Here is a 57671-nt window from a genome sequence, read left to right on the forward strand (position 1 = left end):
CGCAACGTGCTCATCCCTCCGGCCGCCGCGGGCTTCTCGGCATGGGGCATGCTCGCCAGCGACTACCGCGAGGACTCGACGGCCACGATCTCCCTTCCCCTGGTCGAGGAAAACCACGAGGAGATCACCGACCACCTGCGCGACCTGCGGACCCAGGCCACTGACGCGCTCAGGAGCTACGGGCTCACGGCGGCCGAATCGACGTGCTCCTTCAGCGCCGAGATCCGGTACGCCGGTCAGGAGCACACCCTCAACATCCCGATCGACAACGCAGTCGCCGAGGCCGGGCAGCGCGAACTGCTAGCCGATTTGCCGAAGCTCTTCGCAGAGTGTCATCGAGAACGCTACGGACATGGCGACATGGACGCGTCCACCCAGGTGGTCACCCTTCGCTGTCGAGCGATCGCCGCAGTGGTCCGCCCGAGCTTTGTCCGGCCTCCGGTAGTCGAAGAGGTCGCTCCAGTCGACGCGCGCGACATCTGGTTCCCCGCCATGGGCTGGGCCTCGAAGGTGCCCGTCTACGAACGCTCCCACCTCGGCCTAGGTCTGACCCTCGAGGGTCCTGCGGTGGTCGACGAATGGACCACGACAGTCATCGTTCCGCCGGACTGGACTGCAGTCCTCGACGAGATCGGAAACCTCGAGCTCACCTACGAAGGAAAGGGACTCCCAGCGTGACCGTCATGGCAGATCCGGTCAAGGCCGAGATCATCCGCAACGCACTGGTGTCGTCAGCGCGAGAGATGCACGACACTCTCATCCGCAGCGCCTATAACCCCCTGATCTTCGACGTCAAGGACTTCGGAGTCACCATCCTCTCCGCCGACGGCGACCTATGGGCGGATGCTCCCGGACTACCGGTCTTCGTAAGCTCCCTTCCCGCAACGGTCCGGTCCGGACTGCGCCGCTGGGGCAAGGACGGGCTGCGCGAAGGCGACGTGCTCATCGCCAACTGCCCCTACCTCACCGGGACACACCTTTCGGACACCGCGGTCTACAAGCCGGTGTTCTTCGAGGGAGAGCTCGTCGCCTTCGCAGCCACCATGGCGCACTGGGCCGACATCGGCGGCATGAGCCCGGGGGGTTGGACGGTTGACTCTACCGAGATCTTCCAAGAGGGGATCAGGTTCACGAATCAGCGCGTCCACATCGCCGGTGAACCCAACACCGACCTGCTCGAGATGATCGCGGCCAACGTCCGGGTCCCGACCATCGTGCTCGGCGATCTCAACGCGCAGATCGCGACGTGCCTCACCGGGGCCCGCCGCGTTCAGAGCCTCTGCGAGCGGTACCATCCAAAGGAGGTCGCGGCAACCATGGACGACGTCATCAGCCGCACCGAACAGGCACTCCGCGCCGAAATCGCGAACCTGCCGGATGGGCGGATGGAGCGCGTCGTTGAGCTCGACTTCGACGGCGTCGACCGCAACTACCGCCCACGTGTCGCCGTCCAAGTCACGGTCGCCGGGGATCGACTCATCATTGGCTTCGAAGGCACCTCAGCGGCGGCGCCCGGGCCAATCAACATCGGCAAGGCGGCCACGGTCAGCGTCATCGCCGAAGCGGTCAAGGGCATCCTCGACCCGCTCGGACCCACCAACGAGGCCCACATGAGCGTGATGGACGTCGACTGGCCGGAACGGCGCTCAATGGTCAATCCAGACGAGCCTTCTCCCTGCGACTCCTACGGGTACGTCGGCAATGCGATCACCGAGCTGATCGTTCATGCGTTGACCGAGGTCGCACCTCACCGAGGCCGCGCCGCGTCGTACCAGATGGTCTGTGACTATGTCATGTCCACCACCGGCCAGCACTCCAGGTTCGTCTTTTGTGAGCCCGTCATGGGTGGTCACGGAGCGTTCGAGGGGCACGACGGCGGCACCTTCGTGTTCACCGGGGACGGCGACACGCTCAACACACCAGTCGAAGTCATGGAGTCCCGGTTTCCGGTTCGGTGCGAGGAGTTCGCACTCGACCCGTCGTCGGCGGGAGCCGGCAAGTTCCGCGGTGGCATGGGAGTGGTACGCGACATCCGAGCGCTCCAGGACAACTCCATGATCAAGACGGCCCTGGAGAACACCAAAGATAGCCTGGCGAACGGCCTGCACGGCGGTGAGGCGGGTGCACCGTCGAAGACTGTCCTGACCTACCCATCCGGCGAGGCCACGGTCCTGCGCGAGCGGGTCGGCGACATGCCGGTGCCCACGGGCACGGTGATGGGCATCCGCACCGGTGGAGGCGGCGGGTACGGACCTCCCCTGGAACGAGACCCCGCCCGGGTACTCGAGGACGTCGACAACGAGTTGCTGTCGCTGGCGGCGGCCACCCAGATCTACGGCGTTCATCTCCTGCGCGACGAGCGCGGGCAACTGAGCGTCGATGAGGACGCAACGCAGCGTGAGCGAATCGCTCTGCGCGCGAGCGGCGTCCTGCAAGACATCGCCCACTACGAAGCCGGAGGAAACCGATGATGAGCATCCACGCCCGACGCCGCGCGGCTGCGTACGTCGCGGCGACTTGCGTCGCCATTTCGACGCTGGCCGCGTGCACCGCGAGTGGCGACCAGAGCAAGGGCGACGCGTCGACGTTGCGGGTCAGCTTCGCCTCTGCGCCCGCGACGATCGATCCCGCCGACGGGTGCACCGGCGAGAACCGCCAGTTCACCTACTCGCTGTATACCCGCCTGGTCGCATTCGGATCCGCTGAGGGACCCCATGGAACGACACGGATCGATCCCACCACGGTGGCTCCCTCTCTTGCCAAGGAGTGGTCCACGTCCGACGACGGGACTACGTACACCTTCACCCTCAACGAGGGCTGGAAATTCCCGAGCGGCGAAGCCATGGACGCGGAGGCCGTGAAGTACTCCCTTGACCGGGCGCTGGACACGAAGGGCTGTGCATGGAGCATCCTCAACGACCTCTACACCGACCCGGACCTGATTAAGAGCATTGAGGCACCGGATGCGACAACCGTCGTGATCACGCTGGCCAAACCGGACCCACAGTTGCTCTCGGCGCTCGCCGACACCTCCGGGAGCATCGTCGACCCCTCGCTAGTCGAGGCAAACGGGGGCATCGTCAAGGACCAGGCCAACACCTGGATGGCCTCACACTCGGCGGGCGGTGGCCCATTCCTTCTGAAGTCCTACGAGCCGGGTACCTCGGCGGTCCTGGAGGCTAATCCGACCTTCGGCGGTAAGCCACCGGCTTCCAGCAGGATCGAAGTCTCCTGGACGACGTCGGCCTCCACGCAGCTCCTGAACCTCCAGAACGGGTCGACCGACATTGCCTTAGGGCTCAGCGGGGCCGCTCTGAACTCCCTGAGCGCTTCGGACGACGCCCGGGTCGTCTCATATGAGGACACGCAGTCGATGGTCATGACCATGCCAAACGGCAAGGCTCCCTGGACCAACCCCAAGGTACGTGAGGCCGTGGTCAAGGCGATCCCCACTCAGAAGATCATCGACAACGTCATCTACGGCTACGGCAAGGCCTACTACGGACCGATCCCGCCGTCCCTGCCCGGGTACAGCGAGCAGTACGGGCAGCCCGTCCAGCAGGATCTGGAGGCGGCCAGGCAGCTGATCGCCGAGTCCGACCTGGCCACCCCGATCAAGGTGACCCTCGACGTCCTCGCAGGCGACCAGAGCCAGAAGTCGATCGCCACAGTCGTCCAGAGCTCTCTCAAGGAGATCGGGGTCGACGTCACTGTCAACACGCTCACCTCGAGCGCGTGGAACGACGCCGTGTACAACCACAAGAGCCAGGCCGCACTGCGATACGACGGGCCAGCCATCGCCAACGCCGGCTACTACCTCCAGTACGACGAGAGCTGCAAGTACGTCGACTCCTACAACGTCGGCGCCATCTGCATCGACGCCAACACGCCGTTGTTGGAACAAGCACGAACGACGAACGACGAAGCCGAGCGGGACCAGCTCTACGCCCAGCTGACCCAGAACTGGGTGACCGCCTACCCGCGCGTCGTGCTCTACATGAGCCTGACGCCAGTCGTCCTCTCTCCGTCGGTCGGGGAGTTCTACTTCTCGAGCTCGTACGACATGAGTACCTGGGCCCGGTCTTAAGGTGTCGGCGCGAACAGTGACCTGTCGAGACGACCTGGCCATACCCGGCATCAGGGTGTGACTGCGATGTCTGAACTCTCACCACCGGGGCCGGCCGTCGCCCTTGCGGCCCCGGGCGTCGGTGCCGCCGGACGCAGGCTGCGCAGCCACTGGCCGATGGTCGTATCGGGGCTCGTCATCGCCGGATATCTGGTGCTGGCCCTGCTGGGCCTGCACTACCGACCCGAGGCGAACGTAGTCGACGTCGCCCACACCCTGCAGCCCCCGGGTTCCGGGCACATTTTCGGCACCGACGCGCAGGGCCGCGACGTCTTCCAGAGAGTGTGCGTAGGTGCCGGCATCTCGATCATCCTGGCCGTCATCTCCGTCGTGCTCGCGGCTCTCGGTGGGTTGATCGTCGCCCTTGCCTGCGGCCTCGGCGCACCGTGGGTGGACCGTATGCTGATGGCACCAATGAACGCATTGCTGGCGTTTCCGCAACTACTGCTTGCCTTGGCCGTGTCCATCGCCCTGGGATCTGGCCTGACCAGCGCGGTGATCGGTATCGCGATCACCAGCATGCCCGTCTTCGCTCTCACCCTGAGGGCTGAGGCTAAGCGCAGTCGAGCGGAGCCTTTCGTCGAGGCTGCCGTCACCATCGGCTTGCCTCGCTGGCGCATCGGCTTGCGTCACGTCGTGCCCTACCTGCGTACGACCTTCACCGTGCAGGTGGCGGCCAACTTCGGCGCCGCGGTCCTTACCTTGGCGGCCCTGAGTTACATCGGCGTGGGCGCCAAACCCCCGACCCCGGAATGGGGAGCGATGATCAGCGACGGACTCCAGTACGCCGTGAGCGGTCAGTGGTGGATCGGTGTGATGCCGGGCGCAGCGCTCCTGGGATTGGTCATCGTCGTCAACATCTTCACCGACCAGGTCGAGTCGCGCCGCAGGATGTCGCGGTGAGGTCGCCTGCAAGGAGAGAGCATCATGCTTCGTGACATCTACCGACGGACAGCGGACAGTGTCATCACTGTCGTCCTCGCCTCCTTCATCTCGTTCTTCGTGCTGCGCGCCATCCCCGGCGACCCGGCGCGATTGGTGGTCGGCCCATTGGGAACCGACGATGCGTTGGCGGCAACCCGCACGGCGATGGGACTCGACCGGCCGTTCCTGCTGCAGTACGTGAACTTCATCCGCGACTTCGTTCGGGGCGACTGGGGCTACTCCTACACGCTCGGGCAGGACGTCCGCCCGGCTCTCACGTCGCGGCTCGCCGCGAGTGGTGAGCTGGCCTCATACGCCTTCCTGCTGGCGGTCGTCGGTGCCGTCGTCTGTGCCTGTCTGGCCAGCTATCGACGTGGATTCCGGCAGTCGGTGGTCAGATTCCTTGCCCTAGTAGGGCTGGGCAGTCCACCGTTCTGGGTCGCGCTCGTCCTGCTTGTCGTCTTCTCTACAAAACTAGGTTTCCTTCCAGGGCCGAGTGGCCGGCTCACCAATACGCTCGATCCCCCCGCCCACGTGACCGGCTTGTACACCATCGACTTCGCGCTGGAAGGCAATATGGTCGGCGTCAGCGACGCCGCTGCGCACCTGCTCCTGCCGACCATCGCACTCGCTCTCATCCCCTGGGCATTCCTGACCCGGTTGCTTACCGCGACGATGATCGACACGGCAGAACAGCCCCATGTCCTGGTCGTCCGCAGCAAGGGCGTGAACGCGTGGACCACGCACTTGCGGCACGTCTTGGCCAACAGCCTGCTACCCACGGTGAGCTCGTGTGGGCTGATCATCGGGAGTCTCATCACCGGAAGCGTGCTGGTCGAGACCGTCTTCGAGTGGCCCGGCGTCGGGGGGCTCTTGACCGACGCCGTGTCCTCGCAGGACTTCGCGCTGGTACAGAGCTTCATCCTGCTGAGCGCGGTCATCTACGTCGTCTCAAATCTGGCCGCAGACGTGTGCAACCGACTCATCGACGCTCGGCTCCGCACCTCGGAGCAGAGCCGATGAGCACCACATCCACGCAAGCGGACCTGCCAGGGAATTGCACAAAGGACGCAGTCGTCAGGGTGTCTGACCTGCGCATCGCCTACGACGACACCGAGGTCGTCCACGGCGTCTCATTCGATCTGCCACGCGGAACCAGGCTTGGGATCGTAGGTGAGTCGGGGTCCGGCAAGTCGACCGTGGCGCGGGCCATCCTGGGACTGCTGCCGCCCGAGGGCCGGGTCACTGACGGGAGCATCCGCCTGCTCGAAACCGACGTGATCGCGTTGTCGGACAAGCAGATGAACCACCTGCGTGGACGGGTCGTGTCCCTGGTGTTTCAGGATCCGCTCACCTCCCTCGACCCCGTCAAGACGATTGGTAGCCAGATCGCAGAAGCGATCCGCCAGCATCAGCGTGACCTGTCGAAGGCCGAGGTCAGGCGGCACTGTGTCCAGCTCCTGGACGAGGTTGGTGTGGCTGACGCCGAGCGGCGGCTGAAGCAGTACCCGCACGAATTCTCCGGCGGGATGCGACAGCGGGTCCTGATCGCCATCGCCATCGCAAACCAGCCCGACGTCCTCATCGCCGACGAGCCCACGACCGCTCTGGACGTGACGACCCAAGCCCAAGTGCTCGACCTGCTCAGGACCACCGCAGAGCGGCACCAGATGTCCGTTGTTCTGGTCACCCATGACCTTGGTGTCGTGGCCGAGTTCTGCGACGAGGTCGTCGTGATGAAGGAAGGCCACGTCGTCGAGACCGGCGCCGCGCGCGATGTGTTCGCGCGTCCGCGTGAGGACTACACTCGCCACCTGCTCGAGTGCATTCCCAGACCCGGCGATCGGCGAGCAGGGCCGGAGATCCCCTACACAGCCGGAATGGCCCCAGCAACGGCGCTCGAGGTCACCGGGCTACGCAAACACTACGGCCGAGGCACGCGCAACCACGAGGTCCTGCGGGACGTCGATCTGACCGTGCACGTCGGCGAGACCGTGGGGATCGTCGGCGAGTCAGGCGCCGGCAAGTCCACCCTCGCCAGGACAGTGATCCGGCTGGAGGACAGCACTGCCGGAAGCGTCCGGCTCGGCGGGGCCGATCTTGCCAACGCCCGACGGCGGGAGCTGCGCAGGTTGCGGCGCAACATCCAGATGGTCTTCCAAGACCCATTCAGCTCACTCGACCCGCACATGCGAGTCGAGGCCATCGTGGCCCAGCCGCTGCTCGTTCACGGACTCGCAACCTCGGCGGACGCCCGCGTCCAGGCCGCCGAGATGCTCAGTCACATGGGCCTGGGCCACGAGTATCTCCACCGCCTGCCGCGCAGCCTCTCCGGCGGACAGCGGCAACGGGTGGCGATCGCACGGGCCCTCGTGGTGCGCCCGGCCGTCGCAGTCCTCGACGAACCCATCTCGGCACTGGACGTCTCAGTACGTGCGCAAGTACTCGGGCTCCTGCGCGCAGAGCAGCTCGCGCAAGGAACTGCCTACCTGTTCATCGTGCACGACCTTGCAGTGGCACGGTACTTCTGCGACCGGATCGCCGTCCTATTCGGAGGGCAAGTCGTAGAACAGGGGTCACCCGAGGAGATCTTCCAACGACCTCGACACGCCTACACGCGTCGGCTGCTATCAGCCATCCCCGACCCGTGGAAGCACCTGGACCAGACAGAGGAGGACGCGTGAGCGTCATTGGCCTGCGGGGAGCGACTGTCTTTGACGCCACCGGACGCGACCCCGTCCGCCGCGACCTATGGATCCGCGACGGCCGGTTTGTCCACCTTGACTCCGCGACGGGAGCAGAGCTGGCGAGTGAAGTGCTCGACCTCGAAGGACACACCGTCATGCCCGGCTTCATCGACGCCCATGCCCACGTCGGACTGCTCTCGCTCTACAACCAGGCACGGTGGACAGATGCCGAACAGGCGGGCTACATCTTCCGCAACCTTCACGAGGCATTAGACCAGGGATTCACGACCCTACGGGACCTCGGAGGCGTCGACGGCGGAGTCGTCAAGGCCATGGACGCAGGACTGATTGAGGGTCCACGCCTGCTCCCCAGCGGCCAGATTCTGTCGCAGATCGGCGGCCACGGCGACCTTCGACCTCCCTCCTCGGGCGAACCACACAATCCGGACCTCGGCTGTGGTGGCCTCGCGAGGAGCAACTACCTGTGCACTGGCGCGGACCAGGTCCGCGCCGCAGTGCGCGACCAGTTCCGACGCGGCGCTACCCAGATCAAGATGTTTGTCACCGGTGGAGTCCTGTCCGACGGTGATCCCCTCGAGATGCCGCAGTTCACCGTGGACGAGATCCGCGCCGCGCACGAGGAAGCGGAGAGTCGCGGCTCGTATGTGACGGTGCACGCCCACACGAGCGCCGGTCTGCTGCACGCGCTCGAGGCCGGGATCCGCTCGATCGAGCACGGCTCACTGATCGACGACGTGACTGCCGAAGCCATCCTGCGCAGTGGCGCCTTCGTCGTTCCCACGTTGGCGGTGGGCGAGGTCCTCAGCGCGGACCCAGCCGCGTGGGGAGTCCCCGACCACCTTCTGGCCGAATATGAACAGTTGAAGAACCGGCAACGTCACTGGATGCGGGTCCTCTACAAACTCGGAGTGCCACTCGGCTCCGGCGCCGACCTGATCGGTACCGAGCAGCGCACGCGCGCACGCCAGATCTACCTCATGGCTCAAGACATCGGCCTGGGACCGGCCCTCGAGTCGGCCACCCGCGTCAACGCCGAACTCCTGCGGATAGACCATCTCGTAGGCACCCTCGAGCCAGGCAAGCTAGCCGACCTGGTCGTGTACAAGGGCGACGCCGCGCACGACCCGGAGATCATCGGAACCCACCGCCCTTCGCACGTGCTCAAGGCCGGTCGTGTCATCCGCCGTGAGCACAGTGCAGCCTCCCCCGCCCCCCACGTCATCCAGTAGGAGTGCGTTGATCGGCGCCCCATGGCGCTGGCGCACGGCCTTACCCGAATCCGAGGAACGAAATGGAAAGCCCCGAGCACCCGAGCAGCGCTGCCGCAGGGTTGACCAGCGTCGGCTCACCGGTGAAAAGGACGAGAACCACTCCCATGCCGTGGGTTACCCCAGCGAAGACAGGTTGGAGTGCCAAGAAGGCCCTCGAGCGCGGACAGCGTGAGTGCCATCACTGCCGCGAAGAGCTCACCGACTGTAAGGGATGCGGCGACCCCGCTGTCTGAGGTGCGAGCCGCGCCTCTCCGACGATTGCCGGTGGACAATCTGACTTAACCCTCGATTCAGTCGACCCTGCGGCATAGCTACCTACGAACGCGCTCACCGGCGACTACCAGGCAGACCGGTGCGGGCTTGCATGTTGCGAAAAGGACGCTCTGGCCGGTCGGGTCGATGCTAGACGGAAGGTATAGGTTATCGGCTATCAAAGCGCGGGGAGCTGTTTGCGCAGGTCATCGCCACCTTTCGCATCATCAGATGAGCGAATCGCTCATCCAGCTAGCTACTTCGACCTGTAAAACGCCGAGTGCTGCTGATCGGGTCCGGGTCGGCGGCGGCGTGCCGGGTTTCGGTTCGGCGGGGTCCGCCCGGGTGGTCTTCAGCTGGCGAGTGCGCTGATCTTGATCAGGTTGTGGGTCAGGACCCCGTGGCCGGTCCAGATCCGGGCACCTTCGGTGGTGTCGAGGCGTGCGCGGTCCCATGCGTAGCCGCGTTTGAGGGTGCTGATCCTGCCTTCGATCCCCGTGCGCCACTTCACGTCGCGGCGGAAGGCTCTTCGGGTGTTCCTCGGCTTGTCGAGCCACCCCCGGTTTGCCCTTGCGGGGGACCACCACGTTGCGGACTCCGAGGCCCTGGAGGGCATCGTCGACCCGCTTCTCCCCGTGGCCACGGTCTGCGGTGACGTCCGGGGAGGTCGGCCGGTTCGCTCCTTGATCCGCTCGCCGGCCGAGCTGGAGTTGGGGCGCGTCGGCGGGATTGCCCGGCTCGACGTTGTAGTCGAGAACCACTCCGTCCTCGTTGTCGGCGACCTGGTCCTTGTGGCCGAACTCGACCGGCTTGCCGAGCCGGCCCTTGGCGATCGGACGGGCGTCCGGATCGTGCAGGCTGACCCGCCGGGGGGCGCCGTCGGCGGTCAGCCCCGACAGCCGCTGCCGGGTCTGGGCAGCGATCTGTCGGGTCGCCTCGAGCAGCTCGTTCAGGTCATCGACGGCCCGGGCTGCCAGCCGACCGCGACGGCGCCTCGCCGCCGGGTCGGACTCACCGTTCACGCGCTCGGCTTCGGCCTTGGCCCGGGCCCGCCGCAGCGCCCGCTTGGCGTTGGCCACCAGCCGCTCGGCGTCGCGGACCGCGGTCTCGGCCAGGTCGGCGAGCTCGCCGGTGGTCCGCCGGACCGCGGCCAACGCCTCGTCACGGCCCGCCGCGCTGCGGCTGCGCAGCTTGAACCCGATCTGGTGGGCGCGCCGGCCTACGGCCGGGACCGGTTCCGGACCTGGGTGCGGACCGCGCCACCGGCGGCCTGGATGCGCCGGGTGGTCGCCGCGATCTGCCCGATCGCCTTCGCGAGCGGGCCCGAGTCGGTCGGATAGGACACGTTGCTGGGCACCACCGTGGTGTCCACCCGCACCCGGTTGGTGCGTAGCAGCTTCGCCTCGGCGGCCTTGGCCAGCAGCGCCTGGTTCAACCCCGCCACCGCCGCCGACCCGCAACGGGTGGTCAGCTTCATCAGCGTGGTCGGGTACGGCACCCGGCCCTCCAACGGGATCCGGCAGAACCGCCGCCAAAGCCGGACTGCTCGGCTCGATGGGCCGCGTCGCCTCCAGCGTGGACAACGCCCTGATCGAGTCGTTCTGGTCGACCATGCAGCGCGAGCTCCTCGACCACCAGCCTGGTCATCCAAGGTCGAGCTGGCCTTGGGGATCTTCGAGTGGATCGAGGGCTGGTACAACCCCCCCGACGGCACACCAGCCTGGGCAACCTGTCCCCGCAGGAGTTCGAAACCCTTCACACGATCACGCTCACCGCGGCATGATCACCCAACCAAAACTGTCCGGGAAACCGGGTCAGGCTCCGTACACCTTGTACCGGTTGCGCCAGGTCCTACTCGTGGATCGACTGATCCCCACCTCACGCCGCGCCTCGCCAGGTGACCAGCCGCGAGCAAGTAGCCGGAAGAACAGATCACGTTTGGCTGACTGCGGGCGGCGACCAGGCCCTTCTTCACACGAGGCATCGATGACAACACGAGACCCCATTCTCCGGTCACGTGTTGCCACGACCACGCGAAACCGCCCCGCTGTGACACACCGCTCCAGCCGAACAGCACCGTCCCCCGTTATCAAAGCCCCGCATATCAGTCTGACTGACCGCGTCGCCACATCACTCACGCACCCATAACAGGCACACGGGCCGAGCACGGAGGCGCCGATGAGGTCAGAACCCGTCAGCGCCTCACCCTGTCCACTTAGCAGGCCGTCAGTCGGTATCAGGTCCAATGCGCGGAGCGTCCGGAGCAGGCACGGGCCTTGAGAACGTTGCTCATATCGACAAGGGAGTTCTTGTACCCCTCGAACGAGGCGCTGATCGATCGACTAGATACTATGACCAAGATTCTCGGACGAGAGGTTGCCACGTTGAGCAGGCGGGGGAAATGGGTTGGAGTTGGCTGACATGGTCCGGAAGAGCCGAGGCGCTATGACTGGCGAATCCGCGTTGGAGCCGAACCGTCGCGGAGTGGAGACACGCCACGCCATCGACCGGGCCGCCACGGAACTCTTCCACCGGCTGGGCTACCACGCCACCTCGATGCGCGCCATTGGCGATGCCGCCCACGTCCAGGCCGCGGCGATCTACTACTGGTACCCGAACAAGGAAGCTCTCCTGACACATCTCCAGGACGAGTTCATGCGCCAGCTCACCGAAGCTGTCGAATCTGCGGTTCAGCGCCAGACGCATCCGGTCTACCAACTAGCCGCAGCCGTCCGGCAACACGTCGTCTTCCACGGAATGCACCAGCAGGAAGCCTTCGTCACCGACAGCGAGATCCGTGCTCTGACACCGGGGCCGCGCGAGGCCCTCATGGCCAAGCGCGATGCGTATCAGCAGTACTTTCTCGACATAATCCTTGCCGGAACCCGTGCCGGCGACATCAGCCCCGCCGAGCCAAATGTCGCCACCTACGCCATCCTGCTCCAGTGCACCGGCGTATCCATGTGGTTCAAGTCTTCCGGGGCGCTCACCACTTATGTTGGTAACATCGCAGGTTGTCTTGAGTTTGGGAAATCCGTTCGCGTTGTGGCCCCTGGTCATGTTGAGTCGTGACCGCAGGGTCATGGGGGGGGTCTAGTCAACCGACGTCAGACGACCATCGCGGCCGCGCTGGCAGCAACAGCGATTACCGCCCTAAATTTGTCACTTATCGTTCTCACCTTCAAGTCATTATCTTCACGCCAGTAAGGAGAACCTTGTGCCGAGCGCGCCCTTTGTCCGCACTGTTCGAGGTGATATCCGACCGGACTCGCTGGGAATCACTCATACCCACGAGCATCTGATCATAGACATCACTGACAACCCACCCACCGACGCAACTGAGGAGTATCTCCGGTGCAACCAGGGACCTCTACGCCTCGACACGTATTACTACGCCCGCCGTCACAAGACATCGAATCACTCCCGGCTGTCCAGCATTGATGACGCCGTGGATGAGATAGCACTTTACCGTGCTGCCGGCGGGCGCTCAGTTGTGGACGCCACACCCAGGGGACTAGGTAGAGATCCCGCTGCTTTAGTTGCCATCTCGCAACGCTCCGACGTTCAGGTGGTGATGGGAGCCGGCTATTACGTTGTGGATTACCACCCGCCAGCAGTAGCCGAGAGGTCCACCTCTGACATCGCACAGGAAGTCATCGACGACATCATCGACGGCGTGGACGGTGTCAGAGCCGGCATCATCGGAGAGGTCGGGATGAGCTGGCCTGTTCACCCTGATGAGATGAAAGTCCTCGACGCTGCAGTCATCGCACAAAGGGAAACGGGCGCCGCGCTGCTGCTGCATCCGGGCCGAAACGAAGACGCCCCACGCGAACTCCTGGCCCGTGTCCGAAAGTCAGGCGGGGACCTCCACCGCACCGTGATGAGCCACGTGGACCGCACGCTTTTCAGCGACGACGCTCTATTTGAAATCGCCGAAACCGGCTGCTACATCGAGTTTGATCTGTTTGGCCAAGAATCAAGCCACTACGAATTCGGCCCGATCGACATGCCCAACGACGCGACCCGGGTCGACTACATCGTCTCGCTGCGTGACCGCGGCTACCTCGAACAGGTTCTGGTTGCCCAAGACATCTGCCATCAAACCCACCTCCACAAGTACGGCGGCGAAGGCTATAGCCATATCCTCGAGCACGTCGTACCCCTGATGCATCGAAAAGGTCTGACTCCTGAACAGGTTTCTACCATCACGACTAGCAACCCGGCAGCAATCCTCACGATGGGCACATAACCCAAGGGCGTGGCTATAAAAACCACATCAGCAATTCCGGAATGAACGACCCGCGCGTCGAGACCGGAAGAGCTGCCGCCCGGATGGTGAATTCAGCTCGCCAGACAGGAAAGGCCAGAAATGACTCGAAGGCAAGGGTATCTGGAACCAAGTCCATCCTGCCTAGGCAGGAAGCGTCCCGCCACGACTGCAAAATCAGGGTTGGTGCCCTGAGGAATCAACACCATCTGGGATGCTGCCGCCCGATTATGCGTCACGCCCGCAGGACGCAATTCAGCAAACACTCCTGCCTGGCTCGCACTTATGTCTGGTCATGGAATATATCAAAATGGTTGTGAAAGGATTGATAAGTAATGGGTTTAGGTATGAGTGAGGCCAGGGTGGGCTGCTGGAGGCTCCGCGGCATGGAACCTGTATATCAGCGGACGCAGAGGCCCGTCGGTGCCCTGGAAAAGGTCATAAGCTTGAAGTCATGCGGGAGAGGGAGTGCCGAGTGAGGCTGGACGCACTTTTCGTCAATGGGCGTTTTCACACTGTCGACGCGGCGCGACCACAAGCGCAGGCGCTTGGGGTGATCGGCGAGCACATTGTGGGGCTCGACGAAGAACTGGATGGGTGCTCGGCCGAGGTGGTCTATGACCTGCAAGGTGCGCCGGTCGTACCCGGCTTTCATGACGCGCACTACCACATGTCCTCCCATGGGATTGACCTGGCCAACGTGCGTGTCACGCCGGACGTGGCGCGAACGCTTGATGAGCTCTATGGACTGGTCAAGGCGCGGGCTACGCAGCTGCCTGCCGAAGCCTGGGTCCAAGCCTACGGCTACGAAGCATTCAAACTCGGTGGCCATCCTGACCCCGACGCGCTGGACCGGGCCTCGGGCGGCCGACCGGTGTGGCTTTTGCAGGCATCACATCACGGCGGGGTTGCCAGCCGCAGCGCACTGAGGCGAATTGGTTTAGGCGAGGGCGATGACATCCCGGTGATAGACGGAGGGTACATCGGCGTGGGGCAGGACGGCCGCCCGAACGGGGTGCTCGCCGAGCGGGCCAATGAGCTGGTTTACACCCAGATCGGACCGCCGGACTTCGAGGCCTTCGTCGAAGCCCTTGGGCGCGGCGCACGTGAGGCCGTCGCGATGGGGCTGACCAGCATCACAGAACCTGGCATCGGCGGCGGGTCGGGCAGCATCGCCGACCTAGCGGCATTCCAAGCAGCCCGGGACCGGGGACTGCTCAACCTGCGCGTCACCGTGATGCCGTTGATCAACGAACTGCACAAGCTGGCGGGCGACACTCCCAGTGGCAACAGTTTCGGGATGGACCTCGGGTTGCGCACCGGTCTGGGCGATGACTGGCTGCGCATCGGCGGGGTCAAGATCGTGAGCGACGGTGCTTTGGGGATGCGCACAGCCGCATTGTGTTGTGATTATACGGACGTTCCTGGCCAGCGCGGGTTCCTCCTCGAGGACGCCGAGGCACTACGGAGCAACATCGTGAACGCAGCCGCCGCCGGCTGGCAAGTGGCAACGCACGCCATAGGCGATCTCGCCGTCGATACCGTGCTCTCCGCATACGAGGAGGCCCGCCGCGCCGTACCGCACAACCGTATGCGCCACCGCATCGAACACATCGGGCTGTCAACCGATGAACAGATCAAGCGACTGCATGCCGCCGATATCATCCCCGTCCCGCAAGGCAGGTTTCTCGCAGAATTCGGGCACAACCACCTCGTGGCCCTTGGCGAGGAACGGGGGCAACTCCTCTTCCGCCAGCGGGGATTCCTCGACGGAGGATTGGAACTGCCAGGCAGCTCTGACTGCCCCATCGTCAACGGCTCACCGATTCTCGGCCTGCATGCCCTCGTCAACCGGGAAATCCCCGGCGGGAACGTGCTGAACCCGGCCGAACGCCTCACCCCGACACAAGCACTACGCGCCTTCACCTACGGCTCCGCCTATGCCGACCACCAAGAACACCGCAAAGGCACCCTTGCACGAGGGAAACTTGCCGACTTCGTCGTACTCACCGACGACCCGTTGCAGATCGCACCCGAAATGATCGACTCAATCCAGATCGCCGCGACAATCATCGGCGGCCAAATCCGCCACGGAGAACTGGCCGAACGTCATCGTAAAGCACCAGAGAGGCCAATACCTCAACATTCCCACTAGGCCAGCCCTGGACGACGAGACGTTGCCGTCACCGCCATGCCTCCCTGGGGACGACTTCGTCCAGGTCTACGATCTGCCGTGACGCCGGCGTCGCCTTTTCAGTTCTAACATCGGGCGCGAATTAGCGCAACTCCGAGCCCGACGGACACGTCGCTGGCATCGCGCCAAGATGGTCGCGCCTCTCTTAGGCGTCGGACTCGTCTAGGGCTCCCTCTAGAATCTCCGGCAACTCGTTCATCGAGTAGCGATCCACGAGGAGTGCAAGAATTTCGCGGGGACTTTGGGATGTCAGCTTATGGCGTTTTGAGATTGCAGCGAGGGCTGGCGCTGCCGCTTCTGGGTTTACGTCAGCTGTGTTCTCGGCGAACTCTCGGCCAGTATTGACAGTGACACGAGAAGGTAATAGCGCGGTCGGGCAGTCTTTTAAGTTGTCGGTAACGATCGCGCCTGCGTTTCCCACGATGAAGCGTCGGGGGTTTGATGCCGCCTCTTTATGAGTCAGAGAGACCCGGCCGACCCAGGCGGCGGATCTGGACCGGCTCGAGCCGGCGTATGGGCCGTACTCGCTGGAGTCGCACCCGAACGTCGTGGAGTGCACGTACCCGGTGCTGCCGGCGGGGACTGCGCTGCACGACCGGATCACCGGGACGGTTGACCCGGCGCTGGTGGCCGGCAGGGGCCGGGTCAACCAGGCCGTCACGTTCTCTACGACGTACGACCCGGAAATCGGCAATAACCTGTCCATAGTGACCTCCCAGACGGGCTCCGAGGCCGACCTGGAGGTCACGAAGGTCGCCGACCAGACCGCGGTCACCGAGGGCGACACCGTTGGCTTCACCGTCACGGTGGTCAACAACGGCCCCTCGGTCGCCACCGGAGTAGAAGTCAGGGATACCCCCACCGGCATGCGGGCCACCTCCCACAACGCATCGGTGGGGGCGTTCTCCGGGGGCGTGTGGAAGGTCGGGCGGCTCGAAGTCGGCGAAAGGGTCACCTTGTCCGGTGACTACCGAATCAGTGGGCCGGACGCCACGAACCGCGCGGTCGCCACCGGTGACATCTCCGACCCGGTGGTCGCGAACAACCAGGCTGGGGTCCAACTTCGTGTTTCACCGGCGCAAGCCCATACCGATGACAACAACGGCGACAGGACCGCTGATCTGCCACGTACCGGCAGCCCCTTGGGCGCCGGCATAGTGCAACTGGCGTTGGCGTTGATCATCGCCGGTGCCGGGGCCCTCCTCCTGAGCCGGCGCCGCCGAACGGACACATGAGGGGCTGGATGCGGGTCCTGCTGGTGGCAGCCGTTGCAACCGGTGCGGCGGCGTGCACCGGCCAGGGGGCCGACACCGCCACTCAGCCCACGCCGACGGCGTCGGCGACCGCGACGCCGTCGCCACCACCCCGTTTCAGCGGCGTGCAGCACAAGCTGCCCACGGGGCACAGCTGCGAAGCGACCCGGACCTCTACAAGATGACGACCTTGGGAAGCTGCCGCGAGGTCAAGGGCGGCTGGCAGGCGCAGGGAGCGGTCACCAACGACACAAGCAGGGACCTCGACTACTCGGTGCTTGTGTTCTTCACGGATGCCCAGGCGCGGACGGTCGACTTCGCCCGGACGAAGGTGGTGGCTCCCGCGGCGACCAGCCGGAAGTGGACGGCCACCAAGAAGTTCGCGGCGCCGGCGGCAGCGAAGTGCGTCGTCAGGGCCGTGCAGCCGGCGTCGTAGACGTCGGCACCGCACCGCGCCGTCTCAGCCCGCCTGGTACGAACGACTGCCGAGCAGCGTGGCGATCCCGAACCGGTTGTGGCGCCGAACCGCGATGACGTTGGCGAGTGGACCCTTCTCGCAGTGGCCGGTCGACGCGGCCGCCGCAGTGCTTGCGCGAGCGGGCTCAAGAACGGGCCCAAGAAGTCCTGCCATGCAGCAAGTCGGTAACGATCCGACAACACCCGCTTGGCGATGACTCCCGCCGTCTCCAGTGCCTTGACCTGCGAAGATGTGACTCTAGGGCACTGATTGAGTCGCGCAGAGTCGCGACCAGTCGCCGTCCGCGAATTGCTACGGATCAGAAGGTTAGGGGTTCGAATCCCTTCGGGCGCACCCGGTTGCCACGGCGACCACGCACTCTGCGTTGAGACAGACGATGGGGCCCCCGCTCGCGGAAACGCGACGGGGGCCTTACTCGTCCCCGCAGCCTGGCAACTGCCCGCATCACGCTACGCACGGTGAAGCGTCCTCGACTCTTTCGTTTTGATCGTCGCCATCACTGTTGGCGTGTTCCTCGGGGACGCAACCCGGCAACGGGTCACCAAGCCTTGGGTGCGCGGCTGTCGCGGCCTGCTCCAGGCCGCGGGTCGGCGATGCTATGCCGTGCCCCACGCTGAGGGGCAGGCGCGTTGCCCGACCCTCAGGGGCACTGCATAGCGTCGCGATCAGGCTCCGGCCTGGAGGCGGAGGCCGGCGAGGGTGAGGTCGAGCGCGGCCAGGAACTGCTCCCGGTCGTCGTGACCAGCGAACTCGTCGGCGATGCCCCGGACGAACGGGAACTGGTCGGGGTCCGCGGGCCGCCACGTCGCGGCATACCGATCGAGGAACTCGTCGCGGTCGACGGCGCCGCCCCTGAGGCTGGTCTCCATTCCAACGGCGGAAACGCTTCCTGCCTATCATTCCTCAGGAACCTTGTCATATATATGGCAAGGCAAGTATGTTCAGCCACGCACGACAAATCGAAATCTGAGGGGGACTGTTGAGGTTGAGAGCGTTCATGCGAATGCTGGCGGTAGGTGCGGTCATGGCCGTCACGGTGGGGGCCGTGGTTGCTTCCCCAGCAGAGGCGCAGGGGAAGTCGGGCCGACAGGTGGTGGCCGAATCGGTGGCACAAGACATCCGACCCGTGGAGAGAGGGGCTGTCATCCATGGCGTCAGCATCGGGGCACCCGGCAACCGGGAAACGTATGTGACTGACACCGCGATGATTGCGGTACTGGAGCAGGGGCAAGCGACCGCCGAGTTCTCGCTCCCAGGGCGGGGAACCGTGCAACCTGACGGATCAGTCCGCGTGGTGACATCTAAGGGCGTGATGGTGGAGATTGCGGTCCCCTGGGCGAAAGATGCCAACGGGAGGTCGCTCCCGACCTTCTACACGGTCACCGGGAACCGCCTCGTGCAGACGGTCGATACCAAGGGGGCAACCTTTCCCGTGGCCGCAGACCCGACCATTATCAATTGTGGTCTCTTCACTCCCTGCTTGAAGTTCACCCGCAGCGAGACCCTCAGCATCAGCGACGCAATGGTCGTCGGCGTAGCGGCCGGGACGGCGGCGCTGTGCGGTCGCATCCCGTGGTCCCCGGTGTACCTCGGTGCCCTGAAGGTGGCCTGTGCTGGGTACGTGGCGGCGAACTGGTCCACCATCCGCTCGAATGCCCTCACCGCGAAATCGATCGGTCGATGCTTGGCGCTGCGATTCACCACCACAGGGCTCCCGTTGGGTTCGCGAGTCGTGACGTGTTGAAGCGCGCCAAGCACATTGCATCGATGGTCGGAGTCGCGATGGGGATGGCCTTCATCCTCGGCTATGGACTGACGAAGGCTGTGGCGCCGCTGAAGTCCGCCTTCCTCGACTCATTCGTCTTGATCGTCGCCGTCACTGTTGGCGTGTTCCTCGGGGACGCGACTCGGCGACGGGCCACCAAGCCCTAGGTGCGCGGCTGTCAGCAGTCGAGGCGCTGCTTGTCTCCGGCCGCGGCCTGCTCCAGGCCGCGGGTCGGCGATGCTATGCCATGCCCCACGCTGTGGGGCAGGCGCGTTGCCCCGCCCTCAGGGGCATGGCATAGCGTCGCGATCAGGCTCCGGCCTGGAGGCGGAGGCCGGCCAGGGTCAGGTCGAGGGCGGCCAGGAACTGCTCCCGGTCGTCGTGACCAGCGAACTCGTCGGCGATCCCCCGGACGAACGGGAACTGATCGGGGTCCGCGGCCCGCCACGTCGCGGCATACCGATCGAGGAACTCGTCGCGGTCGACGGCGCCGCTGAGGACTTCCTCGGGTGGCTCCTGGCCGAGGTCGGCTGCGGTGCCGACCACCACCCCCACGATCGCCGAGACGGCGTGGAAGCGCTGCTTGGGTGTCAGGTCGAGGCGAAGCGTCTGCTGGCCGAGCTTCTCGTAGAGCAGCAGTGAGTTGCCCTGGACATCGGTGTTGCGCATGAAGTAAGCGGCCAACCATGGGCGGTCCACGATCGCGTCGAACAGGGTCACCGCCATCACCCGCAGGTCGGCGATCGGGTCGTCGCTGCCGGTCTGTCCCTCGACGGCCGTCAGCACCCCCGCCAGCACGTGGTCGGTCGCGCGGTCGAGGAGGTCGTCCTTGCTCGTGACGTACCAGTAGATGCTGCCGACGCCGGTGCCCAGGCGCGCCGCCAGCGCCCGGAACGTCAGGGCCGACTCGCCTGCCTCGTCGAGCAGCTGCACGGCCGCCGTGAGCACGGCCTCCAGCGAGTGCGAGGCGCGCTGGCGGCCGCGGGGACGGCGATCCACGGATCGCGTTCGAGGGCCTGCCATGCGTCCATCCAACCACAGGTTGCACATTTATCGAACAGTGTTCTATCGTATGGAACGTCGTTCGATAGCCGTGCGACGCCTCGAGAGGAGGGCCACCATGACCACCAACGACATGACCCGCAACGGCCTGACCTGCACCGACCTGACCACCACCGCCAGCAACACCCCCCAGACCGCGCCCACCGCGCACACCTACCCGTCCCTGCGTGCGGCGTGGAGCCCCCTGGCCGCGCTCTGCCTGGCCTTCTTCGTCGAGATGGTCGACAACACGCTGCTGTCGATCGCCCTGCCCACCATCGGTCGCGACCTCGGCAGCGGCACGACGGCCCTGCAGTGGGTCACCGGCGCCTACTCCCTGACGTTCGGTGGGCTGCTCCTCACTGCGGGGTCGATGGCCGACCGCCTCGGGCGCCGCCGGGTGCTGCTGTTCGGGCTCGCCGTCTTCGGACTCCTCAGCCTGGCCGTCGTCGCCGTCTCCACGGCCGCCGAGCTCATCACGCTGCGCGCCGGGCTCGGCATCGCCGCCGCGGCGATGGCCCCGATCACCAACTCGCTGGTCTTCCGGCTCTTCGACGACGCGGCCCTGCGGATGCGCGCGATGACGGTGATGATCGTCGTGGGCATGTCGGGGTTCGTCCTCGGCCCGCTGTTGGGCGGCACCGCCCTGGTCCATGTCCGGTGGGAGTGGCTCCTGGTCGTCAACGCGCCGATCGCCCTGGTCGCCTTCATCGGCGTGCGCCTCGGTGTCCCAGCCGACCGTCCGGAGGACCTCACCGACGACCGGCTCGACCTGCCTGGAGCGCTCCTGAGCGTGAGCGCCATCGGCCTCGCCTGCTACTCGCTGACCAGCGGTGTCGAGCACGGCTGGGCCTCCCCGCTCACGATCGCCTCGGTCATCGGCGCCCTCGTGGCTGGGGCCTGGTTCGTGCGGCAGGAGCGCCGCACCGCCGCGCCGATGCTCGACCTCGGCCTCTTCTCGAACGGCACGGTCCGTGGCGCCTCGATCGCCCAGGTCGGGACGTCGATCGCGATGGCCAGCGTGATGTTCGGACTGATCCTGCACTTCCAGTACGCCTACGGCTGGAGCCCCGTGCGCGCTGGCCTGGCGAACCTCCCGATCATCGTGACCATGATCGTCGCGACGCCGCTGTCGGAGTGGCTCGCCATCCGGTTCGGCCACCGCGTCGCCTGCCTCGTGGGTGCCGCCTTCCTGGCGGGCTCGCTGGTTGGACTGTCCTGGGGTGTCGACCACGGCTACCTCGCCATCGCGGTCTGCATGGTCCTCCTGACGATCGGGCTGCGCACGGTCATGACGATCTGCGCGGTCGCCCTCGTCGACGCGATGCCGGCCAACCGCACGTCGATCGGCACCGCGCTCAACGACACTGCCCAGGAGGTCGGCACGAGCCTGGGCACGGCCGTCGTCGGCACCATGATCGCCGCCCTGGTCACCACCCAGCTGCCGGCGGGCACGTGGAGCAGCGGCTTGGTCGCGTCGTTCTTCCACGGCGAGCGCATCACCTACGGTCTGCTCGCCGTCGTCGTCGGGGTGGTCGCCGCAGGAGGCGCGCTGACCCTGACGAACTCCCACGCGGTCGAGGAGCACCCCGTCGAGGACGTCGCCTGACAGCTGGCCGTCAGCTGTCGAGGCGGGCGGCCGGTGGGAGGAGCGTGGTGTCTGCGGCGGGCCAGTCCTGCGGGCGCGCACCGAGGAGCCAGAGCTGCTCGACCTGCTCGCGGCACCAGGACGAGACGGCGCGGCGCCCGTCCAGCACCTCGGGCGCGAAGGTCCGCCACGGCACCCACTCGGCGCCGCCCACCTCGGCCGGGTCGAGGTCGAGCTCCCGATCGGGCAGCACGGCGGTGAACACCGGGCACCGCTCGTTCTCGACCACGCGGTCCATCTCCGCGACGTAGGCGAACTCCGGCAGCACGAGCCGCAGCTCGCCCACCGTGACGCCCAGCTCGTCGAGTGCCCGACGCCTCGCAGCCGTGTCGAGCCCCTCGCCGGGCCCGGGATGCCCGCAGACCGAGTTGGTCCACACGCCCGGGAAGGTCGCCTTCGTCGGCGCGCGCTGGGTGACGAGCAGCGCCCCTTCAGGGTCGAAGAGGTATGTCGAGAAAGCCAGGTGCAGGGGCGTCGCACCGTGGTGGACAGTCGCCTTGTCCTGCGTGCCCACCGCGCGCCCGTGGTCGTCCAGCAGGACGACGAGCTCGGTCATGCCGACCGACCCAGCTCGTTGACGGCCGCGGAGAACACCCACGGCGCTCGGGCGGCCAGCGGCACGAGTGCCCGGCGAGTGACCTGCGGGCGAGTGGCCTGGAGCAACCCGTGGGTCAGCAGCGAGCACCGCCATGTGGCCGCGAGCCACCCGCGCTCGTAGTCGCCCGGCCGGTCGGCAGCGATGGCCGCGACGGCGGCCCGCGCCTGGGCCAGCCCCAACGAGATGCCCTCGCCGGTCAGCGCGTCCACGTAGCCGCTGGCATCGCCGACGAGCAGCACCCGGCCGGCGACGCGGTGGCGACTGCGTTGCCGCAACGGCCCAGCTCCTTGCACCGCTGAGGCCGCCTCGGCCCCGGCGAGCCGCCCGGCGAGCGGGGGGAACTGTGCGAGGTGCTCTGCGAACGGCCGCCGGCGACGACTCAGGACCGCGACGCCCACCAGGTCGTCGGAGACCGGGGTGACGTAGGCCTCGGCATCCTCGGCCCAGAGGACGTCGACGTGGCTCGACCACGGCGAGACGGCGAAGTGCTGGCGCAGCCCGTACCTGCCGGGCTGGGACGAAGGTCGGTCGAGTCCGAGGTGCCGACGCGTCCAGGAGTGCAGCCCGTCGGCAGCGACCACGTGACCGGCCCGCAGGGTCGGCCCGCCCTCGCCGCCCGGCAGCCGCGTGGTCACCTGGACGCCGTGCGCGTCCTGGCTGAGGCCGGTCGCGGACAGCTGGTGCACGCAGACGCCGGCGTCGGCGGTCGCCGCGGCCAGCCTCGTGTGGAGCTCCGTCCGACGGACGCCGAGCCCCGGGCCCCGGGTGAAGTCCGCGACCGCGACGCCGTTGCGGGCCAGGTAACGGATCCCGTTGAAGGGGTGGCCATGTGGCTGCACGCAGAGGTCGGCCAGGGCAGCCAACCCTCCGGGCATCAGGCCCTCACCGCAGGCCTTGTCCACGGGGCCGGGACGCGGCTCGAGCACCTCGACCGTGAGGCCACGGCGCGCGGCATACAGGGCTGTTGCCAGGCCCACCGGGCCGCCGCCGATGACGAGGAGGTCGACGCTCACGCGGCACCGGCTCGGAGCCCGAGCGCCTGCTCCTCCACCCGGATCCGCACCGACAGCAAGAGGAGGTTGAGGATCGTGAAGGCCGCCGCCGTCACCCAGGCGGTGTGGACCAGGGGGAGGGCGAAGCCCTCGACGACCACGGCGACGTAGTTGGGGTGCCTCAGGAGGCGATAGGGGCCGGCGGCGACCAGGGTGGCGCCGGGCACGACGATGACGCGGGTGTTCCACTGCGGCCCCAGCGTCGAGATGCACCACCAGCGCAGGGCTTGCGCGAGGACGACCAGGACGAGCATCGGCCACCCGAGCAGGGGGATGAAGGGCCGGTCGGCGGCGACGACCTCGACGAGCGCGCCTACGAGGAGCGCGGTGTGCAGCGCCACCATGACCGGGAAGTGGCCGCGCCCCGACTCCACCCCGCCGCGCGAGAAGGCCCACGCGGCATGGCGCTTGGACACCACCATCTCGGCGAGGCGTTCAAGCCCCACCGCTGCGACGAGTGCGGTGAACAGGACCTCGGAAGCGGCCATCGCCGTCAGCCCGCCGCTCGGAGCAACACCATCTCGAGGCAGAACCCCGGACCCATGGCCATCAGGACGCCGTACGACCCGGGACTCGGGGGCCGGTCGCGCAGGGTATCGGCGAGGACGTGCAGCACCGAGGCCGACGACAGGTTGCCGATCCGGTCGAGGGAGTCCCACGTCACGCCGAGCGCGTCCCGCGACACCTCGAGCGCGTCGGCCATCGCCTCCAGCACCTTGGGGCCGCCGGGGTGGGCGACCCAGAAGCCGATGTCGGCGCGGCTGAGGCCCTGCTCCTCGAGGAAGCCGTCGACGTCCTCGCCGAGGTTGGCCCGCACCAGCTCGGGCACCTCGACGCCGAGGACGATCCGCAGGCCGGAGGCGCCGACGTCCCAGCCCATGGCGCGCTCGCTGTCGGGGTACATCCGGCTCCGGGTCGCCAGCACCCGCAGGTCGTGGCCACTGTCCGGACCGAGCTCGGCCGCCTTGTCGGCGCCCACGATCACCACGGCGGCCGCCCCGTCACCGAACAGCCCACTGGCGACGAGGTTGGCGGTCGAGGTGTCGTCGCGCTGGACGGTCAGGCTGCAGAGCTCGGCGGAGAGGAGGACGGCGACGTCGCCGGGGTGGCCGAGCAGGTGGTCGTGGATGCGGGCGACGCCTGCGGCCCCGGCGACACAGCCGAGGCCCACGATCGGCACCCGCTTCACGTCAGGGCGCAGGCCGATGCGGGCGGCGATCCGGGCCTCCAGCGACGGGACTGCCAGCCCCGTCACCGTCGTCGAGACGATGAGGTCGACGTCGGTGGGGGTGAGGCCGACCGCCTTGAGGGCGTCGACCACGGCCTCGGCCCCGAGGTCCACCGCGACCGCGATGAACTCGTCGTTGGCCTCCCCGAAGTCGCGCAACGCGGCATACCGCTCCAGCGGGAGCGCGAGGTGACGGTGGCTCACACCGGCGTTCGCGTGGATCCGCTCCAGCAACAGCCGGTCGACCCCGTGCGCTCCGAGGACGGTCGCGAAGGCGGCGGTCACCTCACCCTGGGCGTAGCGGTGCTCGGGCAGGACCCCGGCGACGGACACGATGCGGCTCACGAGGAGAGCGTAGGCACACCGGCGGCGGTCCTGCCTCGGCAGGGCCGAACAGGGGCCGGTCCGGGACCGACCCGCCTAGGGTTGGCCCGTGCCCAGCGAGCCGGTGTCCGCGTCGTCGACGTCGCGCACAGCGCTGGTCCGGGCCTGCCACCCCGGTCCGACGCTCGCTGTCACGGTGCTCGTGGCACTGCTCTCGGTGGCCCTCGGCCTCGACGTGGCGACCGGAATCCTGGTCACCGCGGCCGTCTTCACCGGCCAGCTGACGATCGGGTGGTCGAACGACCTCATCGACGCGGCGCGCGACCGGGCCGTCGCCCGCCACGACAAACCGCTGGCTCGCGGCGAGCTCTCGGAGGCGCTGGTGCGCAAGGCGATCGGCGTCGCCGGCGCTTCGTGCATCGTGCTCTCGCTCGCGTGCGGCTGGCGTTCGGCCGCAGTGCACCTGCTGCTCGGGGTCGCGAGCGGCTGGGCCTACAACCTAGGCTTCAAGCGCACCGCCTGGTCAGCGTTGCCGTATGCCGTGGCGTTCGGTGCGCTGCCCGCCGTGGTCTCCCTCGCGGCTCCGGACCGGGCCTGGCCGCCGGTCTGGATGATGGTCACCGGCGCGGTGCTCGGGGTCGGCGCGCACCTGCTCAACGCGCTGCCCGACCTGGCGGACGACGACGCCACAGGGGTTCGCGGACTTCCGCAGCGGCTCGGCGCCGGGCGGGTGCGAGTGCTGGCGCCGGCGGTGCTGCTGGGTGGGTCGGTCGTGGCGACGTTCGGGCCCGGCGGCGCGGTGCCTCCCGGGGCGTGGGCCGGCCTGGCGGCGTGCGTGGTGCTGGCCCTGGTCGCCGTGCTGGGCCGCGGGAAGGGTCCCTTCGTCGCGGCCATCGGCATCGCCCTGGTCGACGTGGCGGTGCTCGTCCTGCGTTGACGGTGGGCGTCAGCGCCTTCGGCGTGCGCCGAGCGCGACGACGATCCCGATCAAGGCGACGAAGGGGCCGATGACGGCCCAGATCGCGACGCCGCTCATGCCGCTGCCGCCCAAGATGTCGAGACCCTGCAGGGTCCACAGGAGGCCGACCAGGAAGAGCAGGATGCCGAAGCCGAGCGCTACGCGAGGGTTCACGTCGCGAGCCTATGCCTGGCGCGGCCGGGCTCAGTTGCTCCGGTCCGCCGCGAGGTGGGCGCGGAGGGCGACGTAGACCTTGCGGACCCCGATCGCCCGCTGCAGGTCGTCCTGGATCCGGGTGAAGAACTCGCGGCGGTAGTTCTGGTCGATGACGGCCTGCACGGTGAAGTAGAGGCCCGCGAACGCCGACAGGAAGATCGCGACCGAGAACAGCTCGTCACTGACCAGGTGGAACGGTCCGGTGTAGCGCGGCTCCGAGCCCACCCAGGCCTCGATCACGCTGGGGCGGATGGCGATCGAGCCGAAGATGACGAAGAAGCCGAACACGATCAGCACCAAGGACAGCATCTGGATCGCCTGGGCGATGAAGAGCATGAGCATGAGGTTGCGGCGCTGCAGCGGGGGGAGCCGGATGCCGGCCACCTCGGTGGCGAGGTGCGGCTCGGCGAGGATCTCGCGGGCGGCCGACGCCACCGGGGTGCCGACGCACGTCGCCGCAAGCATCTCGCCCTCGACCTCGGCGCCGACCCGCTCGATCTCGCTGCGGAACGACGGCGCGAGGAAGGCGACCGCGAGCAGGGCGAAGATCCCCACGCAGACCCACAGCAACGGGCGGGGCAGTGCCGACGACACCTGCCAGACCTCGGTGTTGATGAAGAGGAAGGTGATGAACAGCAGTAGGAACGGCAGGGCTCGCGTCGCGAGCGGACCGATCAGCGACCGGTTCTCCCAGGCATGGGCCAGTGCCCAGCGGCCGATCCGCCCCACCCGGAACACCCTGACCGCCCGCCCCAGTGCGACGACCGTCGCGGTCAGCAGCCCGGCTGCGACCGCCTCGCCGACCCCGGCGTCGAGGTTGAGGGCGACGACCGTCACGAGCACGGCTGGCACCGCGGCGAGCACGGCCCAGAGGCCGACGATGCGCGGCACGAGGGCCCGCTGGATGGCCTCGTGGCCCGCCTCGACGAAGTACGGCAACCCGTGGGAGTCGAACCAGGCCTCGCACTTGGCGACGTCGTTCGTGGTGAGCACGACGTCAGCCTCTCAGGTGTCGGCGGCGAGGCCGAATCACCACGCAGCAGGGTCTCGTCACACGATGCACCTGTCACACCACACAGAATTCGTTGCCCTCGGGATCCCGCAGCGTGACCGCGTAGTAGTCCGCGCCCTCGGGGGCGTTGCGGTAGGCGATGCTCGCGCCGAGGGCGACCAGGCGCTCGACCTCGGCGTCCACGCTGGCCCGCCGGGCGGCATACGGCATCGCCTCGCGACCCGGCGTGTGCCTGACGTCGACGTGCAGCCGGTTCTTGACCGACTTGGGCTCCGGCACCTCCTGGAACCAGATGCGCGGTCGCAGGCCCTCGGGGTCGACGATCGCGCCGCTGCCCTGCTCGGCGCCCACGAGCTCTTCCTCGGGTATGCCGCCCGCTCGCCAGTAGTCGAGCCACGAGTCCCAGCCGGCCGGGGCCGGCTCGGGCACGTAACCAAGCGCCGCACACCAGAACCGTACGAGTCGGGAGGTGTCGGCGCAGTCGACGGTGAGGTGCCAGTTCGCGGTCATGCGGGCAGTCTCGCACCGGGGTGCGTCAGCCGGTCGGCCCTGCGGCGGCTGCCTCGCTGAAGCGCGCGGACCACAGGCGCAACACCTCGAGCACCTCAGGCGTGGCCTCCTCGAGCGTGAACGGCGCATCGACGACCCCGAGCCCGAACGCCGCCCACCCCGGGTGCACCGCATCCATCTCCAGCAGGCAGGACGTGTCGTCGATCGGGGTGACCCGCGCCCACCGACCTGTGCGGCGCTCGACCTGCTCGGACGGAGCGTGGACCCGGGCACGCACAACCACGCGGGTTTCGTTGCGGGACAAGCCCTTTCGCACGTATGCCGCGGCGTCACCTCCCGGCACCTCGCGCGCTCGGAAGCGGGCCCGGGTGCCGAACGGCTCGCTGAGGCGGTCGAGCCGGAACGAGCGCCAGTCCTGGCGGTCGAGGTCGTAGGCCAGGAGGTACCAGCGGCGCCCGACGGTGACGAGCCGGTGTGGCTCGACGTGGCGCCGCACGGCCTCGCCGGCACCCTGACCGCCACGCGCCAGGTAGGTGAAGCGGATCCGCTCTGTGTCCCTCGTGGCCTGGGCCACCGCGGCCAGGACGTCGGCGTGCACGGCCGGAGCCTCGGAGAACGGGGAGTCGTCCGTGACCGCGCGCAGCGCCTCGGCCCGCCGGCGCAGCTTGGGTGGCAGCACCTGGACGACCTTCGACAGGGCGCTGACCGACGCCTCCGACAGTGCGCCCGCGGTGAGCTGGGCTGCTCCGTTGAGCGCCACGACCATCGCGATCGCCTCGTCCTCGTCGACGGTCAGCGGTGGCATCGTCGCGCCGGCGCCGAGCTGGTATCCGCCCTCGATCCCGCGGACCGAGTCGACGGGATAGCCGAGCTCGCGCAGCCGCTCGACGTCGCGACGCAGCGTGCGTTCGGACACCTCGAGCCGGCCGGCGAGCTCCGGCCCGGCCCAGAACCGATGGGTCTGGAGGAGCGAGAGCAGTCGCAGGGTGCGGGAGCTGGTGTTGGCCATGACGTCAGGATGCCCGAGATAGCGGACAGAAAGTGGCCGGATGTCTCCCTAGCGTCGGAGGTGACAGGAAATCCACGACAGGCGAAGTCAGGAGAAGGACATGACCACGACCCTCGAGCTCCCCCGCGACGGTGAGCCCACGGCATACCCGCCGGCCGACAGCCGGGCAGGCACGGCCGTTGAGGTCGCGACGCAGCCCGAGACCCAGGCGGTGGCGCGTGGCGCCCTCCCGGTGGGCCGGGCGCGGACGATCGCGCTGCTCAGCCTGTTCCTCGCGTCCACGATGGAGCTGCTCGACACGACCATCGTCAACGTCGCGCTCCCGACCATCGAGTCCGGGCTCCAGGCCAGCGCCGCCCAGCTGCAGTGGATGGTGGCGGCCTACCCGCTGGCGTTCGCGGTCGCCCTCATCACCGGGTCGCGGCTCGGCGACCTCTGGGGGCGCAAGCGGGTCTTCCTCGGCGGGCTGGTCGGCTTCACCCTCATGTCGGCGGCTTGCGGCTTCGCGCCGAACGCCGAGTCGCTGGTCGGCTTCCGCGCCCTCCAGGGCATCGCTGCGGCCGCGATGATCCCGCAGGTGCTGTCGAGCCTCCAGGTGATGTACGCGCCGCACGAGCGGGCCAAGGCGATGGGGCTCTTCACGGGGCTGGCGGGGCTGTCAGCTGTCCTCGGGCCGGTCATCGGTGCAGTCCTGACCGAGGCCGACCTGGGTGGGCTGGGGTGGCGCTCGATCTTCCTCGTGAACGTGCCGTTCGGTGCGCTGGCGATCGTGGCCGCGCTGCGGTGGGTGCCGGAATCCATTGCCACGCAACGCCCGCGCATCGACCTGCGTGGTGTGAGTGTGCTCGCCGTCGGCCTGCTCGCGGTGCTCTACCCGCTCACCATGGGTCGCGAGCTGGGTTGGCCGACGTGGGTGTATGCCGCGATGGCTGCCGGTGTCGTCGTGCTCGGCTTCTTCGCCCGCTCGCAGGTCCGGGCCGAGCGGGCGGGTCGCGAGCCGCTGGTGGCGCTCAGCCTCTACCGGGGACGGGGTTTTGCTGCCGGGTCGGCGATGAACTCGTTGCTGTTCATGGCGATGGCCTCCTACTTCCTGTGCCAGACGATCTACCTCCAGGCGGGTCTCGGCTGGTCGGTGCTCAAGGCGGGGCTCGCGGGTGTGCCGTTCGCGCTCACGACGACCGTCTTCGCGGGGGTCGGGGTGGCGGTGCTGGCGCCGAAGATCGGTCGACGGGTGCTGCAGATCGGCGCGCTGACCTGGGCTGCCGGTGCGGTCATCCTCGGGGTGACGGTGCACGGGGCCGACGCCTCCACCTCGGTGTGGACGTTCCTGCCGGGCTTCGTCGTCGCGGGTGCCGGGTTCGGGCTGATGGTTTCGCCCATCGGTGTCTTCACGCTGGCGGACGTGCCGGTCGACAAGGCTGGTTCGGCGTCAGGGCTGTTCAGCACGACTGGTCAGCTGTCGGGTGCGGCCGGGGTCGCGGTGCTGGGGTCGCTGTTCTTCTCGGTCGTCGACGCCCACGGCTCGGCGTCGCCCGTACAGATGGTTGTGCCGGTCGAGGTGTTCCGCCCCGCCATGGAGGTGGCGCTCGCGGTGCTCGTCGGACTCATGCTGGTGGCGGCGGTCGTCGCCCGGCAGCTGCCGGCGATGCCGAGCCAGCCTGAGGACGACTGAGCCGCCTCGCTTCACCCCAGAAGGTTGACCTCCACCCCGAAACCGTTCCGGGGTGGAGGTCAACTTTGTCCCCAGACCCGATAAAGGTGGTGAAGGTGAGGGGGTGGCGACGGGTGCTCGGGTCAGGACGTGAGGGCGTAGCCGAGCCAGAGGGCGGGCAGGCCCAGGCCCAGGGTGAGGGCGAGGTTGGCGACGAACGGCTTCCACGCCCGCTCCTCCAGGAACACCCACGTCTCGAAGGCCAGCGTGGAGAACGTCGTCAGCGCGCCGCAGAAACCGATGCCCACCAACGGCATGAGCCACTCCGGCGGGTGAGGCACTCCCGCCACCAGCCCGAGGACGAACGACCCCACGACGTTCACGACCAGCGTGCCGAGGATGGTGCCGGCACGGGTGTGGTCGCGCGCCCACCGGTCGACGACGAACCGCAGCGGCGCCCCGACGGCTGCGCCCACCAGCACCAGCAGGGCGCCCGTCATCGGAGTGCCCGGGCGGCGCTAACTCGCCTTTTGCATGGGATAGCGACGGGCGGGGTGGTCATGGTCGCCGCCCGAACAAGCGCTCACCGAGGGTGATCCCCAGCGCCACCGCCACCAGGCCGACCAGGAGCGAACCCACGAGGTATGCCGCCGCGACCAGCCCGTGCCCCGCCTGGACCATCGCGTGGATGTCGAGGGCGTAGGACGAGAAGGTCGTCCAGCCGCCCAAGACCCCCACGCCGAGGAACGGCCGCAGCCACGGATGCGGCCGCGCCATCGAGAGCACCCACACGACGAGCACCCCCATCGCGAGCGACCCCGTGACGTTGACGAGGAACGTCGACCACGCGAACGCCCCGGAGACGTGGGGCAGCGCCAGCCCCACGGCATACCGACCGAGGGAGCCCAGCACCCCACCCGCGGCGACGGCCGCGAGCAGCCAGGAGTCGCCCCGCCGCACGACGTCCATCAGGCGCGCTTGGTCTCCAGGAAGTCCGCGATCCGCCCGATGGCCTCGGTGAGCACCTCGATGTCGGGGAGGGTCACGAGGCGGAAGTGGTCGGGTTCGAACCAGTTGAAGCCGGTGCCGTGCGTAACCAGGATCTTCTTGGTGCGCAACAGGTCGATGACGAACGCCTGGTCGTCCTCGATCGCGTAGACCTCGGGGTCGAGCCGCGGGAAGCAGTAGAGGGCGCCGTGGGGTTCGACGCAGGAGACGCCCGGGATCTCGTTGAGCAGCCGCCACGCCGTCTTGCTCTGCTCGTAGAACCGGCCGCCGGGGTGGATGTACTCCTCGATCGACTGGTAGCCGCCGAGCGCGGTCTGGATCGCGTGCTGCCCGGGGACGTTGGCGCACATGCGCATGTTGGCCAGCAGGGTCAGGCCCTCGAGGAAGTCGGCGGCCAGCTCCTTCGGCCCCGACACCATCACCCAGCCGGCGCGGTAGCCGCAGACCCGGTAGGCCTTGGACAGCCCGCTGAAGGTCAGGCAGAGGACGTCGTCACCGGCGAACGTGGCGGTGTGGTGGTGCACCGGGTGGTTGACCTCGTCGGCGAACAGGATCTTCTCGTAGATCTCGTCGGACATCAGGACGAGGTTGTGGCGGCGGGCGATGTCGGCCATGCCCTTGACGACCTCGTCGCTGTAGACCGCCCCCGTCGGGTTGTTCGGGTTGATGACCACCAGGGCGTGGGTGTTCTCGGTGATCTTGGACTCGATGTCGGCGAGGTCCGGGTTCCAGCCGTTCGACTCGTCGCAGCGGTAGTGGACCGGCGTCCCTCCGGCCAGGGTGACGGCCCCGGTCCAGAGCGGGTAGTCCGGCGCCGGGACGAGGATCTCGTTGCCGTCGTCGACGAAGGCGGTGAGGACCATCGAGATCAGCTCGGAGACGCCGTTGCCGATGTAGATGTCGTCGACGTGCGTGTCGGTCAGCCCGCGCGACTGGTAGTAGTGCGCGACGGCGGTGCGGGCGGAGTAGATGCCGCGGGAGTCGCTGTAGCCCTGCGAGTTCGGCAGGTGGTGGACCATGTCCTGGAGGATCGCCTGGGGCGCCTCGAACCCGAACGGGGCGGGGTTGCCGATGTTGAGCTTGAGGATCTTGTGCCCCTCGGCCTCGAGCCGCTGGGCCTCCTCGAGGATCGGCCCACGCACGTCGTAACGGACCTGGTGGAGCTTGCGGGACTGCGTGATTCGGCGCACGGGTTCAGTCTCCCAGCAACTCGACCGTCGTCACGACGGTGGTCACCGATGGGCGAGTCGGCGTCGAGCTGAACCCGAACCGGCACGGCGGGTCGACGTCGGCCAGCCGTCCCAACGGCACCCCACGCCACGCGCCGCCGAGACTCGTCAGCGAGTGCAGGTCGGTCGCGCCGTACCACTCGCGTCGCCCCTCCAGCGCGGTCCCACGGGTGCGGACCCCCCGCATCAGGATCCGCGCGACCGGGTCGATCACGGCGGCCCAGGCCGGCGCCGCGGCGAGCCTGCGCGGCACCGCGCGCAGGACCCAGCCGAGCGGCATACGCGGTCCGAGGTGCAGGTATGCCGCGAGGTGACCTTCGACGTGCACGTCCCAGCCGTCGCGGGTCACCCCCACCGACACCGGCGTCGTGCAGACCTCGTCGAACTCATAGGTCTGCTGGACGAACTCGGCCACCTCGTCGGTCGGGGCGAGCAGGGTCCGGTGACCCGAGGCGTCCTCGACCATGACATCGGCGAAGGCGCCCAAGGGTGAGTCAGTCCATCGCCCCACGACGAAGCGCACGCCGCTGGTCGATCCGACTCCGGCGATGGCGCCCGTGAAACGAAGTTGCTGCACGGGTGCCAGCCTGACAGGTGTGGGTGGTCGGTGGGTCGTCGGTGGGTCGTCAGTCCACCGGAGGTGCTTCGGTCAGTGCGTGGGCTTGGTGAAGCAGAGTGCTGCGACGACACCGATCAGGAGGACTGCGGCCGGGAGCAGCAACGTCTGCGACATCGCCGTGGCGAAGCCGTCCGCGATCTGGGGTGGGAGCTTCACCCCGGAGGTCCGCTGCGACATGTCCTGCGGCACCCCGGGGAGGTTGGCCGTGAGCCGTGCCTCGATGAGCGCGGCGATGGCGGCGCTGCCGAGGACGGCCCCGACCTGGCGGGTGGTGTTGTAGATGCCCGAGCCCGCGCCGGCCGACGACAGCGGCAGGTTGCGGGTCGCGGTCGCGGCGAGCGGCGCCCACATGAACGCGTTCGCGACTCCCATGAGGGCCATCGGGAGCAGGAGCGCCCAGGTCTTGCTCTCGACCGTGGTCACCCGGCTCAGCCAGAACAGCGAACCCGAGCAGAGCGCCAACCCGAAGGCCGTGATGGTCCGCGGGTGGATGCGGTCGGTCAGCTTGCCGGCGACCGGCGCCAGGGCGCCGGACAGCACCGCCATCGGGACCAGCAGCAGGGCGGAGTGGGTCGGCGTCATGCCTCGCACGACCTGGGCATAGAGCATGAAGGGGAAGGCCATGCCGGTGATGGAGAAACCGACCGCGCTGATCGCGATGTTGGACAGCGAGAAGTTGCGGTCGCGGAAGAGGCCCAGCGGCACGAGCGGCTCGGTGCGGATCCTGCTCTGCCAGAAGATGAACAGCCCGAAGATGAGCAGACCGGCGATGATGAGCAGCGGCACCGAGATGACGCCGGTGATCTGGCCCCAGTCGTAGGTCTCGCCCTCCTGGATGCCGAACACCAGCAGGAACATCCCGATCGCCGACAGCGCCACCCCGACCCAGTCAAAGGTGTGGCTGTGCGTCTCGAGCCTGGGCACCAGGCGCATCGCCAGCACGAACGCGATGATGCCGATCGGCACGTTGATGAAGAAGATCCACTCCCAACCCGGGCCGTCGACCAGCAGACCACCCAGCAGCGGGCCCACGAGGATCGCGACGCCGGCGGTGGCGCCCCAGAGCGACATCGCCTGGCCTCTTGAGGCGGCCGGGAAGGTGCGCGTGATGACGGCCATCGTCTGCGGCGTCATCATCGACGCACCGAGACCCTGCACGACGCGGGCGATGATCAGCATCTCGATGCTGCCGGTCAGCCCACACCACAGCGAGGCGACCGTGAACAGCGTGAGCCCGGTGAGGTAGACGTTCTTCGGCCCGATCCGGTCGCCGAGCCGCCCCGTGATCAGCAACGGCACGGCATACGCGAGCAGGTAGGCGGAGGTGACCCAGATGACCGCGTTCACGTCGGAGTCGAGGCCCTGCATGATCGCCGGCGTCGCCACCGACACGATCGTGGAGTCGACGAGGATCATGAAGAAGCCGATCACCATGGCCCACAGGGCAGGCCAGGGGCGGTAGTCGGCGGGGAGGTCGGTCCTCACGGTGGTGGGTGCGGCCATGGCAGGTCGCCTTTCTCGAGTCGGGTGATGAAGCCGTTGATCCAGTCCTGCTGGGCCACGGTCATGTGGCGGATGTAGCTGGCGGTGATCCAGTACGCCTCGGCCACCTCACGGGCCCTGGCCTTGTCGACGAGGCAGTCGATGTCGGACAGCTCGCGCTCGATGACCGCGAGGTGGTCCCGCAGGTCGGCGCACACGGCGCTGGCCGGGGCGTGGTGCGCCTCGGCCAGGGCGAGGGCGAAGGTGGGGAACTCGTTGACCGGCTCGCGCAGGATCTCGCGGATGCGGGAGACCAGGGCAGTGCGGCCGGTGGCGGTGATGGCGTAGGTGGTGCGTTCGGGGCGGTTGCCCTCCCGGCCCGTGCCGGTCGCCTCGGCCATCCCGTCTGCGGTCAGCCGGTCGACGGTGCGGTAGAGCGACCCGGGGGTCACCCGGACGATGCGGTCCTCGTGGCGCTCCAGCAGCAGCTGGTACATCTCGTAGGGGTGCATCGAGCGCTCGTTGAGCAGGGCGAGCGCGGAGATGGCGAGTGGGCTGAGCGTCATGCGGTGCCGATCTCCTTTCGCTGGTGCCCGGCGAGCGGTGGTTCCTCGCGGTGCCGAAGTGTTCCAGCTGAAATATTCCACGCGGAATATACGATGGTCCGTCCCGGTCGTCAATCCGCCGGCTGCTGGCGATCGCGATCGGGCCGCCCCGGGCTCGCGCCCCCCGCGCCCGCCCCCTGAGCATCCATGCGCCGGTTCGTGACGCAGGACATAGGCTCCCCTGCATGGCGTCCACGTCGGACCTCGGCGAACTCGAGGTCGAGCTCACCCGGTTGCTCCGGCGTGCCCGCAGTGCGCAGCAGCGCACCGCCGCCGAGGTGCACCCCGACCTCGACTCCGCGGGGTATGCCGTGCTCGTCGCCGTGCGCGAGATGGCCGCCTCCGGCGGCGGCGCCCGCGGGGGTGACATCTCCGACGTGCTGGGCCTGCACAAGTCGACGACCAGCCGGAACCTGACGACCCTCGAGGAGCTGGGGCTCGTCGAGCGGATCCCCGACCCGGCCGATGCGCGGGCCCGTCAGGTGCGGCTCACCACGGCGGGCTCCGAGGCGCTCGACCGCACCGTCGCCGGCCGCAAGGAACGGCTGCGCGCCCGGCTGGGTGACTGGGATGCCAAGGACGTCACCGAACTGGCCCGGCTGCTGCGCCTGCTCAACGACACCGCCCCCTGATCCTCCGAACAACGGGACAGGGCCGCGTGACGAGGGCCACGGACGTCAGCGGTTCCCGGGCTACCGATCGGTAACTAGGCTCGCGGCCATGACGACGCTCTCCGGCAAGACCATCATCATGTCCGGCGGCAGCAGGGGCATCGGCCTGGCCATCGCCGTCCGCGCCGCCCGCGACGGAGCCAATGTCGCGCTGATCGCGAAGACGGACCAGCCCGACCCGCGCCTGGCCGGGACCATCCACACCGCGGCCGAGGCCATCGAGGCAGCTGGTGGCCACGCCCTCCCGATTGTCGGCGACGTGCGCGACGACGACCTCCTGCTGGCGGCGGTGGAGAAGACGGCGGCCCAGTTCGGCGGGATCGACATCGTCGTCAACAACGCCAGCGTCCTCAACCTCAGCCCGACCGCGCAGCTCGAGCCCAAGCGCTACGACCTCATGCAGGACATCAACGTCCGGGGCACCTTCATGCTGACGAGGGCGGCGATCCCGCACCTGCTGGCGAGCCCCGACCCGAAGGTCCTCACCCTGTCCCCGCCGATCAACCTGGACCCGCGCTGGTTCGCCGGCCACCCGGCATACACGATGGCGAAGTACGGGATGACGCTCGCGGCCCTCGGCTTCGCGCACGAGCTCGGGCAGAAGGGCGTGTCCTCGACCTGCCTGTGGCCCGCGACCCTCGTGGCGACCGACGCGATCGGCAACCTCCCCGGCGGCGACCAGATGGTCAAGGTCAGCCGCAAGCCGGAGATCGTGGCGGACGCCGCCTACGAGGTGCTCACCACCGACGGCCAGGGCCTCAACGGCCAGACGGTCATCGACGAGGACCTGCTGCGGGCCCGCGGGGTGGCCGACTTCGCTGCCTACTCGATGACGGGCAAGGACGAGGGGCTGGCCCCCGACATCTTCCTGAGCTGAGCCAGCGCGGGGTATGCCGCGTCGCTCGCCTAGAGCTCTCGGAGCCGGCCTGCCTCGACGTGCCAGCGACGGGTGGCCTGCACGTCGGCGAGCATCCGGCGGTCGTGCGTCACGAGGAGCACCGTGCCGCCGAACGAGTCGAGGGCCTGCTCGAGCTGTTCGATCGCCGGCAGGTCGAGGTGGTTGGTGGGCTCGTCGAGGACCAGCAGGTTGACCTCGCGCGCCTGGAGCAGGGCCAGGGCGGCGCGGGTGCGCTCGCCGGGGGAGAGCGAGTCGGCCGGGCGGTGCACGTGCTCGGCGCCGAGCCCGAACTTGGCCAGCAGGGTGCGGACCTCGGCGTCCGGCCAGGCGGGGAGGGCGTCGCCGAACGCCCGCGCGAGCGTCTGCGGGCCGAGGAACAACCCGCGCGCCTGGTCTACCTCGCCCACCCGCACCGAGGAGCCGAGCCCGGCCGTCCCCTCGTCGACCGGCACGGTGCCGAGCAGCATGCCCAGCAGGGTGGTCTTGCCGGAGCCGTTCGCGCCGGTGACGACGATCCGGTCGGCCCAGTCGACCTGCACGTCGACCGGCCCGAGGGTGAAGTCGCCGCGACGGACCACAGCCCCCGCGGCTGACGCCACGACGGTTCCGGACCGCGGGGCCGCGGCGATGGTCATCCGCAGCTCCCACTCCTTGCGCGGCTCGTCGACCTCCTCGAGCCGCTCGATCATCCGCTCGGTCTGCCGCGCCTTGGCCGCCTGCTTCTCGGCCGACTCGGCGCGGAACGCGGGGACGAACTTGTCGTTGTCGGTCTTCTTGCGCCGGGCATTGCGGACGCCCACCGTCATCCAGTTCCGTTGCGTGACCGCGCGTTGCTCGAGCCGCGTGCGGGTGTCGGCGTACTCCTCGAAGGCCTCGCGGGCATGCCGCCTCGCCACCTCGCGCTCGGCCAGGTAGCTGTCGTAGCCGCCCTCGTAGACCGCCACCTGCTGCTGGGCGAGGTCGAGCTCGACGATGCGAGTCACGGTGCGCGCCAAGAACTCCCGGTCGTGGCTGATGATGACGGCCGGGCTGCGCAGCCCCGCCACGAACTGCTCGAGCCGGTCGAGGCCGTCGAGGTCGAGGTCGTTGGTCGGCTCGTCGAGGAGCAGCACGTCGTAGCGCGAGAGCAGCAGCGCCGCGAGCCCGGCCCGCGCAGCCTGGCCCCCCGACAGCGAGGTCATCGGCGTCTCGAGGCCGACCCCGAGCCCCAGCCCGGCCAGGGTCGCGGCGGCCCGTTCCTCGAGGTCGGCGCCACCCAGCGCGAGCCACGACTCGAGCGCCACGGCATACCGGTCGTCGGCGCCGGGGCCGCCCTCCCCGAGGGCGTGGGCGGCGTCGTCCAGCTCCGTGCCGGCGGCGCGCACACCGGTGCGGCGGGCGATGAACCCGGCCACGGTCTCGCCCGCGCGGCGCTCGGGCTCCTGCGGCAGGTGCCCGACCGAGGCAGTCGGCGGGCTCACCGTGACGGTGCCCTGCTCGGGCTCCAGCTCAGCGGCCAGCAGCCGCAGCAGCGTGGACTTGCCGGCGCCGTTGGCCCCGACCAGCCCCACGACGTCGCCGGCGCCGACGACGAGGTCGAGCCCCGAGAAGAGTGCCCTGGCACCGTGGCCGGCGGCGAGGTCGGTGGCCTTGAGGGTTGCGCTCATGTCGGGGGCGACGCTACCCGTCGGTGACCGCTCGCCGACACGGGGTTTCCGTTCGCGGACCTGTCCCTTCGCGGGGTTGTGGGATAGCGGTGTGCGCGGTGGGATGAAAGACATGACAACGCTGTCGCACACCGCCGGTGAGACCGACGTCCCGCTGCTCGAGCAGACCATCCCCGACAACCTCGACGCGACCGTCGCCGCCTTTGGTGAGCGCGAAGCCCTGGTCGACGTCGCGCAGGGGATCCGCTGGACGTATGCCGAGTTCGGCGCCGAGGTGGGTCGGCTCGCCCGGGCGCTGCTCGCCTCCGGGATCACCAAGGGGGAGCGGGTCGGCATCTGGGCGCCGAACTGCGCGCAGTGGACGGTGGTGCAGTACGCGACCGCCAAGATCGGCGCGATCCTCGTCAACATCAACCCGAGCTACCGCACCCACGAGCTCGAGTTCGTCCTGAAGCAGGCCGGGATCTCAGCGGTCTTCCTCGCCGAGTCGTTCAAGACCAGCGACTACGTCGCGATGCTCGACGAGGTGCGGCCGAGCTGCCCGGGCGTGCGGGACTCCTACGTCTTCGGGCAGGACTCCTGGGACGCACTGCTCGGGCGGGCCGAGGAGGTCACCGCCGAGCAGGTGGCCGAGGTGCAGGCCGGGCTCGACCCCCACGACGCGATCAACATCCAGTACACGTCGGGCACCACGGGCTTCCCCAAGGGGGCCACCCTCAGCCACCGCAACATCCTCAACAACGGCTACTTCGTCGGCGAGCTCTGCCGCTACACCGAGGCCGACCGGGTCTGCATCCCGGTGCCGTTCTACCACTGCTTCGGCATGGTGATGGGCAACCTCGCGTGCACCACCCACGGGGCCACGATGGTCATCCCCGCACCGGGTTTCGATCCGGCCGCGACCCTCAAGGCAACCGCCGACGAGCGGTGCACCTCGCTCTACGGCGTGCCCACGATGTTCATCGCGGAATGGTCGCTCCCGGACTTCGCGGCATACGACCTGTCCTCGGTGCGGACCGGCATCATGGCCGGATCACCTTGTCCGGCAACGATGATGACCAAGCTGATCGACGCCGGGATCACTGAGGTGACGATCGCGTACGGGATGACCGAGACCTCGCCGGTGTCGACCCAGAACCGCACGGACGACACCTTCGAGCAGAAGGTCGGCACGGTCGGCCGGGTGGGTCCGCACCTGGAGATCAAGGTGGTCGACCCGGTGACGGGCGAGACCCTGCCGCGCGGCGACGCGGGGGAGTTCTGCACCAAGGGCTACTCGGTGATGCTCGGCTACTGGGAGCAGCAGGACAAGACCGACGAGGTGCTGGTCGACGGCTGGATGCACACCGGTGACATCGCGGTGATGGACGACGACGGCTACGTGCAGATCACCGGCCGGATCAAGGACATGGTGATCCGGGGCGGGGAGAACATCTACCCCCGCGAGATCGAGGAGTTCCTCTACACCCACCCCGACATCCTCGACGCCCAGGTGATCGGGGTCCCGGACGAGAAGTATGGCGAGGAGCTCTGCGCGTGGATCCGGATGAAGGACGGTGCTGAGCCGCTCGACGCCGCGGCGGTCCGGGCCTTCGCGACCGGCAAGCTCGCGCACTACAAGATCCCGCGCTACGTCACCATCGTCGACGAGTTCCCGATGACCGTGACCGGCAAGGTGCGCAAGGTCGAAATGCGGGAGAAGACGGTCGCCGACCTTGGCCTCGCGACCTGATCCGACGCCCTGGCCGATTTCCCGGACGGATATCTCGACCCCCTCTGACCTGCGCAAATGTCGCCCCCGCCGGGTGGACGCAGCCGCAGGTCTGCCCTAGGTTGCGAGAGCCGGAGACCCCGTTCCGGCCCAACCTGGAGGGCTCATGAAACCCGTCATCTGGATCATCCTCATCATCGCGGTGCTCGCCGCCATCGGACTGTTCGCCATGCTCAGCCGGAGCCGACGGCTCGAAGCACATCGAGGTGAGGCCGCCGACCTGCGCGCTGAAGCCGACGTGCACGAGCGCGAGCGGCGCGAGCGTGACGCAGCAGCGGCGGAGGCCAAGGCGCAGGCCGACATGGCCCGTGCCGAGGCCGAGGAGCAGCAGGCTCGTGCCGCCCAGCTCGAGTCCGAGGCGCAGCGGCGGGCGGAGGACGCCGCCCAGGCCGGCGAGCAGCGCGACGAGCACCTGCGGCGGGCCGACGAGCGTGACCCGGACGTCGATGTCGTCGAGGCTGACGGTCGCACGCTCGACGTGGACGGCGAGACGAGCGACCGGCGCGAGACGGAGCACCGACCCGAGATGGAGGACCGACCCGAGTCGGACGACCGGCCGACGGACGACCGGCTGACGGACGACCGGCTGACGGAGGACCGACCCGAGTCGGAGGGCCGGCGCCTGACGGACGACCGCGACCCGGACCCCGTCGACGAGCGGCCTCGTCAGGTCTGACCCGAGTCGTGTGCCTGAGGCGTGGCTGCAGGGCACCGTTCTAGGGGATAGTTGAAATTCGAACTAGATCGGGAGTGACCATGCCTGCTGTCTCCGTCGCCGACCTCACCGTCCTGCCGCGGGTGCCTGCCGTGGCCCCGGCCGCGGTGCAGCGCAAGGTCCGCTCCGTGACGAGTGCGCCCAGCGGCTTCGAGGGCGAGGGCTTCCCGGTGAAGCGCGCCTTCGCCGGCGTCGACCTGCGCGACCTCGACCCGTTCATCCACCTGGACGAGATGGGCGCCGTCGAGTACGCGCCCGGTGAGCCCAAGGGCACGCCGTGGCACCCGCACCGCGGCTTCGAGACGGTGACCTACATCATCGACGGCATCTTCGACCACCAGGACTCGTTCGGCGGCGGTGGCACGATCACCGACGGCGACACCCAGTGGATGACCGCGGGGTCGGGGATCCTGCACATCGAGGCCCCGCCTGAGCACCTGGTCGTCAGCGGCGGCCTGTTCCACGGGTTCCAGCTCTGGGTGAACCTGCCGAAGGTCGACAAGCTCAAGGCGCCGGCCTACCAGGACCTGCGCTCCAGCGAGGTGGGCCTGCTCACCTCGGCCGACGGCGGTTCGCTGGTGCGCGTCATCGCCGGTGAGGTGGGTGGCGTGGCGGGCCCCGGCTCGACCCACACCCCGATGGCCATGGTCCACGCGACCGTCGCCCCCGGTGGCGAGCTGACGCTGCCGTGGCGCCGCGACTTCAACGCCCTCGTCTACGTCATGAGCGGCGACGGCTTCGTGGGGCCCGACCAGACCCCGGTCGGTCCCGGCCAGCTGGCCGTGTTCGGTCCCGGCGATGCCCTCCAGCTCTCCTCGGCGCGCACCCAGCAGGAGCGGTATGCCGCGGGCCTCGACGTCGTCGTCCTCGGCGGCCTCCCCATCCGTGAGCCGGTCGCCTGGGCCGGCCCGTTCGTCATGAACACCGAGGCCGAGGTCCGCAAGGCGTTCGAGGACTACCAGGCCGGCCGCCTCGGCCAGCCGGTGCCGCACGGCGACGTCGGCGGCGCCTCCGCCTGACGCGGTCGCCCGGCTGACCTGGTCGTCGCCCGCCAGATTGACCTGTCGTCCGCAGTTACGATACGCTCCGTAGCGTATTGAAAGGAGCGGAACCATGAGCCGTCACGCTGCCCGCAAGTACCCCCACGACTACCTGCACGAGAACCGCCCGTACGCCGAGACCCAGTCCGACATCGGCGGGGGCCTGTTCCTCGGAGCGATCACCCTGATCGTCCTGATGACCCTGATCGTGGTCGGCCTCGTCTGACCGCACCCCGCACCACCGCGCGCGTCGTCCACCCAGTGGACGGCGCGCGCGACTGTCCTCACATTGCCGCGCCATTGCGGCGGCGCACCCCCTAGGTTTGGCGACGTCACGGCCTGCCAGCGACGGGAGCAAGAGTGCGCATCGGAGTTCCAGCAGAGTCCAAGTCGGGTGAGACCCGGGTCGCCGCCACGCCCAAGACCGTGGGCCAGCTGATCGGCCTCGGCTACGAGGTGGTGGTCGAGCGGGCTGCCGGAGCGCGGTCTTCCTTCTCCGACGACGCGTATGCCGCGGCCGGCGCCTCGGTGGTCGACGGCCCCGCCGCGTGGGCGAGCGATGTCGTGCTCAAGGTGAACGCCCCGAGCGATGCGGAGATCGGCCACCTGCGGGCCGGGTCGCTGCTCGCCTCGTTGGTCTCGCCCGCACTCAACCCCGACCTGGTCGAGAAGCTCACTGCGGCCGGGGTCACGGCGCTCGCGATGGACGCGGTGCCCCGCATCTCGCGGGCGCAGTCGCTGGACGTGCTGTCGTCGATGGCCAACATCGGCGGCTACCGCGCCGTGATCGAGGCGGCCCACGAGTTCGGCTCGCTCTTCACCGGACAGGTGACCGCGGCCGGCAAGGTCCCGCCGGCGAAGGTGCTCGTCGTCGGCGCGGGCGTGGCCGGGCTCGCGGCGATCGGCACGGCCAGCAGCCTCGGCGCGATCGTGCGGGCCTTCGACGCCCGGTCGGAGGTCGGCGAGCAGGTCGAGTCGATGGGTGCGGAGTTCCTGCGGATCGAGGTCGAGGACGAGGGCCCATCGGCCACCGGCTACGCCAAGGAGATGGGCGAGGACTTCAACCGCAAGGCCGCCGAGCTCTACGCCGAGCAGGCCAAGGACGTCGACATCGTCATCACCACGGCACTGATCCCCGGCAAGCCCGCCCCGCGGTTGTTCACCGAGGAGATGGTCGCGTCGATGAAGGCCGGCTCGGTGGTCGTGGACCTCGCCGCCGCCAACGGCGGCAACGTCGCGGGCACCGTGGCCGACGAGGTCGTCACGACCGCGAACGGCGTCAAGCTGATCGGCTACACCGACCTGCCCGGTCGGCTGCCCACCCAGGCCAGCCAGCTCTTCGGCACCAACCTGGTCAACCTGCTCAAGCTGCTCACCCCTGGCAAGGACGGCCGGGTCGTCCTCGACCTCGACGACGTCGTGCAGCGCGGCATGACCGTCTGTCGCGACGGCGAGACGCTGTGGCCACCCCCGCCGGTGCAGGTCAGCGCGGCCCCCGGGGCTGCGGCCAAGGCGGCGCCCGAGCCCAAGGCCCCGAAGCCACCACCGGACCCTCGACGCAGGTACGCCGTGATGGCCCTGGCCGCGGTTGTCTTCGGCGTCGTCGCGGCGAACTCGCCCGCGGTGTTCCTCGGCCACTTCACGGTGTTCGCGCTTGCGGTGATCGTCGGCTTCTACGTCATCTCCAACGTCGCCCACGCCCTGCACACCCCGCTGATGGCCGAGACCAACGCGATCAGCGGCATCATCCTCGTCGGCGGGGTCCTGCAGCTCGGTAGCTCCAACGCGGTGATCCAGGTCCTCGCGTTCGCCGCCACGTTGGTGGCCAGCATCAACATCTTCGGAGGGTTCGCCGTGACCGGCCGGATGCTCCAGATGTTCCGGAAGGACTGAACCGGTATGAGCGGCAACGTCACCACCAACCTCGTCCAGGCGGCATACATCATCGCCGCGGTGCTCTTCGTGCTCTCCCTCGCGGGGCTCTCGAAGCACGAGAAGGCCAAGGAGGGCAACGCCTTCGGCGTCGCCGGCATGGTGCTCGCCCTCGGCGCCACGATCTGGCTGTCGGTCGACCGGGCCGAGCACGCCGTGCTGACCTTCGCCCTCATCGCCGCCGCCATGGCGATCGGTGCCGTGATCGGGCTGTGGCGCGCCCGGGTCGTCGAGATGACCCAGATGCCCGAGCTCGTCGCGATGCTGCACAGCTTCGTCGGTCTCGCCGCGGTGCTGGTCGGCTACAGCTCCTACCTGGAGTCGACCGACGCCGGCACCGACGACAAGCTCCACCTCGTCGAGGTCTTCATCGGCGTCTTCATCGGCGCCGTGACGTTCACCGGGTCGATCGTCGCGTTCCTCAAGCTCAGCGCACGGATCAAGTCCTCGCCGCTGATGCTCCCCGCCCGGCACTGGCTCAACCTCGCGGCGCTGGTCGTCTCGGCGGGTCTGCTGATCTGGTTCGTGCAGTCGCACTCGGTGGTCCCGCTGCTGCTGATGACGGTGGTGGCGCTGGCGTTCGGCTGGCACCTGGTCGCCTCCATCGGCGGCGGCGACATGCCGGTCGTCGTGTCGATGCTCAACAGCTACTCCGGGTGGGCCGCTGCCGCGGCGGGCTTCATGCTCGGCAACGACCTGCTCATCGTCACCGGCGCCCTCGTCGGGTCCTCCGGTGCGATCCTGTCCTACATCATGTGCAAGGCGATGAACCGGTCGTTCTTCTCAGTGATCGCAGGCGGATTCGGCCAAGAGGTGTCGGTCAGCGACGACACCGACTACGGCGAGCACCGCGAGACCATCGCCGCCGACGTGGCCGAGCTGCTGCGCGACGCCTCGACGGTCGTCATCACCCCGGGCTACGGGATGGCCGTCGCGCAGGCGCAGTACCCGGTCGCCGAGCTCACCAGCCAGCTGCGCAAGAAGGGCGTCAACGTCAGGTTCGGCATCCACCCCGTCGCCGGCCGACTGCCCGGCCACATGAACGTCCTGCTCGCCGAGGCCAAGGTGCCGTACGACATCGTCCTGGAGATGGACGAGATCAACGGCGACCTGGCCCACACCGACGTCGTCCTCGTGATCGGGGCCAACGACACCGTCAACCCGTCCGCCGCCGAGGACCCCACCAGCCCGATTGCCGGCATGCCGGTCCTCGAGGTCTGGAAGGCCCGCAACGTCGTCGTCTTCAAACGGTCGATGGCGACCGGCTATGCGGGAGTGCAGAACCCGTTGTTCTTCAAGGAGAACAGCCAGATGCTCTTCGGCGACGCCAAAGAACGCGTCGAGGACATCATCAAGGCCTTGTGACCTCCGGCGGGGGGTGGCCCTGGTCGGCGACGACGCAGAACTCGTTGCCCTCCGGGTCGGCCATCACCTGCCACCAGCTGTCGATCGCCTCCAGCAGGTCGGTCACGGGCTCGCCAATCCGCCTGCCGCCCAACGCTTCCAGCCGTTCGACCAAGGCCGGCACGCCCAGCTCCAGTGGGGGGTGGACGTCGACGTGCATGCGGTTCTTGCCGGCCTTCTCCTCCGGCACCCGCTGCAGGATGAACACCGGCCCCGGCCGCTCACCTTCGCGGGGTCGCAGCACCTCGAACTCGGGCAGCGAGAACACCGCGTCGTAGCCGAGCGCCGCCGACCAGAACGGCACGAGCAGGGTCAGGTCACGTCCGTCGAGGACCACCGAGAGTCGCATGGCTCCCACGATGCCGTATGCCGCGTGGTGACCACGCGGCATACGGGCAGGTCTGTCTGGCTCGGCCCCCGACAGGAGGCGCGCCTCAGGTGCTGGTCATGCTGGGGAGCTCGCCCTCCTTGGGGTTCCCCGACAACCGGCTGCTGCGGTAGCCGTAGGCGAAGTAGATGAGGAAGCCGAGCGCCATCCAGATGAGGAACCGGATCCAGGTCTCGACCGGCAGGGTCAGCATGAGGTAGCCGCAGATCGCCGCGGACACCCACGGGACGACCGGCGAGAACGGCACCCGGAACGGCCGCTGGAGGTCGGGGCGGCGCCTGCGCAGGACGGGGACGGCCAGGGAGACGAGGAAGAAGGCCGACAGCGTCCCGATGTTGATCATGAACTCCAGCTTGCCGACCGGCGTCAGTGCCGCGACGAGGGCCACGACCACCCCGACGATGACCGTGATCCGCAGCGGGGTGCCGGTGCGGTGGTTGGTCTTGCCGAGCCATGGCGGCAGCAGCCAGTCACGGGACATCGCGAAGACCACGCGGGACGTCCCGATCAGCAGGGTCATCACCACCGTCGTCAGACCCGCCACGGCGCCCGCGGAGATGAGGGTGGCGTAGCCGGACTTCCCGACGGTCTCGAAGGCCGTGGCCAGGGACGCCTCGGTGGACAGCTGGTCGTAGCGCACCATGCCCGTGAGGACGATCGCCACGGTGCAGTAGAGGACGGTGCAGATGACGAGCGAGGCGATGATGCCGATCGGCAGGTCGCGCTTGGGGTTCTTGGCCTCCTCGGCGGTGGTCGCGACGACGTCGAAGCCGATGTAGGCGAAGAACACCAGCGAGGCCGCAGCCAGGATGCCGGGGATGCCGAAGTGCGAGGGGGCGAAGCCGAAGGCCCACTCGATGAGGGGCGACTCGAGCGTCCCCTTCGCCTTCGCGGGCTGCGCGGGTGGGATGAACGGCGAGTAGTTGGCCGACTTGATGAAGCCGATGCCGGCCACGATGACGAACAGGACGATGAAGACCTTGAGGGCCACGAGGACCAGGTTGACGCGCAGGGACTCCTTGATGCCGATGCTCACCAGGACGCTCAGCACGACGACCAGAACGAAGGCCGGCAGGTCGAAGTGGGAGCCGTAGCCCACGGACTCGGGGATCGTGAACCCGAGGTGGTCGAGGAACACGCCGAGGTAGGCCGACCACCCCTGGGCCACCACGCTGGCCCCGAGCATGAGCTCGAGCAGCAGGTCCCACCCGATGATCCAGGCGATGATCTCGCCGAGGCTGGCATAGGAGAACGTGTAGGCGGACCCGCTGATGGGGATCGACGACGCGAACTCGGCGTAGCACAGCGCCGCCAGGCCGCAGCAGACCGCGGCGACGACGAAGGAGAGGACCACGGACGGCCCGGCGAGCTCCTTGGCAGCACGCCCGGCGACCGTGAAGATCCCGGCGCCGATGACCACGCCGACCCCAAACACGGTGAGGTCCAGTGCGGTGAGCCGCTTCTTCAGCTGGTACTCGGGCTCGTCCCCGTCTCGCATCGACTGCTCGATCGACTTGGTCCTCAGGATCGACATGGCCACGCCTCCGGGTCGCTCGGGTCAGCCGCGCGCGCGGCCCGATTCGAGCCAACCTAGCGTCGGTGGCTGCAGTGTGCCCATCGGCGGTCCTGCACACGAGACGTCCGGGCCGACCCCAATACAGGGGCCGACCCGGACGGCGTGGTGGTGCGGTGCGGCTCAGGCCAGGTCGAAGCGGTCCACCTCCATGACCTTGGTCCACGCGGCGACGAAATCGCGCACGAAGCGGTCCTGCGCGTCGGCGCTGGCGTAGACCTCGGCGATCGCGCGCAGCTGCGAGTTCGAGCCGAAGACGAGGTCCACGGGGGTCGCCGTCCAGCGGACGTCACCAGAGGCCAGGTCACGGATCTCGAAGACATCGGGATCGGACGCCGACGCCTTCCACTCCGTCCCTGCGGCCAGCAGGTTGACGAGCACGTCGTTGCTCAACGCACCGGCGCGGTCGGTGAGGACACCGTGCGGCGCGTCGGCGGACGTGATCCCCAGCGAGCGCAGGCCTGCCACCAGCACCGTCATCTCGGGTGCCGACAGCCCCAGCATGTAGGCGCGGTCCAGCAGCAGCGTCTCCGGCTGCAGCTTCGCGCCGGGCCGGACGTAGTTGCGGAACCCGTCGGCGCGGGGCTCGAGGACGGCGAACGACTCGACGTCGGTCTGCTCCTGGGATGCGTCGGTGCGCCCGGGGTGGAAGGGGACCGTCACCTCGACACCGGCGACCCGCGCCGCCTGCTCCACGGCTGCCGCGCCACCGAGGACGATGAGGTCGGCGAGGGACACCCGCTTGCTCCCGTCCTGGCGTTCGTTGAATTCGGCCTGCACGCGCTCCAGCGCTTCGAGCGCCCGGGCCAGCTCCTCGGGCCGGTTGACCTCCCAGCTGCGCTGCGGCTCGAGCCGCAGGCGCGCGCCGTTGGCGCCACCGCGCTTGTCGGTGCTGCGGAACGTGGCCGCCGACGCCCAGGCCGTGCTCGCCAGCTGCGACACCGTGAGCCCGGAGTCGAGCAGCGCCGTCTTGAGCGCCTCGACGTCGTCAGCGTCCACGAGCTCGTGCTCGACCGTGGGCACCGGGTCCTGCCACAACTGCGGCTCAGGCACCCAGGGGCCGAGATAACGCGAGATGGGGCCCATGTCACGGTGGAGCAGCTTGTACCAGGCCTTGGCGAAGGCCGTGGCGAACTCGTCGGGGTGCTCGAGGAAGCGGCGCGAGATCTTCTCGTAGGCCGGGTCGAAACGGAGAGCCAGGTCGCTGGTCAGCATGGTGGGCCGACGCTTCGGCGAGTCCGCGGTGGGACCGGGGATGACCTCCTCGGCGTCCTTGGCGACCCACTGCCAGGCGCCGGCCGGGCTCTTCTCCAGCTCCCACTCGTGGCCGAAGAGGAACTCGAAGAAGTCGTTGCTCCACTGCACCGGGGTGCGGGTCCACGTGACCTCGAGGCCGGAGGTGATGGCGTCCGCGCCCTTGCCGCTGCCGTAGGTGCTGCGCCAGCCGAGGCCCTGCTCCTCGAGCGGCGAGCCCTCGGGCTCGGGGCCGACGAGGCTCGGGTCACCGGCGCCGTGCGTCTTGCCGAACGTGTGGCCGCCGGCGATGAGCGCGACGGTCTCCTCGTCGTTCATCGCCATGCGGCGGAACGTCTCGCGGATGTCGCGGGCTGAGGCCACTGGGTCGGGGTTGCCGTTGGGGCCCTCGGGGTTGACGTAGATGAGGCCCATCTGGACCGCGCCGAGCGAGTCCTCGAGCTGGCGTTCGCCGCTGTAGCGCTCGTCGCCGAGCCAGGTGTCCTCCGGGCCCCAGAAGATCTCCTCGGGCTCCCAGACGTCCTCGCGACCGAAGCCGAATCCGAAGGTCTCGAAGCCCATGTCCTCGAGTGCGACGTTACCCGCGAGCACGAGCAGGTCGGCCCACGAGATCTGCTGGCCGTACTTCTGCTTGACCGGCCAGAGCAGCCGCCGGGCCTTGTCGAGGTTGCCGTTGTCGGGCCAGCTGTTGAGCGGCGCGAACCGCTGGCCGCCGTCACCGGCGCCACCGCGTCCGTCGTAGATGCGGTAGGTGCCGGCCGCGTGCCAGCTGAGACGGATCATGAGGCCGCCGTAGTGGCCGAAGTCGGCGGGCCACCAGTCCTGGGAGGTGCGTAGCACCTCGACGACGTCGCGCTTGAGCGCCTCGAGGTCGAGCTGCTCGAACTCGCGGCGGTAGTCGAAGTCGCTGCCGAGCGGGTTGCTGCGCGGGCTGTGGGCGTGCAGCACCGACAGGTCGAGGGCGTTGGGCCACCAATCCTGGAGCGTCCGTGGGCGGCCGCCGGTCCGGGGCTGGGGCGAGTCGAGGGCCGGGTTCTCGCTCTCGCTGCCCTGTGCCGACGCCGAGTCGTGCATGACAGGGCACCCGCCCTCGGCCTTGCGGTCCACCCCCTGCGGGCTCTCGGGTGCGCTGGGGTCGTGGCTGTCGGTCATGGGTGCGTCCTTCCGGGCGTCGCGGGTTGTTCCTCGGGGGTGGTGGTCGCGCACGAGGGGCAGGTGCCCCAGTAGACGACCTCCGCCTCGTCGACCACGAAGCCGTGGTCGACGGAGGCGGTGAGACAGGGGGCGTGGCCGACGGCGCAGTCGACGTCGGCGATGGCGCCGCACGAGCGGCAGACGACGTGGTGGTGGTTGTCGCCCACGCGGGACTCGTAGCGCGCGACGGAGCCAGACGGCTGGATGCGCCGCAGGAGGCGGGCCTCGGTGAGGGCGCGCAGGACGTCGTAGACGGCCTGGTGCGAGACGTCGCCGAGTCCGGCCCGCACGGCGCCGATGATCGTGTCGGTGTCGGCGTGGGGGTGGTCGTGCACTGCGCTCAGCACCGCGACCCGAGGCCGGGTCACCCGCAGCTCGGCCCCGCGCAGGGACTGCTCGAGCTCGACGGGGGTGGGCACGGCCCTAGGCTGGCGCATTGTCTTGAACGAGTCAAGAAAACGTCTGGCGACTGAGACGCCCTTCCCGACTCCTGGCCACCCATGCCGCACGAAGGTGCCGAATCCGGCGTCGGGTGGGCCACCGCTGGCCAGGAGTGCGGGGTGGGTCAGTCGTCGGCGAGGTCGCGCGGGTGCCGCTGCCTGATCGGGATGGGACCGGTGTCGGCGCTGCGGTCCCGGGCGCGCAGGTCAGGGCTGCGGTAGAGCGACCCCTGGCCCCGCGGAGCCGGGGACGGCGGCGCGGCGGGGCTGTGCCGCGGGTCGTCCCACCCGGCATACGGGTCGGGAAGGCCGCCACCCGAGCGCGCTCCTCGCGACGGACCGCCGCCGGACGGCGGGTCGTCCCAGCCGTCGTCCGGTCCGTCGAACGGCTGGTCGTACGGGTCGCCGTAGGGGTCGTCGAACGGGTTGCGGTCGCCGACCCCGAAGATCTCGGAGCAGATCACGCGGTAGTGGTGGTCGGGGTCGGGAACGAAGGTGACCTTGTGGAGCGCCTGGTCCTGGCCGGCGGACTCGAGCACGAACCGGCCGTAGCCGAAGATCCGCCCCGGCACCGACCGCTCGTAGGCCATGTCGGTGACCTTGGTCAGCGGCATCATCGGCACGCGCCGGGTGACGAAGCCGTGGAACAGCAGCAGTCGCTTGTCGGTGGCGATGAACCAGTCGTGCCGCCAGTTGACGACCTCCCAGCCCGCGCGCAGCACGAGCGCGAACCAGGCCCACCACGCCAGCGTGCTGAGCAGCCCGAGCTCGGGGGCCACCGTGGCGTCGAGCCATCCCGCGACGATGAGCCCGGCCAGGGCGGACCCGACCGGCTCGGCGACCCGACCCCAGTGCTGGTGGATCGCGAAGACGATGCGTTCCCCGTCGACCAGGTAGCGGTCGATCTCGCCGCGGCTGGGCGTGGGGCCCATGGTGCCTACCGGCGGCCGAGCAGGGCGTCGAAGAAGTTGCCGATGTTGCGGACGCCGTCGGCGAGCATGCTCCACGACGTCCTGACGATGTCGGCTGCCTGGTCCGGAGACGTGAAGATGGCGTAGGCGGCGAACGCGACGAGGACCCACAGCAGGATCTTCTTCACGCGCGTCATGCTCGGCTCCTCGGGAGGTCAGGGGTCAGTTCGCAGGGTGGGCGCGCCTGTCAGGCGCACCACTGGGTCCATCCTGACCGATGGCATCGGCCGAACGGGTGAGGCGCGCCGCGCGGCCCGGCCACGCGGCATACCCGGTAGGTCGGGTCAGACGACGCCGTAGAGGCGGTCACCCGCATCTCCCAGCCCGGGCACGATGTAGCCCTTGTCGTTGAGCTTCTCGTCGAGGGCGCCGGTGACGATCGTGATCGGGATGTCGAGGTCGGCCAGCGACTCCTCGACGTGCTTGATCCCCTCCGGAGCCGCCAAGAGCGTGACGGCGGTGATGTCGTCAGCGCCGCGGTCGGCGAGGTAGCGGATGGCGTCGACGAGGGTGCCACCCGTCGCGAGCATCGGGTCGACGACGTAGCACTGGCGACCCCTGAGGTCGTCGGGCAGCCGGTTGGCGTAGGTGATCGCCTCGAGCGTCTCCTCGTTGCGCTGCATGCCCAGGAAGCCCACCTCGGCGCTCGGCAGCAGGCGCACCATGCCCTCCAGCATGCCCAGTCCGGCGCGCAGGATCGGGACGATGAGCGGCTTGGGGTTGGACAGCTTGATCCCCGTGGTCGGAGCCACCGGCGTCTCGATGTCGAACGGCTCGACGCGCACGTCGCGGGTGGCCTCGTAGGCGAGCAGGGTGACCAGCTCCTCGGCCAGCCGCCGGAAGGTCGGGCTGTCCGTGCGCTTGTCGCGCAGGTAGGTCAGCTTGTGCGTGATGAGCGGGTGGTCGGCAACGTGGACGCGCATAGGCGAAACTTAGCGCGTGACCTCCACCCGCGGACCCTCGGTCGATGAGCGGTATGCCGCGTGGATGGGCCTCGCGCTCGACCTCGCCGCCGCAGCGGGGCGCGACGGCGACGTCCCGGTCGGGGCCGTCGTGGTGTCGCCGTCGGGTGAGGTGGTCGGTGAGGGGCGCAACCTGCGTGAGGTCGAGGGCGACCCGACCGCGCACGCAGAGGTCGTCGCGCTCCGGGCCGCCGCGCGAGCGCTCGGGGAGTGGCGGCTCGAGGACTGCACGCTCGTCGTCACGCTCGAGCCGTGCCCGATGTGCGCCGGCGCCCTGATGCTCTCGCGGATCTCGCGGCTGGTGCTCGGCGCGTGGGACCCCAAGCTCGGGGCCACCGGTTCGGTGTGGGACATCGTGCGTGACCGGCGGGCGACCCACCGGGTCGAGGTGGTCGGTGGCGTGCGGGCCTCAGAGTGTTCTCAGTTGCTGCTGTCATTCTTCGAGGGGCACCGCAACGGCGGCGCCGTCGAGCGGCCGGGGGAGCGCGCGTGAGCGGGATCATCAACAGCCTGGTCAACCAGGTGCTGGGTTCGCCGCCGTGGCTGGTCTACGTCATCATCGCGCTGGTGGTCTTCGCCGAGGACGCGTTGTTCGTCGGGTTCGTGCTGCCCGGCGAGACGCTCGCCATCATCGGCGGGGTGACCGCCAGCCTGGGCCACACGTCGCTGGCGTGGGTGCTGGTCGTCGTCATCCTGGCGGCGATCATCGGCGACTCGGTGGGCTACGAGATCGGGCGGCTGTTCGGGCCGCGAGTCATGGGGCTGAAGATCCTGGAGCGGCGTCGGGAGAAGCTTGACTCGGCGCAGGAGTTCCTGCGGCGCAGGGGTGGGTCGGCGGTCTTCCTCGGGCGGTGGACCGCGTTCTTCCGGGCCGTCATGCCGGCGCTCGCGGGGTTGTCGGGCATGCGCTACCGCGTGTTCCTCCCGTGGAACGCGATCGGCGGAATCGCTTGGGGCGCAACGGCTGTCACCGCGGGCTACCTTGCCGGTGAGTCCTACCACCGGGTCGAGAAGTGGCTGGGGCGTGGCGCTGCCGGGATCGTCGCGCTGATCGTCGTGGTGGCTATCGCCGTGTGGGTGGTCCGCCGCCACCGCGCGGAGTCCACCGCCCGTTCGAGGTAATTCGGGACCCGATTCCGGTCGCGGATTACCTCGAATGCCGAGGGATCCAGCCACATCTCCGCCTGAGTTCACCCGATGGCCACCCTGCAGTGCGTCGCCAGTTCACCTGACGGGTGGAGAACTCTTCTGTCCCCTCTGACAGGAGCCCCATGCGTCGTCACCTCGCCCTCGCCACCACCTGCGCCACTGCGGTCATCGCGCTCGTCTCGCTCACCGCGCCCACGGCGCAGGCCGTCGACGGCCAGCTGAAGTCGGGTCACGAGACCTTCGCCGTCATCGGTGACGTCCCCTACGGCGCTGTTCAGGTGGCCAAGTTCCCCGGCTGGGTGGACCAGATCAACGCCGACCCCGACGTCGAGCTCACCTTCCACGTAGGAGACATCAAGAACGGCTCCAGCCGCTGTGATGACGCCTACTACCGGATGATCCGCACCCAGTTCGACCGGTTCGCCGATCCACTGGTCTACACGCCGGGCGACAACGAGTGGACCGACTGTCATCGAGCCAACAACGGGGCCTACCAGCCCCTCGAGCGCCTCGCCTTCGACCGTTCGGTGTTCTTCGACAAGCCGGGGACGACGCTCGGCGCGCCGACGCCGGTGTCGGTGCCGGACGCGGCATACCCGGAGAACGTGTCCCTGCGGCACGCGGGAGTGGACTTCGCGGTGCTGCACGTCGTGGGGTCGAACAACGACCTGCAGCCCTGGACGGGGATCGGCAACACGACGGCGACGCCGGCCCAGGTCTCGGAGGAGGAGGCCCGCATGGCGGCCTCGATCTCGCTGCTGCGCAGCACCTTCGCCGACGCTCGCACGCGGCACGACCGGGCCGTCGTCGTGCTCCAGCAGGCCGACATGTTCGACCCGACCTTCACCCCCACCCCGCAGGACATCTCGGCGTTCCAGCCCCTGGTCCAAGCCCTGGTCGACGAGACGAACGCCTTCCCGGGTGATGTCTACCTCGTCAACGGTGACTCGCACATCTACAACTCGGACCGCCCCTTGGCGCCGGGGTCGGTGTGGCTGACGCGCTACGGCGTCACGGGATCCGCCGCCGGCCTGGAGCGGATCACGGTCGACGGCTCCGACAACAACAAGGACTGGCTCAAGGTGACCATCAACCGCCCGGGTGCTGCCGGCACGCTGAGCTGGACCCGGGTTCCCTACTCGGGCTAGCGCCTCGCGTCAGCGTCTCGGGGCGATTTCGTCGGCGTCGGCCGCTCTAGTAACCTGCTCCGCGGTGGCGTGTCCGAGCGGCCTAAGGAGCACGCCTCGAAAGCGTGTGTGGGTGAAAGCCCACCGTGGGTTCAAATCCCACCGCCACCGCCAAAACCGAGAAGGACCCGACAGTGATCTGTCGGGTCCTTCGTCGTGCGGCCCCACGCGAAGGCGGCCCATTGCCCGCTGCCGAGGGTCGCGTGCGGCCCTGGCCCTCAGGGGCTCTGCCAACTGCCCGACCTGCCGGCTGGCTGTCCAAGGCGGCCGCGGCATGGAACGGTGGGGGCGTGATCCCCGAGCCTGCTGCGATAGTCGCCCCCACGCCGGTGTTCTTCCTCGCCGGCGGCACGGGCATCTCGGCGGAGACACTGGGCAACCTCATGCTGGCGCAGTTCCCCAGCCTCACGTTCGCGCGCCGCAAGATCCCGTTCATCACGACGGTGGAGCAGGCGCGCGCGGTGGTGCTGGAGCTCGACGCGGCCACGACTGACTCGGTGACCGCGCTGGTCTTCTCGACCGTCTCGGACGAGGAGATCCGCAAGGAGCTGCAACGCACGGAGTGCGCGTTCATCGACCTGTTCGGCTCGCACCTCGACACGGTCGAGCGGGTGCTGCACGTCAACGCCACCCACGGCGTCGGTGCACTCCACGGAGTCGGCGACACCCGTCGCTACGACCTCCGGATGAAGGCGATCGAGTTCGCGATGGAGCACGACGACGGCGCCAGCCTGCGCAACCTCGAGCAGGCCGACCTGATCCTCGTGGCGCCCTCGCGGTGCGGCAAGACCCCGACCTCCATGTACCTCGCCCTCCAGCACGGCCTCAAGGTCGCCAACTACCCACTGGTCCCCGAGGACTTCGACACCGACGCCCTGCCGCGGCCGGTCAGGGAGCTCGGCGCGAAGTGCTTCGGACTGCTCTCGACGCCCGCCCGGCTCAGCCAGGTGAGGGGGGAGCGACGGCCGGGTTCGACGTATGCCAGTCTCGCCCAGTGCAGCTACGAGCTGCGCCGCGCCGAGGCGCTCTACCGGCTGCACCGCATACCGTCGATCAACTCCGCCTCGATGTCGGTGGAGGAGATGGCGGCGGTCATCATGCAGACCAGCCGTCTGGGCAACCTTGCCTGAGTCAGTGTCACCATGAAGGACAGCGTCACCATGAAGCACAGCGTCACCATCGCGGCCTCGCCGCCTGTCGAAAGGATCGCCGTGAGCGGCAACATCTCCTGGTTCAAGGACCTCGGGTTGGGCGACGTCGAGTCCGTGGGCGGCAAGAACGCCTCCCTCGGCGAGATGGTGCAACACCTCTCGAAGGCGGGGGTGCGTGTCCCCGACGGGTTCGCCACGACCGCAGACGCCTACCGCCGCTTCCTGGCGCACGAAGGTCTGGCCGACCGGATCAGTGCGACGCTGGCCGGCCTCGACGTCGAGGACACCCGGGCGCTCGCGGAGGCCGGCGCCCAGATCCGCGACCTCGTGGAGGAGCAGCCGTTCCCCGAGGACCTCGAGACCGACATCCGTGCGGCCTACGTGGAGCTCGTGGCCGGCGCCCCCGGCGAGGTGACCTGGGCGGTGCGGTCGAGCGCCACGGCCGAGGACATGCCCGACGCGTCGTTCGCGGGGCAGCAGGAGACCTTCCTCAACGTCTTGGGGATCGACAACATCCTGCTGGCCATCAAGAAGGTGTTCGCCTCCCTCTACAACGACCGCGCGATCGCCTACCGCGTGCACAGCAGCTACGACCACGACGTCGTCGCCCTCTCAGCCGGGATCCAGCGGATGGTGCGCTCCGACATCGGCTCGTCGGGTGTGATGTTCACCATCGACACCGAGTCCGGCTTCCCCGACGCCGTCTTCGTCACCAGCAGCTACGGCCTCGGCGAAGCGGTCGTCCAGGGTGCCGTGAACCCCGACGAGTTCTACGTCTACAAGCCCGCCCTGCGCGCCGGCCGCCCCGCCATCCTCAAGCGCGGCGTCGGCAGCAAGGCCACCAAGATGGTCTACACGCAGGACTCTGCGGTGGGTCGCTCGATCGACTTCGTGCCCGTCGACGAGGCCGAGCGTGGGCGCCTCAGCCTCACCGACGACGAGGTCACCGAGCTCGCCCAGCACGCCCTCAAGATCGAGGAGCACTACGGCCGGGCGATGGACATCGAGTGGGGCAAGGACGGAGTCGACGGCCAGCTGTACATCCTGCAGGCGCGCCCCGAGACGGTGAAGTCACGGCAGTCGGGCTCCACGCTCCAGCGGTTCCGGATGGACGAGCCGATGAGCGGGCGCGGCGAGGTCCTGGTCGAGGGTCGCGCGATCGGCCAGAAGATCGGCGCCGGTGCGGTGCGGGTGCTGACCAGTGCCGAGTCGATGCACGAGTTCCAGCCGGGCGAGGTGCTCGTCGCCGACATGACCGACCCCGACTGGGAGCCGGTCATGAAGCGCGCCAGCGCGATCGTCACCAACCGCGGCGGCCGCACCTGCCACGCCGCGATCATCGCCCGCGAGCTCGGCATCCCCGCCGTCGTCGGCACCGGCTCGGCGACGACCACGCTGAGCGACGGCCAGGAGGTCACCGTCTCCGCCGCCGAGGGTGACACCGGTCTGGTCTACGACGGGCTGCAGAAGTTCTCGGTCACCGAGACCGCCCTCGACGACATGCCCGACGTGGAGGTCAAGATCATGATGAACGTCGGCACCCCCGACCAGGCCTTCGAGTTCTCTCGCTTGCCGCACAAGGGAATCGGGCTCGCGCGGCTCGAGTTCATCATCAACCGCCAGATCGGCATCCACCCGCGCGCGCTGCTCGAGCTCGACGACCAGGAGCCCGCGATCAAGGCGGAGATCGAGGCGCTCATCGCGGCCTACGACAGCCCGCGCGACTACTTCGTCAAGCGCGTCGCCGAGGGGGTCTCGATGCTCGCGGCGGCTTTCGCGCCGGAGCCGGTGATCGTGCGGATGAGTGACTTCAAGTCCAACGAGTACGCCCACATGCTCGGCGGCGAGCGGTACGAGCCGGACGAGGAGAACCCGATGATCGGGTACCGCGGCG

At 68.6% G+C, this 57671-nt stretch carries 54 protein-coding genes, 1 tRNA gene and 1 pseudogene (2 of these 56 running past the window's edge); 31 read left to right on the forward strand and 25 right to left on the reverse strand.

All coding sequences use genetic code 11. The features are described from left to right. The 7 genes from ACXJKD_RS17615 to ACXJKD_RS17645 all read left to right on the forward strand — a co-directional run. On the forward strand, positions 1–678 hold the final stretch of the coding sequence (locus tag ACXJKD_RS17615; protein ID WP_457256039.1) for a hydantoinase/oxoprolinase family protein. The gene continues 1395 nt to the left of window position 1, outside the view; the window shows 678 of its 2073 coding nt (coding positions 1396–2073); its start codon lies off the left edge, out of view; the stop codon is at positions 676–678. Between the two features lie 5 nt (positions 679–683). Continuing rightward, entirely contained in the window at positions 684–2471 is a 1788-nt protein-coding gene (locus tag ACXJKD_RS17620; RefSeq protein ID WP_457256041.1) for a hydantoinase B/oxoprolinase family protein, read from the forward strand. Then, the gene (locus tag ACXJKD_RS17625) at positions 2471–4087 is read left to right on the forward strand and encodes an ABC transporter substrate-binding protein (RefSeq protein ID WP_457256042.1); all 1617 of its coding nucleotides are present in this window, start codon (positions 2471–2473) and stop codon (positions 4085–4087) included. The genes ACXJKD_RS17620 and ACXJKD_RS17625 overlap by 1 nt, the downstream gene beginning before the upstream one ends. Before the next feature lie 66 nt (positions 4088–4153). Beyond that, on the forward strand, positions 4154–5029 hold the full coding sequence (locus ACXJKD_RS17630) for an ABC transporter permease (protein WP_457256044.1): 876 nt from the start codon (positions 4154–4156) through the stop codon (positions 5027–5029). Between the two features lie 24 nt (positions 5030–5053). Then, positions 5054–6073, forward strand: a complete 1020-nt coding sequence (locus ACXJKD_RS17635) for an ABC transporter permease (protein ID WP_457256046.1) — start codon at positions 5054–5056, stop codon at positions 6071–6073. A gap of 59 nt (positions 6074–6132) precedes the next feature. Then, positions 6133–7734, forward strand: a complete 1602-nt coding sequence (locus ACXJKD_RS17640) for a dipeptide ABC transporter ATP-binding protein (protein WP_457256048.1) — start codon at positions 6133–6135, stop codon at positions 7732–7734. Further along, positions 7731–8987, forward strand: coding sequence for an amidohydrolase family protein (locus ACXJKD_RS17645; RefSeq protein WP_457256050.1), 1257 nt, complete (start codon positions 7731–7733; stop codon positions 8985–8987). The genes ACXJKD_RS17640 and ACXJKD_RS17645 overlap by 4 nt, the downstream gene beginning before the upstream one ends. 646 nt (positions 8988–9633) lie before the next feature. Here ACXJKD_RS17645 and ACXJKD_RS17650 read toward each other — a convergent pair. Next, a pseudogene (locus tag ACXJKD_RS17650) lies at positions 9634–10815 on the reverse strand (ISNCY family transposase); the annotation flags it as partial. 950 nt (positions 10816–11765) lie between these two features. Between ACXJKD_RS17650 and ACXJKD_RS17655 the strand changes: the two are divergent. From ACXJKD_RS17655 to ACXJKD_RS17675, 5 genes are all read left to right on the forward strand, one after another. Then, positions 11766–12353 (forward strand): TetR family transcriptional regulator, encoded by a 588-nt coding sequence (locus ACXJKD_RS17655; protein WP_457256052.1) that lies wholly within the window; start codon positions 11766–11768, stop codon positions 12351–12353. 145 nt (positions 12354–12498) lie between these two features. Then, positions 12499–13533 (forward strand): phosphotriesterase family protein, encoded by a 1035-nt coding sequence (locus ACXJKD_RS17660; protein WP_457256053.1) that lies wholly within the window; start codon positions 12499–12501, stop codon positions 13531–13533. Positions 13534–14026: 493 nt separating this feature from the next. Continuing rightward, complete coding sequence (locus ACXJKD_RS17665; protein WP_457256055.1) at positions 14027–15706, forward strand: amidohydrolase; 1680 nt, start codon at positions 14027–14029, stop codon at positions 15704–15706. A 587-nt stretch (positions 15707–16293) separates the two neighbouring features. Further along, positions 16294–16980 (forward strand): DUF11 domain-containing protein, encoded by a 687-nt coding sequence (locus ACXJKD_RS17670; RefSeq protein WP_457256057.1) that lies wholly within the window; start codon positions 16294–16296, stop codon positions 16978–16980. Between the two features lie 199 nt (positions 16981–17179). Continuing rightward, complete coding sequence (locus ACXJKD_RS17675) at positions 17180–17434, forward strand: hypothetical protein (protein WP_457256059.1); 255 nt, start codon at positions 17180–17182, stop codon at positions 17432–17434. 707 nt (positions 17435–18141) lie between these two features. Here the strand turns inward: ACXJKD_RS17675 and ACXJKD_RS17680 are convergent. Then, positions 18142–18345, reverse strand: a complete 204-nt coding sequence (locus ACXJKD_RS17680) for a hypothetical protein (RefSeq protein WP_457256060.1) — start codon at positions 18343–18345, stop codon at positions 18142–18144. A 155-nt stretch (positions 18346–18500) separates the two neighbouring features. On the opposite strand from ACXJKD_RS17680, the gene ACXJKD_RS17685 reads away from it, so the two are divergent. Next, positions 18501–19220, forward strand: coding sequence for a hypothetical protein (locus ACXJKD_RS17685; protein ID WP_457256062.1), 720 nt, complete (start codon positions 18501–18503; stop codon positions 19218–19220). Positions 19221–19243: 23 nt separating this feature from the next. Beyond that, on the forward strand, positions 19244–19408 hold the full coding sequence (locus tag ACXJKD_RS17690) for a hypothetical protein (protein WP_457256064.1): 165 nt from the start codon (positions 19244–19246) through the stop codon (positions 19406–19408). 142 nt (positions 19409–19550) lie between these two features. On the opposite strand, the gene ACXJKD_RS17695 is transcribed toward ACXJKD_RS17690, so the two are convergent. Then, complete coding sequence (locus tag ACXJKD_RS17695; protein ID WP_457256065.1) at positions 19551–20240, reverse strand: TetR/AcrR family transcriptional regulator; 690 nt, start codon at positions 20238–20240, stop codon at positions 19551–19553. 136 nt (positions 20241–20376) lie between these two features. Here ACXJKD_RS17695 and ACXJKD_RS17700 point away from each other — a divergent pair, with 136 nt between their 5' ends. After that, positions 20377–21891 (forward strand): MFS transporter, encoded by a 1515-nt coding sequence (locus ACXJKD_RS17700; RefSeq protein ID WP_457256411.1) that lies wholly within the window; start codon positions 20377–20379, stop codon positions 21889–21891. A 10-nt stretch (positions 21892–21901) separates the two neighbouring features. Here ACXJKD_RS17700 and idi read toward each other — a convergent pair whose 3' ends face one another. Genes idi through ACXJKD_RS17720 form a run of 4 tightly spaced genes read right to left on the reverse strand, consistent with a single transcriptional unit; the run spans position 21902 to position 25153 of the window. Continuing rightward, complete coding sequence (gene idi / locus ACXJKD_RS17705) at positions 21902–22486, reverse strand: isopentenyl-diphosphate Delta-isomerase (RefSeq protein ID WP_457256066.1); 585 nt, start codon at positions 22484–22486, stop codon at positions 21902–21904. Further along, the gene (locus tag ACXJKD_RS17710) at positions 22483–23541 is read right to left on the reverse strand and encodes an NAD(P)/FAD-dependent oxidoreductase (protein ID WP_457256068.1); all 1059 of its coding nucleotides are present in this window, start codon (positions 23539–23541) and stop codon (positions 22483–22485) included. The genes idi and ACXJKD_RS17710 overlap by 4 nt, the downstream gene beginning before the upstream one ends. Further along, positions 23538–24068, reverse strand: a complete 531-nt coding sequence (locus ACXJKD_RS17715; RefSeq protein ID WP_457256070.1) for an isoprenylcysteine carboxyl methyltransferase family protein — start codon at positions 24066–24068, stop codon at positions 23538–23540. Before ACXJKD_RS17715 ends, ACXJKD_RS17710 begins: the two co-directional genes overlap by 4 nt. Before the next feature lie 5 nt (positions 24069–24073). Continuing rightward, complete coding sequence (locus ACXJKD_RS17720; protein WP_457256071.1) at positions 24074–25153, reverse strand: type III polyketide synthase; 1080 nt, start codon at positions 25151–25153, stop codon at positions 24074–24076. Between the two features lie 88 nt (positions 25154–25241). Between ACXJKD_RS17720 and ACXJKD_RS17725 the strand changes: the two genes are divergently transcribed. Beyond that, positions 25242–26069 carry a UbiA family prenyltransferase gene (locus ACXJKD_RS17725; protein ID WP_457256073.1) on the forward strand — a complete coding sequence of 276 codons (828 nt, stop codon included), beginning with the start codon at positions 25242–25244 and terminating at the stop codon, positions 26067–26069. A 9-nt stretch (positions 26070–26078) separates the two neighbouring features. On the opposite strand, the gene ACXJKD_RS17730 is transcribed toward ACXJKD_RS17725, so the two are convergent. From ACXJKD_RS17730 to ACXJKD_RS17745, 4 genes are all read right to left on the reverse strand, one after another. After that, positions 26079–26264 (reverse strand): hypothetical protein, encoded by a 186-nt coding sequence (locus tag ACXJKD_RS17730; protein ID WP_457256074.1) that lies wholly within the window; start codon positions 26262–26264, stop codon positions 26079–26081. 30 nt (positions 26265–26294) lie between these two features. Further along, a complete protein-coding gene (locus tag ACXJKD_RS17735; RefSeq protein ID WP_457256076.1) occupies positions 26295–27299 on the reverse strand; it encodes a hypothetical protein in 1005 nt (334 codons plus the stop codon). Between the two features lie 73 nt (positions 27300–27372). After that, on the reverse strand, positions 27373–27828 hold the full coding sequence (locus ACXJKD_RS17740) for a VOC family protein (protein WP_457256077.1): 456 nt from the start codon (positions 27826–27828) through the stop codon (positions 27373–27375). Positions 27829–27853: 25 nt separating this feature from the next. Then, the gene (locus ACXJKD_RS17745) at positions 27854–28837 is read right to left on the reverse strand and encodes a helix-turn-helix transcriptional regulator (RefSeq protein ID WP_457256079.1); all 984 of its coding nucleotides are present in this window, start codon (positions 28835–28837) and stop codon (positions 27854–27856) included. 100 nt (positions 28838–28937) lie between these two features. Between ACXJKD_RS17745 and ACXJKD_RS17750 the strand changes: the two genes are divergently transcribed. Further along, the gene (locus ACXJKD_RS17750; RefSeq protein ID WP_457256081.1) at positions 28938–30509 is read left to right on the forward strand and encodes an MFS transporter; all 1572 of its coding nucleotides are present in this window, start codon (positions 28938–28940) and stop codon (positions 30507–30509) included. Between the two features lie 122 nt (positions 30510–30631). Here ACXJKD_RS17750 and ACXJKD_RS17755 read toward each other — a convergent pair whose 3' ends face one another. The 6 genes from ACXJKD_RS17755 to ACXJKD_RS17780 all read right to left on the reverse strand — a co-directional run bounded on the left by ACXJKD_RS17755 (position 30632) and on the right by ACXJKD_RS17780 (position 35392). Then, complete coding sequence (locus ACXJKD_RS17755; protein ID WP_457256082.1) at positions 30632–30988, reverse strand: fluoride efflux transporter FluC; 357 nt, start codon at positions 30986–30988, stop codon at positions 30632–30634. A 58-nt stretch (positions 30989–31046) separates the two neighbouring features. Then, positions 31047–31457 (reverse strand): fluoride efflux transporter FluC, encoded by a 411-nt coding sequence (locus ACXJKD_RS17760; RefSeq protein WP_457256084.1) that lies wholly within the window; start codon positions 31455–31457, stop codon positions 31047–31049. Next, a complete protein-coding gene (locus ACXJKD_RS17765; RefSeq protein ID WP_457256086.1) occupies positions 31457–32686 on the reverse strand; it encodes a pyridoxal phosphate-dependent aminotransferase in 1230 nt (409 codons plus the stop codon). The genes ACXJKD_RS17760 and ACXJKD_RS17765 overlap by 1 nt, the downstream gene beginning before the upstream one ends. Before the next feature lie 4 nt (positions 32687–32690). Beyond that, positions 32691–33302: a hypothetical protein gene (locus ACXJKD_RS17770; RefSeq protein ID WP_457256087.1), complete on the reverse strand. Its 612-nt coding sequence runs from the start codon at positions 33300–33302 to the stop codon at positions 32691–32693. 72 nt (positions 33303–33374) lie between these two features. Beyond that, positions 33375–34847, reverse strand: a complete 1473-nt coding sequence (locus ACXJKD_RS17775) for a DHA2 family efflux MFS transporter permease subunit (RefSeq protein WP_457256088.1) — start codon at positions 34845–34847, stop codon at positions 33375–33377. Then, positions 34826–35392, reverse strand: a complete 567-nt coding sequence (locus tag ACXJKD_RS17780) for a PadR family transcriptional regulator (RefSeq protein WP_457256090.1) — start codon at positions 35390–35392, stop codon at positions 34826–34828. The genes ACXJKD_RS17775 and ACXJKD_RS17780 overlap by 22 nt, the downstream gene beginning before the upstream one ends. A gap of 224 nt (positions 35393–35616) precedes the next feature. Between ACXJKD_RS17780 and ACXJKD_RS17785 the strand changes: the two genes are divergently transcribed. Continuing rightward, the gene (locus tag ACXJKD_RS17785) at positions 35617–36063 is read left to right on the forward strand and encodes a MarR family winged helix-turn-helix transcriptional regulator (RefSeq protein ID WP_457256091.1); all 447 of its coding nucleotides are present in this window, start codon (positions 35617–35619) and stop codon (positions 36061–36063) included. 88 nt (positions 36064–36151) lie between these two features. Continuing rightward, positions 36152–36979 carry an SDR family oxidoreductase gene (locus tag ACXJKD_RS17790; RefSeq protein WP_457256092.1) on the forward strand — a complete coding sequence of 276 codons (828 nt, stop codon included), beginning with the start codon at positions 36152–36154 and terminating at the stop codon, positions 36977–36979. A gap of 29 nt (positions 36980–37008) precedes the next feature. Here the strand turns inward: ACXJKD_RS17790 and ACXJKD_RS17795 are convergent, their stop codons facing one another. Then, a complete protein-coding gene (locus tag ACXJKD_RS17795) occupies positions 37009–38646 on the reverse strand; it encodes an ABC-F family ATP-binding cassette domain-containing protein (RefSeq protein ID WP_457256093.1) in 1638 nt (545 codons plus the stop codon). Between the two features lie 112 nt (positions 38647–38758). Here ACXJKD_RS17795 and ACXJKD_RS17800 point away from each other — a divergent pair, with 112 nt between their 5' ends. The 6 genes from ACXJKD_RS17800 (at position 38759) to pntB (ending at position 45469) form a co-directional block, all read left to right on the forward strand. Further along, on the forward strand, positions 38759–40378 hold the full coding sequence (locus tag ACXJKD_RS17800) for an AMP-binding protein (RefSeq protein ID WP_457256094.1): 1620 nt from the start codon (positions 38759–38761) through the stop codon (positions 40376–40378). A 145-nt stretch (positions 40379–40523) separates the two neighbouring features. Next, positions 40524–41093: a hypothetical protein gene (locus ACXJKD_RS17805; RefSeq protein ID WP_457256096.1), complete on the forward strand. Its 570-nt coding sequence runs from the start codon at positions 40524–40526 to the stop codon at positions 41091–41093. Between the two features lie 80 nt (positions 41094–41173). After that, positions 41174–42151 carry a pirin family protein gene (locus ACXJKD_RS17810; protein WP_457256098.1) on the forward strand — a complete coding sequence of 326 codons (978 nt, stop codon included), beginning with the start codon at positions 41174–41176 and terminating at the stop codon, positions 42149–42151. A gap of 94 nt (positions 42152–42245) precedes the next feature. Next, a complete protein-coding gene (locus tag ACXJKD_RS17815) occupies positions 42246–42398 on the forward strand; it encodes a hypothetical protein (protein WP_457256099.1) in 153 nt (50 codons plus the stop codon). A 134-nt stretch (positions 42399–42532) separates the two neighbouring features. Then, positions 42533–44065, forward strand: coding sequence for a Re/Si-specific NAD(P)(+) transhydrogenase subunit alpha (locus tag ACXJKD_RS17820; protein WP_457256101.1), 1533 nt, complete (start codon positions 42533–42535; stop codon positions 44063–44065). A gap of 6 nt (positions 44066–44071) precedes the next feature. Beyond that, entirely contained in the window at positions 44072–45469 is a 1398-nt protein-coding gene (pntB, locus tag ACXJKD_RS17825) for a Re/Si-specific NAD(P)(+) transhydrogenase subunit beta (protein ID WP_457256102.1), read from the forward strand. Here pntB and ACXJKD_RS17830 read toward each other — a convergent pair. From ACXJKD_RS17830 to upp, 7 genes are all read right to left on the reverse strand, one after another. Continuing rightward, a complete protein-coding gene (locus tag ACXJKD_RS17830) occupies positions 45456–45899 on the reverse strand; it encodes a VOC family protein (protein ID WP_457256104.1) in 444 nt (147 codons plus the stop codon). The genes pntB and ACXJKD_RS17830 overlap by 14 nt on opposite strands. A 43-nt stretch (positions 45900–45942) precedes the next feature. Beyond that, positions 45943–47430: an amino acid permease gene (locus ACXJKD_RS17835; protein WP_457256105.1), complete on the reverse strand. Its 1488-nt coding sequence runs from the start codon at positions 47428–47430 to the stop codon at positions 45943–45945. Positions 47431–47592: 162 nt separating this feature from the next. Next, positions 47593–49875 (reverse strand): catalase/peroxidase HPI, encoded by a 2283-nt coding sequence (gene katG / locus ACXJKD_RS17840; RefSeq protein WP_457256107.1) that lies wholly within the window; start codon positions 49873–49875, stop codon positions 47593–47595. After that, positions 49872–50336, reverse strand: a complete 465-nt coding sequence (locus ACXJKD_RS17845; protein ID WP_457256108.1) for a Fur family transcriptional regulator — start codon at positions 50334–50336, stop codon at positions 49872–49874. Before ACXJKD_RS17845 ends, katG begins: the two co-directional genes overlap by 4 nt. 146 nt (positions 50337–50482) lie before the next feature. Beyond that, positions 50483–51289 carry a PH domain-containing protein gene (locus ACXJKD_RS17850; RefSeq protein WP_457256110.1) on the reverse strand — a complete coding sequence of 269 codons (807 nt, stop codon included), beginning with the start codon at positions 51287–51289 and terminating at the stop codon, positions 50483–50485. 5 nt (positions 51290–51294) lie between these two features. After that, complete coding sequence (locus ACXJKD_RS17855; protein WP_457256111.1) at positions 51295–51465, reverse strand: hypothetical protein; 171 nt, start codon at positions 51463–51465, stop codon at positions 51295–51297. Between the two features lie 147 nt (positions 51466–51612). Beyond that, the gene (upp, locus tag ACXJKD_RS17860) at positions 51613–52251 is read right to left on the reverse strand and encodes a uracil phosphoribosyltransferase (protein WP_457256113.1); all 639 of its coding nucleotides are present in this window, start codon (positions 52249–52251) and stop codon (positions 51613–51615) included. A 64-nt stretch (positions 52252–52315) separates the two neighbouring features. On the opposite strand from upp, the gene ACXJKD_RS17865 reads away from it, so the two are divergent. The 6 genes from ACXJKD_RS17865 to ppsA form a co-directional block, all read left to right on the forward strand. After that, positions 52316–52783 (forward strand): nucleoside deaminase, encoded by a 468-nt coding sequence (locus ACXJKD_RS17865; RefSeq protein ID WP_457256412.1) that lies wholly within the window; start codon positions 52316–52318, stop codon positions 52781–52783. Further along, complete coding sequence (locus ACXJKD_RS17870) at positions 52780–53412, forward strand: DedA family protein (protein ID WP_457256114.1); 633 nt, start codon at positions 52780–52782, stop codon at positions 53410–53412. Before ACXJKD_RS17865 ends, ACXJKD_RS17870 begins: the two co-directional genes overlap by 4 nt. Before the next feature lie 149 nt (positions 53413–53561). Continuing rightward, on the forward strand, positions 53562–54587 hold the full coding sequence (locus ACXJKD_RS17875) for a metallophosphoesterase (RefSeq protein ID WP_457256116.1): 1026 nt from the start codon (positions 53562–53564) through the stop codon (positions 54585–54587). Positions 54588–54650: 63 nt separating this feature from the next. Continuing rightward, positions 54651–54740: transfer RNA gene (locus ACXJKD_RS17880), tRNA-Ser, on the forward strand. 176 nt (positions 54741–54916) lie between these two features. After that, positions 54917–55756: a pyruvate, water dikinase regulatory protein gene (locus ACXJKD_RS17885; protein ID WP_457256117.1), complete on the forward strand. Its 840-nt coding sequence runs from the start codon at positions 54917–54919 to the stop codon at positions 55754–55756. Positions 55757–55786: 30 nt separating this feature from the next. After that, on the forward strand, positions 55787–57671 hold the 5' portion of the coding sequence (gene ppsA, locus ACXJKD_RS17890) for a phosphoenolpyruvate synthase (protein ID WP_457256119.1). The gene runs 560 nt beyond the window's last position; only the first 1885 of its 2445 coding nucleotides appear in the window; it begins with the start codon at positions 55787–55789; the stop codon falls past the right edge of the window.

This window comes from Pedococcus sp. P5_B7, from assembly GCF_054049895.1.

Coding starts and splice junctions, on each gene's coding strand:
- ACXJKD_RS17790 (WP_457256092.1), top strand. CDS start 36,152: ATGACGACGCTCTCCGGCAAGACCATCATCATGTCCGGCGGCAGCAGG.
- idi (WP_457256066.1), bottom strand. CDS start 22,486: ATGACCGAGCTCGTCGTCCTGCTGGACGACCACGGGCGCGCGGTGGGC.
- ACXJKD_RS17830 (WP_457256104.1), bottom strand. CDS start 45,899: ATGCCGCGTGGTCACCACGCGGCATACGGCATCGTGGGAGCCATGCGA.
- ACXJKD_RS17865 (WP_457256412.1), top strand. CDS start 52,316: ATGGGCCTCGCGCTCGACCTCGCCGCCGCAGCGGGGCGCGACGGCGAC.
- ACXJKD_RS17875 (WP_457256116.1), top strand. CDS start 53,562: ATGCGTCGTCACCTCGCCCTCGCCACCACCTGCGCCACTGCGGTCATC.
- ACXJKD_RS17800 (WP_457256094.1), top strand. CDS start 38,759: ATGACAACGCTGTCGCACACCGCCGGTGAGACCGACGTCCCGCTGCTC.
- ACXJKD_RS17715 (WP_457256070.1), bottom strand. CDS start 24,068: ATGGCCGCTTCCGAGGTCCTGTTCACCGCACTCGTCGCAGCGGTGGGG.
- ACXJKD_RS17810 (WP_457256098.1), top strand. CDS start 41,174: ATGCCTGCTGTCTCCGTCGCCGACCTCACCGTCCTGCCGCGGGTGCCT.
- ACXJKD_RS17760 (WP_457256084.1), bottom strand. CDS start 31,457: ATGGACGTCGTGCGGCGGGGCGACTCCTGGCTGCTCGCGGCCGTCGCC.
- pntB (WP_457256102.1), top strand. CDS start 44,072: ATGAGCGGCAACGTCACCACCAACCTCGTCCAGGCGGCATACATCATC.
- ACXJKD_RS17635 (WP_457256046.1), top strand. CDS start 5,054: ATGCTTCGTGACATCTACCGACGGACAGCGGACAGTGTCATCACTGTC.
- ACXJKD_RS17625 (WP_457256042.1), top strand. CDS start 2,471: ATGAGCATCCACGCCCGACGCCGCGCGGCTGCGTACGTCGCGGCGACT.
- ACXJKD_RS17680 (WP_457256060.1), bottom strand. CDS start 18,345: ATGGAGACCAGCCTCAGGGGCGGCGCCGTCGACCGCGACGAGTTCCTC.
- ACXJKD_RS17815 (WP_457256099.1), top strand. CDS start 42,246: ATGAGCCGTCACGCTGCCCGCAAGTACCCCCACGACTACCTGCACGAG.
- ACXJKD_RS17795 (WP_457256093.1), bottom strand. CDS start 38,646: ATGAGCGCAACCCTCAAGGCCACCGACCTCGCCGCCGGCCACGGTGCC.
- ACXJKD_RS17785 (WP_457256091.1), top strand. CDS start 35,617: ATGGCGTCCACGTCGGACCTCGGCGAACTCGAGGTCGAGCTCACCCGG.
- ACXJKD_RS17780 (WP_457256090.1), bottom strand. CDS start 35,392: ATGACGCTCAGCCCACTCGCCATCTCCGCGCTCGCCCTGCTCAACGAG.
- ACXJKD_RS17805 (WP_457256096.1), top strand. CDS start 40,524: ATGAAACCCGTCATCTGGATCATCCTCATCATCGCGGTGCTCGCCGCC.
- ACXJKD_RS17740 (WP_457256077.1), bottom strand. CDS start 27,828: ATGACCGCGAACTGGCACCTCACCGTCGACTGCGCCGACACCTCCCGA.
- ACXJKD_RS17685 (WP_457256062.1), top strand. CDS start 18,501: ATGGCCGTCACGGTGGGGGCCGTGGTTGCTTCCCCAGCAGAGGCGCAG.
- ACXJKD_RS17755 (WP_457256082.1), bottom strand. CDS start 30,988: ATGACGGGCGCCCTGCTGGTGCTGGTGGGCGCAGCCGTCGGGGCGCCG.
- ACXJKD_RS17675 (WP_457256059.1), top strand. CDS start 17,180: ATGACGACCTTGGGAAGCTGCCGCGAGGTCAAGGGCGGCTGGCAGGCG.
- ACXJKD_RS17750 (WP_457256081.1), top strand. CDS start 28,938: ATGACCACGACCCTCGAGCTCCCCCGCGACGGTGAGCCCACGGCATAC.
- ACXJKD_RS17745 (WP_457256079.1), bottom strand. CDS start 28,837: ATGGCCAACACCAGCTCCCGCACCCTGCGACTGCTCTCGCTCCTCCAG.
- ACXJKD_RS17690 (WP_457256064.1), top strand. CDS start 19,244: ATGGTCGGAGTCGCGATGGGGATGGCCTTCATCCTCGGCTATGGACTG.
- ACXJKD_RS17855 (WP_457256111.1), bottom strand. CDS start 51,465: ATGACGCGCGTGAAGAAGATCCTGCTGTGGGTCCTCGTCGCGTTCGCC.
- katG (WP_457256107.1), bottom strand. CDS start 49,875: ATGACCGACAGCCACGACCCCAGCGCACCCGAGAGCCCGCAGGGGGTG.
- upp (WP_457256113.1), bottom strand. CDS start 52,251: ATGCGCGTCCACGTTGCCGACCACCCGCTCATCACGCACAAGCTGACC.
- ACXJKD_RS17630 (WP_457256044.1), top strand. CDS start 4,154: ATGTCTGAACTCTCACCACCGGGGCCGGCCGTCGCCCTTGCGGCCCCG.
- ACXJKD_RS17835 (WP_457256105.1), bottom strand. CDS start 47,430: ATGTCGATCCTGAGGACCAAGTCGATCGAGCAGTCGATGCGAGACGGG.
- ACXJKD_RS17775 (WP_457256088.1), bottom strand. CDS start 34,847: ATGGCCGCACCCACCACCGTGAGGACCGACCTCCCCGCCGACTACCGC.
- ACXJKD_RS17850 (WP_457256110.1), bottom strand. CDS start 51,289: ATGGGCCCCACGCCCAGCCGCGGCGAGATCGACCGCTACCTGGTCGAC.
- ACXJKD_RS17700 (WP_457256411.1), top strand. CDS start 20,377: ATGACCCGCAACGGCCTGACCTGCACCGACCTGACCACCACCGCCAGC.
- ACXJKD_RS17620 (WP_457256041.1), top strand. CDS start 684: ATGGCAGATCCGGTCAAGGCCGAGATCATCCGCAACGCACTGGTGTCG.